The organism is Mycobacterium sp. D16Q13, from assembly GCF_002013375.1.
Lineage (GTDB): Bacteria > Actinomycetota > Actinomycetes > Mycobacteriales > Mycobacteriaceae > Mycobacterium.
Genome location: NZ_MAEW01000012.1, coordinates 1 through 56970, shown reverse-complemented (window position 1 = coordinate 56970; position 56970 = coordinate 1). Strand labels below are relative to the sequence as shown.

Genomic DNA, 56970 nt, shown 5'->3' with positions numbered 1-56970 from the left:
TAGCAGTGCCTGGGGGAGCGCCCAATAATCAAGCAGCCCTACCATCGCAACCATCTTTCGGGCTATCGCCTCCACCGCGGCGCGGCACCCAGATAACGGCTGGGCTTGGCGCGGGATTTACCGCTCGAATTGGTGCCGGAATGACGTCCGGGCAGTTGGAGGACCCACGTGGGACAAGGGAAGGAACGGCCCCATGATTCGATCATTATGTGTCGCAATAGTATCCATGGGATTTGCCGTGGTGCTCACCGTACCTGCATCGGCGGAGCTACCGTCGCCTCATCCTGCTCCCTACGGCCCGGTTGACGCGCCCGGGCAGTTGCCTGCGTTGAACATGTCGCGTGGGACCCGGCTGCCGGCTTCGATGTCGGGATCGCGTGGGCCGCAGATGTCCGGTGGGGTGGACGGTGCCGGAGCCTCCGGCGGCGTCAAGGCAAGCGCTGGGTTCGGGGACGGGAAACCGGGTAGCTCAGCTGCGTTCCCGTGACACGATGACGGCCCCTGAAGCAGGGGAATCACGTCGTTGACCATGCGCCGCATGTCGTGGCCACGTCGGCGCGCCAGTTGGGCGGGGGCCTGCCATACTGGCCGATAATGACAACCGTTATCATTATGACTCAACCGGTCACCTCGAGCCGTGATCGAGAGTAGGTTTCGTTAAAGAGCCGCGGCGCGCGATGAAGCGTGACTCAAATGCATTGAGCGGAAGGGTGATTGGCTGATGGTATGGCACGGACTGTTAGTGAAGGCCGCATCAACGGTGGCAACCGGTGCGGTGGGAGTCGCCGCCTACGAAGTCGTACGCAAGGCCGCGGCCAAGGTTCCCGTCCGCGACGCCAGTGTCGTCGTCACCGCCTGGGGTCTGCGAGGAGTGCGTAAGGCCGAGGAAGGCGCCGAACGCGCCCGGTTGGCGATTGGAGACGTCGTCGCGGAGGCGCGGGAGCGCATTGGAGAAGAGGCTCCGCCGCCCGTGGTGGGAGAAGCCGGTCACGACCACGAGCACTGAGCCGCACATGGTCACTGTCGTATCTGACGCCGGTGGTGGTGTGGTACTCGAAGGCAAGTGGTTCGGCCGATGAGATCCTGGCCGCACTGGTCGGCGCCCTCGATGCCCCGTTACCGGATTCGTCGATGCGAGAACCGCATTCGTCCGATGTGCGCAACGGCGACGTGCTGCGCATGGCCGTGGGCGGTGCGGCCCTGGTGGTGCTCGGAGTTCGCCGGTATCCGCTGCGGCGTCCGCCGCTTCTGGGGCCGACAGGCCGGGTATTGGCAACGGCAGTCACGATTTTCAGCGGCTATCCGTTCTTGCGGGGTGCACTTGCCGCACTGCGCAGCGGCAGATCGGCAGGCACGGATCTGTTGGTGTCGGCGGCCACCGTGGCCAGCCTGGTGCTGCGGGAGAACGTGGTTGCCCTGACCGTGTTGTGGCTGCTCAACATCGGCGAGTATCTGCAGGACCTCACGCTCCGGCGTACTCGTCGCGCCATCGCGGATCTGTTGTCGGGCAGCCAGGACACCTCGTGGGTCCGTCTGCGCGATGGCACCGAGGTTCAGGTCGCTACGGCATCGCTGGTGATCGGCGACGAGGTGGTGGTCCACGAGCAGGTGGCCATTCCCGTCGACGGCGAGATAGTGGACGGTGACGCGATCGTCGACCAATCGGCCATCACAGGTGAAACCCTGCCGGTCAGTGTCGTGGCTGGGGGACAGGTGCATGCGGGCTCGGTCGTCATGCGTGGCCGCATCGTCGTGCGTGCCGCGGCCGTTGGCGGACAGACGATCATCGGCCGGATTATCACGCGGGTTGAGCAGGCGCAGCGTGACCGCGCGCCGATTCAGACTGTCGGTGAGAACTTCTCACGCCGATTCGTTCCGGCCTCGTTCCTACTGTCGCTGGGCACCCTGATGGTGACGAGGGATGTGCGGCGCGCGATGACGATGCTTTTGGTGGCTTGCCCGTGCGCGGTGGGATTGTCTACCCCCACCGCCATCAGTGCGGCCATCGGCAACGGAGCGCGCAGGGGAATCCTGGTCAAGGGCGGTTCCCATCTGGAACTTGCCGGCCGAGTCGACGCATTCGTGTTCGACAAGACCGGAACGTTGACCATCGGCCGGCCGGTGGTAACGAACATCGTTGCCTTCAAAGAAGGTTGGGAGCCGGAACAGGTGCTCGCGTACGCGGCGAGCTCCGAGATCCACGCTCGGCATCCCTTAGGGGAGGCTGTCATCCGCTCGACCGAGGAACGCCACATCGTCATCCCGCCGCACGAGGAGTGTGAGGTGTTGGTTGGCCTGGGGATGCGGACCCGTGCCGACGGGCGCACCCTCCTGTTGGGCAGCCCGGCACTGCTGAGCAAGGAGAACGTCCGGGTGACCCCGGAGGCCGACGAGTGGGTGGCCAAACTCCGGCGCCGCGCCGAAACTCCGCTTCTACTGGCAGTGGACGGCGTTCTCGTCGGACTCATCAGTCTGCGCGACGAGATCCGTCCTGAGGCTGCCGAGGTGCTGGCGGCACTGCGGTCATCGGGTGTCAAGCGGGTGGTCATGCTCACCGGCGATCACACCGAGACAGCACGGGCCGTGGCAGAGGAATTGGGAATCGAAGAGTGGCAGGCCGAGGTGCTGCCCGAGGACAAGCTCCAGACCGTGAGTCAACTGCGCAGCGCCGGGCATGTCGTCGCGATGGTTGGTGACGGCGTCAACGACGCGCCCGCGCTGGCGGCGGCAGATATCGGAATTGCCATGGGACTCAACGGAACCGATGTGGCGGTGGAAACCGCTGACGTGGCCCTGTCTAGTGACGACCTGCGTAAGCTGCTCGACGTGCGTGGGCTGGGCGGCCGGGCCGTGACTGTTATCCGACAGAACTACGCCATGTCGATCGCCGTCAACGCTATCGGGCTGGTAGTGGGCGCCGGGGGTGCACTCTCGCCGGTTATCGCGGCCATATTGCACAACGCGTCTTCGGTCGCTGTCGTCACCAACAGCTCTCGCCTCATCGGCCACGAACTCGACGGCCGACCTTCGCTCTCACCGACGCGACACCGGCAGCCGGCGGATCTACCTCGAGTAGTGCCCTGACCGTCCAGCGGAAATGACTGTTTCAGAGGGATTACGAAGACCTACCTCGGTCTGACGGGCCCCTGAACCAACGGAAGAATCACGTCGTCGACCATACGGCGCATGTACGTCTCGTCGATGACAGTCCTCTTGAGGGCCGCAGTGAGGCTGAGGCCCAGCGGTATGTCGTACACCAGTGACAGGTCGCGGCCGCGGGCTATCTCGCCGCGCTCGGCGGCGCGGGCGAACACGACTTCCATCCGCTTCCGGGTTTGTGACAGGAGCAGGTCATCCAGCGCTGCCGCCAGTGTGGAGTCGTTGACGGCCTCGGCGATGATTCCCGCCAGCAGGTTGCCGGTAAGGATGTCGTTGTCGCCGAAATCCCTTGCCTCGTAGAGAGCATGCAAGTCACCGCGCAAGCTCCCGGTGTCCGGAACGTCGTCGAGCTTCCCGAGCGAAGGGCGCCCGTGCAGGATCGCATCCGCGGTGAGCGCGGCCTTCGAAGACCAGCGCCGATAGATGGCTGCCTTGCCCACACCGGCACGAGCGGCGATCACGTCCATGCTCATCGCGTCGTATCCCTGCTCGGCAAGCACGATGAACGCCGCCTCCAGGATGGCGAGATCCAACGACCTGTTCAGCCGCCCGGGTGTTCTTTGTCGTTGAATGGCAGTATTTTTCGTCATGGGGTCCGCGCAGTGGTGTAGTGACGAAGGTTCAGCGGCCACCAGAACCAGCGGCCAAGCAGCGCGGCGATGGCCGGGGTCATGAAGGACCGCACGATCAGGGTGTCGAAGAGCAGCCCGAGTCCGATCGTCGTCCCGAGTTGCCCCACGATGCGCAGGTCACTGACCACCATGGCGCACATGGTGAATGCGAACACGAGGCCGGCGTTGGTCACCACCTTGCCGCTGCCGCCCATGGCCCGGATGAATCCGGTCTTGAGCCCACCGTGCAACTCTTCCTTGAAGCGTGCGATGAGCAGCAGGTTGTAATCCGAGCCCACGGCCAAGAGGATGATCACCGACAACGGCACTACGAACCAATGCAAGTCCATGCCCAACAGGTCCTGCCAAATCAGCACCGACACTCCGATGGATGCGCCGAGCGACACCGCCACCGTGCCGACAATGACGAGAGCGGCGACCACGCTGCCGGTGACGAGCAGCATGATGATGAAGATCAAGCACAGTGACGCGATGCCCGCCAGGATGAGGTCGTACTTCGCTCCTTCCTGCAGGTCCTTGTTCGCGGCGGCGGTTCCGCCCAGGTAGACCTTGGCATTTTCCAGCGGGGTGCCCTTGATCGAATCAGCCACTGCCTCTTTGATATTGCCGACGGTCGCGATGCCCTCCACGGAGGCCGGGTTCCCTTGATGAGAGACCGTCATCCGGACGGCCTTACCGTCGGGGGACAGGAACATCTTCAATCCGCGTTTGAAGTCGGCGTTCTCGAACACCTCGGGCGGCAGGTAGAACGAGTCGTCGTTCTTGGCTTGATCAAAGTACTTGCCGATCAGGGTGGAGTTCTTGGTGCTCTCATCCATCTGATTCATGATCCCGGACATGGTGCTGTGCATGGTCAACAGCGTTCCGTGCATGGACTTCATGATGGCGATCATGGGTGGAAACTCCGCGAGCATCCGCGGCATCAGGACGTCGACCTTATCCATGTTCACCAGCATGCCGTCCATGTCTTCCACCATCGCATCGACGCCATCGAGAGCATCGAACACGGTACGGCTCGCCCAGCAGATCGGGATATCGGCGCAGTGCTTCTCCCAATAGAAGTAGTTGCGAATCGGCCTGAAGAAATCGTCGAAAGTAGCCATCAGGTCGCGCATGTCGTGCATTTTGCCTTGCATCACCTTCATCTGGCCGGTCATATCGTGCATGATGTCGGTGAGTTCGCGCATCATGTCGTACACGCGTTCCATGGTGCCGATCAAGGTTCCCATCTGGTCTGCCATGGTCAGCATGTCCGCCATGCGGTCCTTCATGTACTTCATGTTCTGGATCTGGCCGGCACCCTGCAGGCCGATCTGGAACGGTATCGAGCTGTGTTCGATGGGGGTTCCCAGCGGCCGGGTGATCGCCTGTACTCGGCCCACCCCGCGGGCATGGAACGCCGTCTTGGCGATCCTGTCGATGACCAGCATGTCCGCCGGATTACGCATGTCGTGATCGGCCTCGATCATGAGCATTTCGGGGTTCATCCGGGCCGGGGAGAAATGCCGTTCGGCGGCGGCATAGCCGACTTTTGAGGGCACGTTATCCGGCATGTACTGGCGGTCGTCGTAACCCGGGGTGTATCCCGGCAGGGTGAGTAATCCGACGAGTGCAATCCCAATAGTGACAATGAGAATCGGACCTGGCCAGCGCACCACCGCGGCACCGATACGTCGCCAGCTGCGCTCGTCATGCTTCCGTTTGGGCTCGAACAGTCCGAAGCGGCTACCCAACGCCAGCACCGCGGGAGCCAGGGTGAGTGCCGCCGCGACGATCACGAAAATGACTAGCGCACAGGGGACGCCCATGGACCGGAAGAGCGGTAGGCGCGTCAAGCTCAGGCACAGGGTCGCACCCACGATGGTCAGGCCCGATCCCAAGATCACGTGCGACACACCGGAATACGCGGTGTAGAAGGCTGCCTCCCGATCTTCTCCGGACTGGCGCGCTTCGTGATATCGGCCCAGCAGGAAGATCACGTAGTCGGTGCCTGCGGCGATGCCCAGCATCGTGACCATGCTGACGGCATAGGTTGACAGTCCGATCACGTTGAGATTGCCCAATGTCGCGACCACTCCCTGGCCCGCCATCAGTTCCACCCCAACGACCACCAGTGCCAGAAACATCGTTATCACCGAGCGGTACACGAAGAGCAGCATCACGACGACGACGCCTACCGCGATGAGCGTGGTCTTCTGCATGCTCTTGTTGCCCGCCGTTCCCGTATCGGCACTTGCGGCAGTGCCTCCGGTGACGTAGGCCTGCACGCCGTCGGGGCCGGGGGTTTCGGCGATGATCTTGCGAACGGCATCGACGGATTCATTGGCCAAGGTGGTGCCCTGGTCTCCGGCCAGGTTCACCTGAACGTAGGCAGACTTCCCGTCGGCGCTCTGAGCGCCGGAGGCGGTGAGCGGGTCTCCCCAGTAGTCAGAGATGTGTTGTACGTGGGCCGGATCGGCCTTCAGCTTTTTGATGATCTCGTCGTAGAAGCGGTGCGCCTGGTCCGCCAGCTCTTGCTTCCCCTCGAGCACGATCATCACTGAGCTGTCGGAGTCGAACTCCCCGAACACCTTGCCCGTGTGCATCATCGCGATCATCGAGGGAGCGTCCTTGGGGGACATTGACACTGAATGTGCCTTGCCCACTTCATCGAGGGAGGGTGTGACGACATTGAGGATGATGGCAATGCCCAGCCAGAAAAGGATGATCGGGATCGACAAGGTCCGGATCATCCGCGCGATTCGTGGAGGACGCGCGGCCTGATCACCGCCGCCGTGCCTCATGCGGACTTCACCAGGCAGTAGATGTAGGCGTTGTGCTCGTTGGAAACTCGTTCCACCTTGACCTCGCCGTTGACGATGATCCGGCAGCCGATGCGGTTGCCGTCACCCTGAGCCACGATGTTCCCGCTCAATGACGGCAAGATCGACACGATCTTGAACGACCACGGCAGCTGAACGGCGTCGACCCGAGTCGGTTGCGCATCTTCGTTGAAGTAGTTCACATCGGCCATGGCGCCCGGCTCTCCAAATATCTCGTATACGAGGGTTTTTGGGTTATACGGGACGGCATCCTTGGCGTTGTTGTCGGCAGAAGAGGTAAAGGAGTCCGAGCCGAAAATCCCGCGGACCCGGAGTACCGCGAATCCGCCGACCGCCAGTATCGCGGCGATCAGCAGCGGCATCCAGATCCGTCGTATCACACGAAGCATCCCAAACCCCTTTGCGCTCAATATGATTGGCACAGCACTGACGGTCTTACGTGTTGGAACTGCCGCAGCTGGTCGAGATGGGCGTCTTTGCCCCACACGGAACTGAAGTTCCGCATGATGGTCGGGACGGTACCCCACTTCGACTCCGTGCGCCACACCAGCGAGCTAACTATGCGGCCGCTCGGGACGCCCCGATTCGCCCAATCGCGGCGGCACGCCCGCAGGGGAGGGGCTGAGCCGCCCGGCGAGACGATCGGCCCCGGGATCCTGGGGCGCCTGGTCGTCTCACCAGTCACAAAACTAATGACAAGTATGCACGGATGTTGATCTGGCGCCGCAGTGGATCTTGGTCGAGGTAAGGCGGCGGAAATTTGCGCTCACGGTGAGTTAATCGCATAAATATTTCATAGCGTCCACCCGGTGAGATATTCGCCGAATATACACGTCTGGCAAACCATGTAAATTGCTGTGAATGATCTGTGTAGGTGTGCGACATGGGCCCGAAAGTGCCTATTTAGCACGGCTTTAACTGGCAGCAGTGCTACGGTGAGCGACTGCTCGGGAGAACGCTCGACCGGAGTAATGGCTAATAGTTACAGATCTCGCTTGAATTGTGAATTCCTTGTTTCCCGGCTATCAATGGGCTGTTAATGCGGGATGTAGTAGGGGTTCGAAAGAGGCCATTGTGCGATGTCGCGCGACTACTTAAGTCGAGACACTGTGATCCTGATCTCCCGAGTCGCGAATTCCTTTCGCGCACCTTATCTTTAGGTCTGTCGGGTTCTACTGCTAGTTGTCTCCAGTTCTACTACCAGGCAGATTGTCGTGTGCGAGGAGGACGTAGCAAGATGAAAAACGCGTCTGTGACCCCAGTTGCAGTTATCGGGATGGGGTGCCGGCTTCCGGGTGGGATCGAGTCACCCGAACAGTTCTGGCAGGCGCTGCTGCGCGGCGAGGACTTCATTACTGAGGTGCCTCCCGCGCGTTGGGACCTGAGTGAGTACTACGACCCCGAATCCGGCGTACCGGGCAAGTCGCCCTCCAAGTGGGGGGCCTTCCTTGATGACGTCGGCGGCTTCGACGCGGACTTCTTCAGCATCAACGAACGTGAGGCCGTCTCGATCGATCCTCAACATCGCGTGTTGCTCGAAACATCTTGGCAAGCAGTGGAACATGCGGGTCTTAATCCACTGACCCTTGCCGGCTCGCAGACCGGTGTGTTCGTGGGAGTGACCCACAACGACTATCAGTTGGTGGCCGCGGACGCGGCAGATCTCGGCGGTCCTTACGGATTCGCGGGAACGAACTTCTGCATGGCATCGGGGCGTATCTCGTACGCCCTGGGTGTGCATGGACCGTCGTTGACGGTCGATGCCGGGTGCGCCGCAGGGTTGGCGACTGTGCATATGGGGTGCCAGAGCTTGGCGGCAGGCGAAAGTGATCTCGTGCTGGCCGGTGGAGTCAACCTGGTCTTGGAGCCGCGCAGGTATGTCGGTGCCTCGCAGCAGCGCATGCTCTCTCCGACTGGGCGTTGCCACACATTCACAGGCGAGGCCGACGGTTTCGTGATGTCTGAGGGCTGCGTCATGATTCTGCTAAAGCGGCTGGACGATGCGGTGCGCGACGGGGACCGGATCTTGGCGGTCGTGCGGGGTACGGCCTCGAATCAGGATGGGCGAACGGTGAATCAGTCGACTCCGTCCGCAGATGCGCAGGCGGCCGCATGCCGCACAGCGCTCGCGGCTGCGGGTGTGGACGCCAATAGCGTTGGGCTGATCGAGGCGCACGGCACCGGTACACCTGTCGGTGATCCCATCGAGTACACGGGCCTGGCGCAGGTATATGGAGTCGACGGGCCCTGTGCGGTGGGGTCGGTGAAGACGAACTTTGGGCACACCATGTCGGCGGCCGGTGCGCTGGGGCTGATGAAGATCGTCCTCGCGGTGGAGCATGGCGTGATTCCGCCTAACCTGCATTTCACCGGGATCCCCGACAAGCTTGCCGGTGTTACGACCAACCTTTTTGTGCCACAATCGGTTAGCCCATGGCCCGGGGAGATTGAGGGCCCGCGGCGGGCCGGGGTATCGGCGTACGGGATGTCGGGCTCCAACGTGCACGCGGTGATTGAGCAGGCTCCGCCCGTGGACTCGCCCGTAGCCCCCGCGACGGAGTCGCCGCTCGGGTCGCAGCTGATCTTCCCGGTGTCGTCGACGTCCGCCGAGGAATTGCGACGAACTGCAGGCAGTTTGGCCGACTGGGTGGCCGAGCGGCCTGACCTTGCTCTCGGCGATGTGGGGTACACCCTGGCGCGCCGAAGGGCGCACCGGTCGGTGCGTACCTCGGTGGTGGCCAGCGGGGCAGAAGAGCTGATCGCGGCGTTGCGTACCGTTGCCGAGGGCGAGGCTCCCTACCCGGCCGCTGTGGCGCAGGATGATCGGGGCCCGGTCTGGTTGTTCTCGGGTCAGGGCTCGCAATGGGCAGGCATGGGTGCTGAATTACTCAGCAAGGAACCGGTATTCGCGGCGACTATCGCCCGCCTCGAACCCCTGATCGCTGCGGAATCCGGGTTCTCGGTAACCGAGGCGGTCTCGGCGCCGGAGACAGTTACCGGTATAGATCGTGTCCAGCCGACATTGTTCGCCATGCAGGTGTCGCTGGCCGCCACCATGGTGTCCTACGGCGTTACCCCGGGCGCGGTGATCGGGCATTCGATGGGCGAGGTTGCCGCGGCAGTCGTGTCCGAAGCGTTGTCGCTCGAAGATGGTGTCAAGGTCATCTGCCGTCGTTCCCAACTGATGTCGCGTATCGCCGGCGCCGGTGCCATGGCGTCCGTCGATCTACCGGCTCAGCAGGTCGTGTCGGAACTGGCTGATCGCGAAATCCACGATGTGGTGCTCGCCGTGGTCGCGTCACCGCAGTCGACGGTGGTCGGCGGTGCGACAGAGACGGTCCGCCAGTTGATCGCCGAATGGTCGGATCGCGGATTGATGGCACGCGAGGTAGCGGTCGACGTCGCGTCGCATTCACCGCAGGTGGACCCCATCCTTGATGACCTCGCCGATGCCCTCGAAGATCTCACGCCGCGGACACCCGTTGTCCCGCTGTACTCTTCGGTCGCATTCGACCCGCGCGAAAAGCCAGTCATGGACGCCGACTACTGGGTGGACAACCTGCGCCATACGGTGCGCTTCGCCGCAGCGGTGCAGGCGGCTCTGGACGACGGGTATCGCGTTTTCGGTGAGCTGGCGCCCCATCCGCTGCTGGTGTATCCGGCGGAACAGACCGCACGCAGCGTGGATATCCCGATGGTCGCGTTGGCCGCTATGCGGCGCGAGCAGGAGTTGCCGCATGGGCTCCGTGACTTCGTGGGAGACCTGTATACGGCGGGCGGCGCCGTGGACTTCTCGGTGCTGTATCCATCCGGGCAACTGGTGGATGTGCCGCTGCCCAGTTGGACACGCCAGTCATATCTGCTGGATCTATCCGCGCAGACGCAGCTGGGGCAGGGCGGTCACACCGTGGCCGTGCACCCTCTACTCGGCGCGCATGTGCGACTGACCGAGGAACCGGAGCGCTACATCTGGCAGGCCGACGTCGGCACAGAGGCGCAGCCGTGGATCGCCGACCATCAGGTCCGTCATGTCGCGGTGTACCCAGGGGCCGCATACTGCGAGATGGCGCTCTCGGCGTCCGCCGCAGTGTTCGGTGAAGGCGCTGTAGTAGAGGATGTTTCGTTTGAGCAACTGCTGACGCTGGGGGAGTCGACACCGATCTCGGCGACGGGCACCGTGAAGTCCCCGGACGTGATCGAGTTCGTGGTGGAAACCCATGACGAAGGGAACACCGCCAAACGCGCCACGGCGGTCTTGGGCAGTGGCGGCGAGTCCGACACTCCCGCGGCGTATGACCTGGCCGCCTTGCGCGCCGAGCACCCTCATCGCGCGGAGGGCGACGAGCTACGAGAGTCTTTCGACGAGAGAGGCGTTCAGTACGGCCCGGCCTTCCAGGGCCTGGCGGCGGCATACCGCGGCGACGAGTCCGTCAGGTCGGTGCTGGCGGAAGTCACTCTGCCGCGCTCTGCCCGGGCGCAGCAGAGCAGCTACATCGTTCACCCCGCCCTTCTGGACGCCTGCTTCCAATCCGTCATCGCGCTCCCGGATGTCCAGGAAGCCAGCAAGGATGCGCTACCGCTTCCCAAGGGTGTGCGCAGTCTGCACGCATACGAATCCGCGCGCTCCACCCAGTACTGCTACACCAGGGTGACCAAGGTGAGTGCGAACGAAGTGGAAGCCGATATCGATCTGCTGGACGAGCATGGCACCGTCCTGGTTGCCGTGCGGGGCTTCCGCTTTGGTACCGGAGCTTCCGATGACGAGCAGCGTGATCAGCTGCTCAACAACCGGCTGCTGGCGATCGAATGGCAGCAGCAGCGGTTGCCTGAGGCGGTACCGAATGCCCCGCGTCGGTGGCTACTGGTCAGCACGGGTGAGACCGTGGACCCGTGGGCGACGGAGCTGATCGATTCACTCAAGCTTCGCGAGAGTGAGGTTGCGCTGATCCAGTGGCGCCCGAATACCGATCGTGTTGCGGCCCTGAAGCTTCTGTACGACCAGCTGGAAGCCGGCGGATTCGAGGGCGTGCTCATCGTGACGGCCCCGGGGGCCGATGGCGGTGCGGATAGGGTCGCCATGCAAGGTGCGGATCAGGTTCGGCATCTGGTGCGGATAACCCGAGAGTTGGTGGACCTCCCAGGCGAACCACCGCGGCTGTACGTGGTGACGCGCAACGCACAGACGGTTGCGCCCGGCGATGTGACCAACTTGGAGCAGGCCGGATTGCGGGGCTTGGTGCGCGTCATCGGCGCCGAGTATCCCCACTTGCGTGTCACGCACATCGATGTCGACGGCCACACCGCGGCCCAGAATGTGGCAGGGGAGCTGGTGTCGGGCTCGGAGGAGGACGAGACGGCATGGCGCGATGACCACTGGTACCGGGCGCGTTTGAACCTGGGTCCGCTCGGCCCCGAGGATTGGCGCAGTACCGTTGCGACACCTAACAACGAGGGCGTGCGGTTCGAGGTTCGCACGCCAGGCGATCTGCAGTCGCTTGGATTTGTCGCGTTCGACCGGGTCGCGCCGGGGCCCGGAGAGATCGAGGTATCGGTCACGGCCACCAGCATCAACTTCGCCGACGTTCTGAATGTCTACGGCCGGTACTCGAGTTTTGAAGGCCGGCAGGAGCTCGGTGTCGACTTCGCGGGTGTGGTGACGGCCGTTGGGGCCGGAGTGACCCAGCATCACGTCGGTGACCGGGTAGGCGGTATGACGCCTACCGGCGCCTGGAGAAGCTTCGTGGTGGTCGATGCAAACCTTGCGGCGACGCTCCCGGTGGAGGTACCCGATAGGGAGGCGGCCGCTGTCCCGGGTGCGCATGTCACCGCGTGGTACGGGCTGCACGAGCTCGCCAGGATCTCCGCACGTGACAAGGTGCTGATCCATTCCGGCACCGGTGGTGTCGGGCAGGCGGCCATCGCCATCGCGCGTGCCGCCGGGGCAGAGATCTACGCCACTGCGGGCAGCGCGGAACGACGGGACCTGTTGCGCAGCTGGGGAATCAAGCACGTCTACGATTCCCGCAGCACGGATTTCGCCGAGCTGATCCGCCGCGATACCGACGGTTACGGGGTCGACATCGTGCTCAATTCGCTCACCGGTGCCGCGCAGCGGGCAGGTGTGGAACTGTTGACCTTCGGTGGCCGCTTCATCGAGATCGGCAAGCGCGATATCTACGGTGACACCCGGCTGGGTCTGTTCCCATTCCGCCGAAACCTGTCGTTCCACGCTGTCGATCTCGTCCTGGTGGCGAAGACGCGGCCGGAAGCGATCTACCGGACGCTCACCGCTCTGTATCAGCAGATGGCGGACGGCGTGCTCCCGTTGCCGGAGATCTCATCCTCTCCATTGCAGGACGCCGCCGAGTCGATCCGTGTGATGGGTGCTGCGGGACATACCGGAAAGCTCGTTCTGGACCTGCCGAAGGCGGGCAAGGTCGACGCGGTGATCCCGGCGTCGCATGCGCCGGCGTTCCGCCGGGAGGGTGCGTACGTGATCACCGGTGGCCTCGGCGGGTTGGGCTTGTTCCTGGCGAAGAAGCTGGCGGCTGCTGGAGTCGGCCGGGTCATACTCAACGGACGCAGCGCCCCGAAGCCGGACGCGCTGGAGGTTATCGAGCAGATCCGGCAGGGCGGTGTCGAGATCGACGTAGTGCTCGGCGATATCGCCGAGCAGGAGACGGCACAGCGTCTGGTTGCTGCCGCTACGGAAACCGGAAAGCCCGTGCGTGGCGTGCTTCATGCCGCAGCGCTGGTACACGATGCCACGCTCGCCAATATCACCGACGAGCTGATCGACCGCGGCGACTGGCGGCCGAAGGTGCACGGTGCCTGGAACCTGCACGAGGCCACCGCCGATCAGCCGCTGGACTGGTTCTGCTCCTTCTCGTCGATCGCGGCGCTGGTGGGCTCACCGGGGCAGGGTGCGTACGCGGCGGCCAACAGCTGGCTGGACGGATTCACGCACTGGCGACGGGCCCAGGGGCTGCCGGCAACCGTCATCGCCTGGGGTGCCTGGTCGGAGATCGGGCAGGGCACCCACCTGGCGGAGAACGCGGATGCGGCCATCCTCCCGGACGAGGGCGCCTATGCCTTCGACACGGTGCTTCGGCACAACCGGGCCTACACCGCCTATGCGCCGATGGCCGGCATATCGTGGCTGGCCGACTTCGTCGAGCGGAGTCCGTTTGCGCAAGCATTCCGGGATGCGGGTCAAACGCAAACGGAGACAAACAAGTTCCTCGACGAGCTCAGGTCCTTGCCCCGCGAGGAGTGGCCGACCCGGCTACGGAAGTTGGTCGCCGAGCAGGTTGGTTTGGTGCTGCGCCGCTCCATCGACCCGGACCGATCCCTGCCGGACTACGGCCTGGATTCGTTAGGCAATCTGGAAATTCGTACCCGTATCCAGGCGGACACCGGCGTCCGTATCGGTCCGGCCGATGTATCGACAGTGCGCTCATTGGCGTCGCACCTGTACGACAAGTTGGCCGAACAGGAATCCGAAGTCGCATCGTCATAAGGGGATTGAAATGCGTGGTGGACCAGTAACGGTGTCGTTGACCGACAAGTGGGAGCCGTCCGCGGGATCGGTGATCACCTGGCAGCCTTCACCGGCGTCGTACGCGAAGGCTCTTGAAGCGCCGGTGAGCGAGATCCCGCCGAGCTTCATGCAGGTGCAGCATTTGCGCACGTACCTGCGGCAGGCAGCCAAGGGACTCGACTTCTCACGGGTGCTCGTTTTCACGCTGGATATGCCGGGCCGGTGCGACAAACGCGCCATGGGGCACGTGATCAACGCGCACCTGCGGCGGCACGACACGTACCGGAGCTGGTTCTCGCTCGACGATGAGCAGAACATTGTCCGGCGCACGATTGCCGATCCGGCAGACGTGGAGTTCGTTCAGGTCAAACTGGGTGAGATGACATCGGACGAGGTACGGGAGCTGGTGGTCTCGGAGACCCCGGATCCGTTCCGGTGGGACTGCTTCCGGTTCGGAATCGTCCAGAGCTCAGGACATTTCACCTTCTACTTCAGCGTTGACCATCTGCATCTGGACGCCACCTTCGCGCGTCTGCTGATCATGGAGATCCTGATGGGATACAAGGCGCTGGTCCAGGGCGGCGCGCCCATTGAGCTTCCGCCCGCAGGCAGCTATGACGACTACTGCATCCGCCAGCACGAATTCCTTTCCGGATTGACCCCCGACTCCGAGCCGGTGCGCGATTGGGTTCGGTTCGCCGAGAACAACCGTGGCAGCCTCCCGGATTTCCCTCTGCCACTGGGGGATCACTCGGTGCCCTCCGGGACCTCGATCATCACCGAACAGCTGTTGGATGAGCAGCAGGCACTGACGTTCGAGTCCATCTGCGTGGATGCGGGTGCCCGGTTCATCGGCGGTGTGATGGCGGCACTCGGATTCGCCGAGCGCGAATTGACCGGTACCGATACGTATTACGGGATCACGCCGAGTGATGCCCGAGCGGAAGCCGATATGTTCACGACGGGATGGTTTACGGGGCTCGTCCCGATATCGGTGCCCGTCGACGGGACTTTCGGTGCTGCCGCCGTGGCGGCACAGGAATCCTTTGACCGCGGCAGGCAGCTGGTGAATGTTCCGTTCTACCGGGTGCTGGAACTGGTGCCGGAGCTCAACTGGCCCCGGCCGTATCACCCGATGATCAACTTCTTCGACGGTGGCGCTCCGCCACTTTCGCAGTTGTTCACCAACCCGCTGCTGGTCAGTAATCCCATCGGTCTGTACGCGGAGAGCAAGTCGGTGTACCAGCTGACGATCTTTATCTCGCGGTTCCCGACAGAGACGACGCTGATGATCGCGTACCCGGAAAACCCCATCGCGCGGGAATCGATCACCCGCTACGTAGACCTAGTGAAGTCCATATTCACGCGGGTCTGCCAGCAGAATGACGTTGTGCCCGCGCGGTAGTCATGTGGACCATCGTTTTGTTGATGGCACTGGGAGTGAGTGTTGAGCCCACCCGACTGGGCTTGACGGTCGTTATGCTGAACAGGCCGAGACCGCTGTTACAGCTATTCGTCTTTCTCTGCGGTGCCTTTGTCATGGGGTTAAGCCTGGGGCTCACACTGCTGTTTGTCCTGCGGGTGTCACCCATGGGGAACGCAGACGTTTCGGGTCCTTATATCCAAGTCGGGCTTGGTGTTCTCGCGTTGTTGGTGGCGGCGGTGTTGGCCATTACGGCTTCGATCCGCAGGGCTCCAGCGGCGCCGCGTGCACCGAGGTCGGGCTTCGCGGACAAGCTGACGGCGCGAGTCCGTGGTTTCCTACGGAACAACTCACTGTGGGTGGCAGGGGTCAGCGGATTGGGAATTGCCTTGCCGTCGGCGGACTTTCTGGCGGTGATCGCGCTCATCCATGCCTCGGGTGCCACACAGCCCATACAGTCCATGGCGCTGCTCTTCTTCAACGCGGTCGCCTTCTCGATGGTCGCGCTGCCGCTGCTGAGTTATGCGGCCATGCCGACACGGACTTACGAGATGGTGTCGTCCCTGCATACCTGGGTGCGGACGCGGCGACGGATTGACGTCGCGGCGATTGTGGCGGTCCTCGGTCTGATCATCCTTACTCTAGGAGCGATCGGGATTCTTCGCGCCTAATGCTGGTGGAGTCCAGCTGGTGGGGTATCCATTCGGTGGTGCCATTGGTGGGGCTCCGAGCCCACCTTCAGCTCAGCGCCAACGCGAGTGCGAAGACCCCGATAAGCACTGTTGCCGCAAACGCGTCACGCCATCCCGGATAGGCCGGGTGCGCCGAGATCCGCCCCGCACCGCCCCGTGCCGTGATGGCGTCGCCCATCTCGGTGGCCCGACGGAGTGAGACGACCATCGCGGCGGTGCAGAGATCAACGACTTCCGCACGCCGCGAGGGCTTCTCGGGCTGAGGCGGCTGGAGTCTGCGTGCGGCCGCTAACAGGCGGAACTCCTCGGACAGCATGGGGAACATTCGGAACGCCAGGGAAATGGTGACCGCCCAGTCGTCGACAGGTACACGCAAGACGCGCAGCGGCCGACACAAGAGCGCCACCGCTGGGGCGATATCGGCTACTTGGGTGGTCCACGAGATGACCGCGCCGAGACCGATCAGAACCAGGCCGAGCGATGTGACGCGCAGGAAATCCAGGAAACCGCCGACACCGACGGTGGCCGGTCCGAGCGTCAGCTCGGGAGCTCCACCGTTGACGATGGTGAATAAGCTGCCCGCCACCACAAGCAACGCGACCCAGCGCGGAACGGACGGGACACACCTGGGGGAGATCCTGGCGAGTGCCGCCGTGACGAGAATAAGCAGGGCGACAAGCCCAATCGCTGTCCAGGACGGCATGATGGTCAGTAGCACCGATATCGCCAACGCGGCAATGAGTTTCGTTCCCGCCCAGAGCGCGTGGATGGGAGACGGCCCGGGCACCGGCCGCATGAGCATCAACGGACGTCGCTGACTCATCCGGCGGTCACCAACTCACCTTGCTCGAGACGAATGGTGCGGGGACACAGCGGGGACAAGCTGTCGGTGTCATGAGATATCACGATGACGGCCTGCCCCTGGTTGCGGATGCGCACCAAGAGATCGATGAGGTCGGCCTGCGCGTCAACGTCCAGACCCGCCAATGGCTCGTCGAGAATCAGCAGGCGTGGCGAGCGGGCCAGCAGTCCGGCCAGGGCGACTCGCCGCAGCTGTCCGCCGCTGAGCCGATCGATAAGAACCCCACCGATGTTCGGATCCAGGCTGACCGAGGCCAAGGCCCGAGCAATGCTGTCGGTATCCGAGGCCGAGTACCCGGCCAGCGCGGCCACCGCCGCACCGGCATGCCCCCGCAGCAGTTGCAGTCTGGCGGCCTGGAAGCACAACGCCACCGCACCAACCTGTTCCGCGGCGGGACGGCCATCGAGCAGGCATTGACCCGCTGAGGGATCCAGCAGGCCCGCCATGATCCAGGCCAGGGTGGACTTGCCGGAACCGTTGCCGCCACAAAGCAGCATCCCGTCGCCGGAACGAACCTGAAAAGAGATGTCCCGGAGTACTGATTGCGACCATGGTGTTCCGGCCGCGTAATCGAAAGAGACTCCCTGTACATCGAGAATCGTTTCGCCGCTGTCAGATTCGATGGGGGATGGGCGCTGCGCAGGCTCACGCGCGTCCGCGTTGCCGCTGCTGCCCAGTGACACCACCCGATCGGCGGCATTCGCCTCCTGTGGGTAATGCGTGATGTGTACCAGCCCCAAACGATGGTGCGCGGTGAGTCCATCGAGCACCTTGATGAGTGTCTGCCTGCCGGTGTGGTCGACCATGGTGGTCACCTCATCGGCGATCAGGAGAGCGGGATCCCGGGCCAATGCCGAGGCGACCGCGAGCCGCTGGAGCTCTCCGCCTGAGAGTCCTGCGGTGTCCCGATCGCCCATCCCGCCGAGACCCACCTCAACGAGCAGGCTTTCGATGTCGATCTCGCGGTCATGCGGCAGCCCCCACACGATGTCGTCGCCAATGCGTAGCCCCAGTACCTGACTCTCGGGGTGTTGCAGGACCAGCGCTGTCCCGCCCACCTGGCCCAGACCCACTCCGGCGGGGCGTTCGATGGTCCCGGTCGTGGGTGTGATCCCCGCCAAGATGCGCATCAGGGTGGACTTGCCGGAGCCATTGGCACCGGTCACCGCGATGTGCTCGCCGATATCGACGCTCATGGTCACCGGGGCCAGCGCATCCCGGTCGGCGCCGGCGTATCGATATCCGGCGTTGGTGAGCACGGTCGGCAGCGGGCCGGGCGGAACGTCCTCGTGAGGGGCGGGCAGCGTGCCCACGGACGCGAGGTCGGTAACTTCCTCGAGCCGTCGTAGGACAGGAGTCAGGACCCGCCATCCGAACGAGGTTCCGAAGATGACGATGAGCCATACCGATACCCCAAAGAACCAGGGCCAGTGCACGATCCAACCCTGCACGGCATGGTCCAATCCCGCCGCGGCGCGGCCGAGCAGCGGCACGCCATCCAACAGCGTGGCGAACCCGCCGACATTGGCGGCCACCGCACCCAGAACGACCTCGCGAAGATTCCTCAAGGCTGCGAACACGCCGACACAGAACCAGGAGACCAGCACGCCCCACAGCGCCGCGACGGCCAACATGGTTGCCGCGCCGCGGTTTCGGCGCCTCACCTGGCCGGCGATCGCACCCATGTATGCGCACGTCAGCGCCGAAACCAGCCCGCCGAATCCCGCGATCAGGAAGCTGATGAGGCCGGCGGCGACACATGCCGCCAAGGCCACCCGGATGCGATGCCGGTAACAGAGCACCCCCATCGGGACGGCCCCCAACCAGGCGAACACCACCGCGCCCGGCAGCACGATGGAGACCACGGCGATAGCCCCCATGAGGGCGGCGGTCATCGCGGCCTGGGCTAACTCCGCGGGTTGCATGCGATGGGATTGCACGGTGCTTGATTACAGCACGGACCGCTCGGAGCATGGCCGACCTGCCACGCGAAGTCATCCCACGTAAACTCGCGCGGTGACTCATGACGCCTACCTCGTCGGCCTTCGCCTCGCGGGACGCAAGGTCGTAGTCGTCGGCGCCGGATCCGTCGCGCAGCGGCGTCTCGGGCTGTTGATCGCCAGCGGCGCCGATGTCCACGTGATTGCCCCCAGCGCCACCCCCGCAGTCGAAGGCATGGCCTCGATCACCCTCGACCTCAGGCCGTATCAGGACGGCGATCTCGATGGGGCGTGGTACGCCATCGCCTGCACCGACGCCCCGGAGGTCAACGCCGCGGTGGTGTCCGAAGCGGACCGACGTCACATCTTCTGTGTCCGGGCTGACGCCGCCCGGGAGGGCACTGCGGTCACCCCGGCGTCCTTTAATCACGACGGCATCGCGGTCGGTGTTTTGACCGGTGGTCAGCACAGGCGGTCAGCCGCCCTGCGTTCAGCCATCCACGAGGCGTTGCAGCGCGGGCTCATCACCGAAATCGCCGAAACAAGGCCAGTGGGCGTGGCACTCGTCGGCGGGGGACCGGGTGATCCTGATCTCATTACCGTCCGTGGACGCCGGCTCCTGGCTCAGGCCGATGTGGTTGTCGCCGACCGGCTTGCTCCCGCCGAACTTCTCGCCGATCTGGGACCCCACGTCGAGGTCATCGACGCCGCGAAGATCCCCTACGGCCGCGCGATGGCTCAGCAGGAGATCAATCGGGTGCTCATTGAACGGGCGCAGGAAGGCAAGTTCGTCGTCCGTCTGAAGGGTGGGGACCCGTTCGTCTTCGCCCGTGGCTACGAAGAGGTGCTGGCTTGCGCCGAGGCGGGCGTCCAGGTGACCGTCGTACCGGGTGTGACCAGCGCAATCTCCGTTCCTGCGGCTGCCGGGGTGCCCGTCACCCATCGTGCGGTCAACCACGAGTTCGTGGTGGTCAGCGGACACGTCGCGCCGGGACATCCGGAATCGTTAGTCAATTGGGATGCGCTTGCTGCCTTGAAGGGGACCATCGTGTTGCTGATGGCCGTCGAGCGCATCGAGCAGTTCGCGAAGGTGCTCATCGATGGTGGCCGACCTGCGGATACCCCGGTGCTGGTGGTGCAACACGGCACGACTGATGAGCAACGCGTGCTGCGCGCCGACCTTGCCAGTGCGCCAGAGCGCATTCGCTCGCAGGGCATTAGGCCGCCGGCAATCATCGTCATCGGCCCCGTTGCTGCGTACGGCGCCTCTTTGTGACCTAAGGGCACGTTAAGAGGACGGTAAGGTGTCCTCCATGCCTGCCCTCAGCGTCGAGCAGCTCACTCAAAAGGCGCGAGAACTTCTGCCGTCCCGGCACTACCTGTATGCCGTCATCGCGATTGCCGGTATGCAGTTCCTGGCCACCATGGACGGCACCATCGCGGTCGTCACACTGCCCAAGATTCAGGCCGAGCTGCACCTCAACGATGCCACCCGAAGCTGGGTCATCACCGCGTACATGCTGTCCTTTGGCGGGCTGATGTTGCTCGGTGGACGCCTCGGTGACACCTTCGGCCGCAAGCGCGTCTTCATCGGTGGTATCGCGCTGTTCACCCTCGCGTCCATCGGGGTGGGTCTCGCGCAGGAGGACATCGGCCTGGCTGTCTTCCGTCTCATCCAGGGCGTGGGTGCGGCCGTCGCATCTCCCACCGCGCTGGCATTGGTCGCGACCACGTTCCCCAAGGGGCCGCTGCGTACCGCGGCCGTCGCGGTGTTCGGTGCCATGACGGGGGTGGGTTCCATCGCCGGACTGATTGTCGGCGGTGCGCTGGCCGAAGTGTCCTGGCGTCTGGCGTTCCTTATCAATGTGCCTGCCGGTGCGCTCATGATCTATCTCGCCGTGCGGTCGCTGTCCGAGACCGAACGTGAACCGATGAAGCTCGACGTCACGGGATCGGTGCTGGCGACACTCGGCTGTACCGCCGCGGTGTTCGGCTTCACTCAGGGCCCCGACCGTGGCTGGGATTCCCCCTACACGATCGTGTCGCTGATCGTCGCCGCCGTGCTCCTGATCGCATTCCTGCTCGTCGAACGCACCGCGGAGAACCCGGTGCTGCCGCTTAGCCTGTTCAAGGACCGCAATCGGGTCGCTACCTTCGCGGCGATTTTCATGGCAGGCGGGGTGCTCTTCACCCTGACCATCACCATCGGCCTGTACATGCAGGACCTGATGAAATACAGCCCGCTGCGAACCGGCGTCTCTGCTATTCCGTTCGTCGTCGGCATGGGAATCGGTTTGGCCCTGTCGTCGCAACTCGTCACGCGCATGGCGCCTCGGGTGCTGATTCTGTGCGGTGGCGTCGTGGTGTTTGGCGCGATGCTGTACGGCTCGACGGTCGACCGGACCATCGATTACTTCCCGGATTTCGCGACGCTCATCTTCGTCGGTGGACTCGGCATCGGCACCATCGTGGTGCCGGTGATCCTCTCGGCCATCACCGGCGTGGATGCCGACCGCATCGGGCCGCTATCCGCCATTTCTCTCATGCTGCAGAACCTGGGTGGCCCCATCGTTCTGGTGATCATCCAGGCGATCATCACCTCGCGCACGCTGTATCTGGGCGGAGCCAAGGGGCCCGTGCAGAACATGAACCAAGCGCAGCTGCACGCCCTCGACCACGGCTACACCTACGGCCTCTTGTGGATCGCCGGAACAGCTGTGCTGGTCGGAGTGGCGGCGTTGTTCATCAGCTACACCGCTGCCGACGTCGCGCATGCGCAGAAGGCACAGTCGGCGCACGACCAGGGCCTGGACGAAGAACAACCGGCCTAGCAGTCCTGCGGGGTGTAGTCCCCGGCACGGAACAGCAGTCCGTTGGTGACGGGGATGCCGTCGTTGACGGTGATGTGACAGGACATCCGGAACACGCTCGGAGGTCCGGCCGCGGTCACCCGAAGAACCGGTGAAGCTCCGTTGAGCTTCACCGTGCGCTCCCAGTAATACCCGGCGAACGTGTGTCCGGACTCCTCCCGGAGCTGATTCCCGTCTTGGTACGAGACGGTGAAGTCGGCATTGCCGATTCCAATTGCCGACAACGAATATTTGACCGTGGCCGGGGCGGCGTCGGCCGGTGCCGCGACTCCCAGGCCGAACATCGCCACCGCCGGAATGATCGCCCACGCACGCATGCGCTCGATGCTAGCCGGAGGCCTCGACGGCGCGCCGATATGCTGTGCAACCGTGATTACCCGACTTTCCGAGCTATTCGTACGCACGCTGCGCGACGACCCGGCCGACGCCGAGGTTCCCAGCCACAAGCTGCTCATCCGTGCGGGCTATGTGCGGCCCATCGCGCCGGGTGTCTACAGCTGGCTGCCGCTCGGCCTTCGGGTCCTCCGCAAGATCGAGAACATCGTCCGCGAAGAGATGAATGCCATTGGCGGCCAGGAGATCCTGCTGCCGGCTCTGCTTCCGCGCGCACCGTATGAGACCACGAACCGATGGACCGAGTACGGCGATTCGCTGTTCCGGCTCAAGGACCGGCGCGACAACGACATGATGCTGGGCCCCACCCACGAGGAGCTCTTCGCGCTCACCGTGAAGGGGGAGTACAGCTCCTACAAGGATTTCCCGGTCATCCTCTACCAGGTCCAGACGAAGTACCGGGACGAGGCGCGTCCGCGTGCGGGCATTCTGCGTGGGCGCGAATTCGTTATGAAGGATTCGTATTCCTTCGACACCTCCGATGACGGGCTCAAGACGGCTTATCACGCGCACCGTGAGGCGTACCAACGGATCTTCGGCCGGCTGGGCCTGGACTATGTGATTGTGGCCGCCACGTCAGGAGCCATGGGCGGTAGTGCATCCGAGGAGTTCCTCGCCGAAAGTCCCACTGGGGAAGACACTTTCGTTCGATGCGTGGAATCCGGATATGCCGCCAACGTCGAGGCGGTTGTCACACCGGCACCGCCGGCGCGGTCCGTCGAAGGACTTCCCGAAGCAGTGGTGCACGAGACGGGTGACACTCCGACCATCGCGACTCTGGTGGACTGGGCGAACTCCGCCGATCTCGGCAGGCCCGTGACGGCGGCGGACACTCTCAAGAACATTCTGCTGAAGGTGCGCCAGCCCGGTGGTGAGTGGGAGCTGCTCGCCGTTGGCGTACCCGGGGATCGTGAGATTGACGACAAGCGCCTCGGTGCCGCGCTGGAGCCCGCCGAGTACGAGCTGCTCGGTGACGCGGACTTTGCCAAGCATCCGTTCCTAGTGCGCGGCTACATCGGACCGAAGGGATTGATCGCGAACGGTGTTCGCTACCTGGTCGACCCTCGGATCGTGGAGGGCACCAGCTGGATCACCGGTGCCGATGAACCCGGCAAGCACGTGGTCAACCTGGTCGCCGGTCGCGACTTCGCCCCCGATGGAACCATCGAGGCCGCCGAGGTCCGCGACGGTGACCCTTCGCCCGACGGTGGCGGGCAACTGGTGTCGGCACGCGGGATCGAGATCGGCCACATTTTCCAGTTGGGCCGCAAGTACACCGACGCATTTACTGTCGACGTGCTCGGCGAGAACGGCAAACCGGTGCGGCTCACCCAGGGCTCCTACGGTGTCGGCGTCTCGCGGCTGGTGGCCGTCGTCGCCGAGCAGCAGCATGACGAGCTCGGGCTGCGCTGGCCCGCCGCGGTATCGCCGTTCGATGTGCACGTCGTCATCGCCAACAAGGACGACGCCGCGCGGGCGGGGGCCGAGCAGCTTGCCGCCGACCTGGATCGGCTGGGGCATGAGGTGCTGCTCGATGACCGCACCGTCTCGCCGGGGGTCAAGTTCAAGGACGCCGAGCTGCTTGGTGTGCCCTGGATCGTGGTGATCGGCCGCGGTTGGGCCGACGGAACCCTCGAATTGCGCAACCGGTTCACCGGGGAGGCGCAGTCCATTGCGGTGGCCGACGCTGTGACGTCCGTCACGGAGGCGATTTCGGTAGGCGATAAGGTATAGACATGCCGTCTTTTAAGCTTGCCCCGCTGGTCGAAAGCGATTTCAACACAAGCGATTTCGTGTATACGTTCTCCACCCCGCTGCCCAAGGATGCGGCGACGGTGTGGGCCGAGCTCAATGGTGAAAGTCCGCTGCACTGGTGCAAAGCCATCAACAAGATCAGCTGGACGTCGCCGGAGCCGCGGGGCGTGGGCTCCACCCGCACCGCCAAGCTCGCGCTTCCCGGTGCCGCGGTCAACGAGCGGTTCATTGTGTGGGAGGAGAGCCCCGAGCGGTACCGCAACGCGTTCACCGTCGAGACGGCGACCTTCCCGGGCACCAAACGGTTCGGTGAGCTCTACGAGGTGGTGGGCACCGCGACGGGCTCGCTGTTCACCTGGAGCTTCTTCATCGAGCCGTCTCTCGGCTTCACCCGCCACCTCAAGCCGGTGATCCGTCGTGGGCTGTCCGGTCTGATCACCGACACCCAGAAGCACTTCGCCTAGGTTTCGGTTCCTCCTGGGAACGCGATACTGGCGGGCGTGATGTCCGCGGTGACCCGCCACCGCGCCGCGCGGATCGCGCTCTCTGTGAGCATCCGGACAGCGAATCCACGATCATCACCGTTGTCGGCCTGTTCGGCGACGGCGCGCCAGCGCGCGGCCGTGTCCGCCTCGACCTGCAGCGCCAACGTGGTGGCGTCGGCGGGGGTGTTCACCGGGAACGGAGTCTTGTAGCCGGCGGCGGCGACCGGTGCGGTCACCGAACGGCCACGTAGCTTGGCGATGCATTCCTCGCGGCATAGCCGGTGTTCGATGAGGCACTCGGTGACCAGCCAGTTGTTGTCGGGCACCGAGTGCGCCGATACCAGCCCGTACGCATAGATGGCGGCGTGTTCATTGGCCAGGGCGTCGGCCAGTGCGGTGTCATCGGCCGAGGCGGGCGGCTGCGGTGTGGGTTCGGTCGTTGTCATGGCAAGTCAACCTCGGCTGCCGAGGCACAGGCTGCGCTGATCGAGGCCAGCAATCCGGCGCGGTATCCGCTCTGTTTCGTCGCCAGGTCCATCGCTGATCTCGAGGAGTCCTTGAGTTGGGTCTTGATCTGCCCGACCTGTGGTGGCGGTGATGCCGGCGATGTGGTGGTGCTGGACGGCGGCGTGGTCGTGGTCGCGCCCGGGATGCGGGCGAGCTCCCTGGTCAGTGCGACACCGTGCGCGCGGCGGATTGCCGCGACGGCCGTTAGCGCGGGTGCCAGCTCGGCATTGGCGGTGGCCGCTGCGGCTGCCGATGTGGCATCGCGCTGCGCGAGGTCGATCTGGATCAGCAGGTCGTCCACCTCGGGTTTGGCATCGGGTGTCTGCTGGCACGCGGCGGCCACGACGGCAACGCCCAGCGCGGCGCCGCCGATCAACAGGTCGCGGCGCGACAGGCTTTTGGGCATTCGCCCATCCTGCCAGTGCGCGCGGTTAGCGCATGACAGCCCTCGCCGGGCGTAAGGTGGAGTGCTGGTCAGGACGAGAGTCCGGCTAGTGTGTGCAAGCTGAACCGCCCGACAACTCAAGATGAGGAGCCACAAACGCCATGGGGCTGCCATCCGATGACCAGGTGATCGAGCTGCTCGCTCCCGAGTTCTCCCGGTCAGGCGTCGAGATCGAGAGTGTCGTCGTTAACGACGACACGGTTCCTGCCCGCATCACGATCGTGGTCGACTCGGACTCTCCGGTGGACTTGGACGCGGTCGCCGCGCTGAGTCGCACCGCATCGGCATTCTTGGACGAGGCGGATACCGGCTGGGAGGCCTACGAGCTGGAAATCACCACACCCGGAGTCGACCGTCCGCTGACCACTCCGGTGCATTTTCGACGTGCCCACGGCCGGATGGCGCAGATTCGCCTCGCCGACGGTGAGGATCTGCTCGGCCGCATCGGCATCGCGAACGAAGACGGAATACAAGTGGTGGTGCGTAAACCGGTCAAGGGCACCGGCTGGACCGTCCGTGATCTCGCGTTCTCCGATATTGAGAGTGCGGTCGTGCAGGTGGAGTTCACAACGCCCAACCCGCAGGAACTAAATCTGGCTGGGGCAGCCGAAACTGGAGGTGGCGCATGAATATCGATCCCGCAGCGGTAAACCTGATGGCTGCCGATAAGGGCATCACCGTCGATGAGGCGATTGACATCATCAAATCGGCGCTGTTGACGGCCTACCGGCATACCGACGGGCATGAGCCCAACGCGCGTATCGAACTCGATCGCAAGACGGGTGTGGTCCGTGTCTTGGCCCGCGAGACCGATGAGGACGGCAATCTCATCACCGAATGGGATGCCACGCCTGAGGGATTCGGGCGTATCGCTGCCACCACCGCACGGCAGGTGTTCCAGCAGGGCGTGCGTGACGCGGAGAACGAGCACAAGTTCGGTGAGTTCTCCACGCGCGAGGGCGAGATCGTCGGCGGAGTGATTCAGCGCGACGCTCGGGCCAACGCGCGGGGGCTTGTCGTGGTCCGCATGGGTAGCGAGACGAAGGGATCCGAGGGTGTCATCCCGGCAGCCGAGCAGGTGCCGGGCGAGGACTACCGTCACGGAGATCGGTTGCGCTGCTATGTTGTTGGTGTATCCCGCGGCGCACGTGAGCCGTTGATCACACTGTCGCGGACGCACCCGAATCTGGTGCGCAAGCTGTTTTCGCTCGAGGTGCCGGAGATTCACGACGGCTCCGTGGAGATCGTCGCGGTTGCCCGTGAAGCGGGGCACAGGTCCAAGATCGCGGTGGCCTCGAAGGTTTCCGGGCTCAACGCCAAGGGCGCCTGCATCGGCCCGATGGGGCAGCGGGTACGCAATGTGATGAGCGAGCTCGCCGGCGAGAAGATCGACATCATCGATTACGACCCGGATCCCGCGCGGTTCGTCGCGAACGCACTCTCACCCGCCAAGGTGGTATCTGTGTCGGTCATCGATGAGGCGGGTAAGGCTGCCCGCGTCATCGTCCCGGATTTCCAGCTGTCTCTGGCGATCGGCAAGGAGGGGCAGAACGCCCGCCTCGCGGCCCGTCTCACCGGATGGCGCATCGACATCAGAAGTGATGCAGACCCCGACAACTAGCACCGAGTAGCGCTAGGTACTGACCAAAGTCCCTATCGCCAGATAACTTGCATCTCATATACAAGTTATGTGCAACTAACGCGATTCACCGACCTGGGTCTGCGCATTGTCATGCGGTTGGCCGCCGAGGGGCCGGGCGCTCAGCTGCACACCGGTGAACTTGCCGCCCAACTTTGCGTGCCCTATACGCATGCCACGAAAGTCGTTGCCCGGCTTTCGGAGATGGGCGCGATTGAGTGCACCCGCGGGCGCCACGGGGGAGTGTGCATCACACAACGCGGACTCGACCGTCGGGTGGGATCGCTGGCCAGGAAATTGGAGCGCGGCGGCGAGGTCATCGACTGCGAGGGCGCCGTACCCTGCCCCCTTCGGCGCACCTGTCGCCTGCGCGACGCCCTTCGCTCGGCGCAAGAGGCATTCTTCGCCGAACTCGATCAGTGGACGGTGGCCGAAATCGCCCGTCCAACAATGGAAAGGAAGTAGTCACGTGCTATCCGCAGAGTCGCTGGCAGTCATCCGTCAAACCCTCCCCGCTGTGGCGGGGGCGATCGACGAGATCACACCGTTGTTCTACTCCAAGCTGTTCGCGGCGCACCCCGAACTGCTTCGCGATCTGTTCAACCGCGGCAACCAGGCGGCGGGGGAGCAGCCGAAGGCACTCGCCGCATCTATCGCCTCCTTCGCCGGGCTTGTACTGGAAGGCAATGGTGCCCAATATGATTCGGTGCTCGACAGGATTGCCCACAAACACGCCTCGTTGGGAATTGTCGCCGAGCAGTATCCGATCGTCTACGAGCATCTCTTCGCCGCGATCGCGGAGGTGCTGGGGGCGGCGGTAACCGAAGAGGTTGCGCGGGCCTGGAGCGAGTTCTACTGGCTCATGGCCGATGAATTGATCGCGCGGGAGAAGGCGCTGTACGGCGCCGCGGGGGTTGCGCCGGGCGATGTGTGGCGGCAGGTCACGGTGGTACGCCGCCAACTGGAATCGGCGGATGTGGCGGGGTTCGAGTTGCGCGCCGTATCTGGTGAGTTGCCGAGTTTCCTTCCCGGACAGTACGTATCGATACAAATCACGTTGCCGGACGGGGCCAGGCAGATCCGTCAATACAGCCTGTCGCGTGGTGCCCAGGAGGGTAACTGGCGTATTGCCGTCAAGCGGATCAGTGGTGGCGGTACGCCCGCGGGTGAGGTGTCGAACTTCATCTACGACAATGTCTTCGAGGGACAACAGTTGCGAGTCTCGTTACCTATGGGCGAGTTCACACTCGACGATTCGATGGATCCGTTGGTTCTGGTATCTGCAGGCATCGGCTGCACGCCGATCATGGGGATGCTGCAAGAGCTCGTAGCCACGCAGTCGCCGCGAGAGGTACTGGTCCTGCACGCCGATCAGTCGGCCGCCGCACACGCCTACCGGCATGAGTTGGCAGATCTCGTGGGCCGGCTGCCCGCTGGCCGGCTGCACACCTGGTACGAACGGGCACATGTGGAGCTTCCCGCGCACGGCGTCGGTCGCATGAGCCTGGACCGGCTGCCGCTCAACCGGCTATCGACCGTGTTCGTCTGCGGTCCCCGCCCATTCATGTCCGCCGTTAATGAAGACCTGGTGTCTCTCGGGATCCCGCAGGAGCAGATCAATCACGAGCTGTTCGGGCCGTTGGCTTCGGCTATGGCATGACGCGCGTAGATGTAGGTGCGGCAGCGCTGGCCGCATTCTGGTTGGGTTTGGTGGTGGCGATCTCGTTCATCGAGACACCGCTGAAGTTCCGGGCGCCGGGTGTGACGATCCATGTGGGACTCGCGATAGGTCGCCTGGTGTTCCGTGCGCTCAACGCGGTGGAGTGCGTCGTGGCTTCCGCTCTGGTGGTGCTGACGGTGGCGGGCAATCTCTGCGGCGGTGCGATCGCGGCGGTGATCGTGGCATGCGTGTGTCTGGCAGTCCAGCTGGCGGCGGTGCGGCCAGCCATGATGAGACGAACCAACGCGATCCGCGACGGAGTGGAGTACGCCGGACGCAGTCGTACGCACCTGGCGTATGTCGCGCTCGAGAGCATCAAGACACTGGCTTTGGTCGGTGCGGTGGCGCTCGTCGCAGCGGGGGTTTGATAACCGGAATACAGCCTTGTCATTCGAGGCTGTGGGCCGATTCATAAATAAGGTGTCGCGGACGGTAGACTAAGCCGTGATCCAGCGCGAGACTTCGGTGTTCGCACATGCCCAAACCGGTAAACCGGTACGGACATGTGTGGGATGCCGGGGGCGAGAGTTGGCTGCAGATCTGCTTCGTGTGGTTGCTACGGATGATCGACATATTGTTGTTGATACCCGTCGCAGACTGCCCGGCCGAGGTGCGTGGTTGCATCGGTCGGCGCAGTGTTACCACGTGGCGGTAAAGCGGCGAGCGTTCGCGCGAGCGCTCCGGATCAGCGGAAACCCGGATACCTCCGCGGTCTTCGAACTTGTTGAGCAATACCAAGAGATTGGCAACGACAAACAATGAGCACACCGTGAAGCGTCGATGATGATCGTCCATCACAGCTAACACGAGGCACGGCGCCTGAAGCCGCTGCCTCGCAGACAGGAGAGCAGTGGCAGGCAAGGCCCGGGTACACGAGTTAGCTAAAGAACTCGGTGTGACCAGTAAAGAAGTTCTCGCCCGATTGAGTGATCAGGGCGAATTCGTTAAGTCCGCATCGTCGACGGTGGAAGCCCCCGTCGCGCGGCGTCTTCGTGAGGCCTTCGGTGGTGGCGATAAGCCCGCTGCCGCCGGGTCCAATGGCGCGTCCGCCGAGACTGCGTCCGCTCCGAAGAAGGCCGGCCCCAAGCCCGGCGCCCCCAAGCCGGCACCGAAGAAGGTTGCTGAGCCGGTTGTCGAGGCCCCCCCGGCGCCGGAGCCTCCGGCTGCGCCCGCACCTGTACCCGCCGCACCAGCGGCACCGGCCGCTCCCACGCCGAGCGCCGCGGCGCCGCCCGTGGCAGATGCACCCGCTGCGGCACCGGCACCCGCGCCTGCACCCCGTCCGGCTGCGGCACCGGCACCCGCGCCTGCACCCCGTCCGGGTGCGACGCCGGGTCCCAAGCCTGGCGCTCCCCGTGTGCCGCGCGTCGGCAACAACCCGTTCTCCTCGGCGCAGCCGGTCGAACGTCCTGTTGCGCCGCGTCCGCAGGCGCCGCGTCCCGGAGCTCCTCGTCCCGGCGGAGCCTCCCCGAGTAACATGCCCCCGCGCCCGTCACCCGGATCCATGGGCCCGCGCCCGCCGCGTCCCGGTGGTGGCCGTCCCGGTGGCCCCGGTGGTGGCCGTCCCGGTGGTCCCGGTGGCGGCCGCCCGGGTGGTCCCGGTGGCGGCGGCGGTAACTACCGCGGCGGCGGTGCGGGTAGCGGTGCTCCCGCTGGTGGTCCTCCCGGCGCGGCTGGCGCTGGTGGCTTCCGCGGTCGTCCCGGCGGTGGCGGCGGTGGTGGTCGTCCCGGTCAGCGCGGTGGTGCGGCCGGTGCCTTCGGCCGTCCCGGTGGTGCGCCGAAGCGTGGTCGCAAGTCGAAGCGGGCGAAACGCGCCGAGTACGAGAACATGCAGGCGCCCGTTGTCGGTGGTGTGCGGTTGCCGCACGGCAACGGTGAGGTCATCCGTCTCGCGCGTGGTGCTTCGCTGAGCGATTTCGCGGAGAAGATCGACGCCAACCCGGCTTCGCTGGTACAGGCGCTGTTCAACCTCGGCGAGATGGTGACTGCCACGCAGTCGGTGGGCGACGAGACCCTGGAGCTGCTGGGCGGCGAGATGAACTATGTCGTCCAGGTCGTGAGCCCCGAAGACGAGGACCGCGAGCTGCTGCAGTCCTTCGACCTCACCTACGGCGAGGATGAGGGCGGTGAAGAGGATCTGGAGATCCGACCGCCGGTTGTCACCGTCATGGGTCACGTCGACCACGGCAAGACGCGACTGCTGGACACCATCCGGCAGGCCAACGTCCGCGAGGGCGAAGCCGGTGGCATCACGCAGCACATCGGTGCCTACCAGGTCTTGACTCAGCTGGACGGCAACGAGCGGCTCGTCACCTTCATCGACACCCCGGGTCACGAGGCGTTCACCGCCATGCGTGCGCGCGGTGCGAAGGCCACCGATATCGCGATCCTGGTGGTCGCCGCCGATGACGGCGTCATGCCGCAGACGGTGGAAGCCATTAACCACGCCCAGGCGGCCGATGTGCCGATCGTGGTCGCGGTCAACAAGATCGACAAGGAAGGTGCCGACCCGGGCAAGATCCGGGCGCAGCTCACCGAGTACAACCTGGTCGCCGAGGACTTCGGTGGCGACACCATGTTCGTCGACATCTCGGCCAAGCAGGGCACCAATATCGACGCCCTGCTCGAGGCAGTCCTGCTGACCGCGGACGCGGCACTGGACCTGCGGGCCAACCCCGATATGGAGGCCCAGGGTGTGGCGATCGAGGCGCATCTGGACCGCGGTCGCGGCCCGGTGGCCACGGTGCTCATCCAGCGCGGCACGCTGCGTGTCGGCGACTCGATCGTCGCCGGAGATGCGTACGGCCGTGTGCGTCGCATGGTCGACGAGCACGGCGAGGATGTCGAGGAGGCGCTGCCTTCGCGGCCTGTCCAGGTCATCGGTTTCACCTCGGTGCCCGGTGCGGGTGACAACCTGCTCGTTGTCGACGAAGACCGAATCGCCCGGCAGATCGCCGACCGTCGCAGCGCGCGCAAGCGCAACGCGCTGGCCGCCCGTAGCCGCAAGCGGATCAGCCTGGACGATCTGGATGCCGCGCTGAAGGAAACCAGCCAGCTGAACCTGATCCTCAAGGGCGACAACGCCGGTACGGTCGAAGCCCTGGAAGAGGCGCTGCTCGGTATCGCGATCGACGACGAGGTGCAGCTGCGGGTCATTGACCGCGGTGTCGGTGGTGTCACCGAAACCAACGTCAACCTGGCCTCGGCCTCGGACGCCATCATCATCGGTTTCAATGTGCGGGCCGAGGGCAAGGCGACCGAGCTGGCCAACCGCGAGGGCGTCGACATTCGCTACTACTCGGTGATCTACCAGGCCATCGACGAGATCGAGAGTGCGCTCAAGGGCATGCTCAAGCCGGTCTACGAAGAGGTCGAGCTGGGTCGCGCCGAGATCCGGGCACTGTTCCGGTCGTCCAAGGTCGGCAACATCGCCGGTTGCCTGGTCACCTCGGGCATCATCCGGCGCAATGCCAAGGCCCGACTGCTGCGCGACAACATCGTGGTCGCCGAGACCGTCACCATCTCGTCGCTCAAGCGGGAGAAGGATGACGTCACGGAGGTCCGCGATGGTTACGAGTGCGGTCTGACGCTGACCTACAACGACATCAAGGAAGGCGACGTCATCGAGGCGTACGAACTCCGCGAGAAGGAACGGGTCTAAGGTGGCCGATCCGGCTCGCGCGCGGCGACTGGCGAAGCGGATCGGGGCCATCGTCGCCTCGGCGATCGAGTACGAGATCAAAGACCCGAGGCTGACGATGGTCACGGTCACCGATACTCGGGTGACCAACGATCTGCACGATGCGACCGTGTACTACACCGTGATGGGGCAGACTCTGTCCGACGAGCCGGATTACCCCGGCGCGGCGGCCGCGCTAGAAAAGGCAAAGGGTGTGCTCCGAACGAAGGTGGGTGCCGGGACAGGGGTGAGGTTCACGCCCACCCTGACCTTCGTGCTCGATACCATCGCCGACACCGCGCGGCATATGGAGGAACTGCTCGACCGGACGCGCGCGGCCGATGCCGCGCTCGCCGAGGTCCGGCAGGGAGCCGTGCACGCCGGCGACGCCGACCCCTATAAGGCGTCCCCGGCTGAGGATGAGGAGCCCGCACCCGACGAGGACGATGAGCGCCGTCCCGATTGAGGCGGGTGCCGTGGGGGCACGCGTAGACGTAGAGGGCGCCGTGGCTCTCCTGGCCAAGGCCAGGAGGGTGGTGATCATCTGCCACGTGCATCCCGACGCCGACACGGTGGGCAGCGGGCTGGCACTCGGACAAGTGTTGGTGGCCAAGGGCGTTGACGTCCAGGTGAGTTTCGGGGCGCCGGCGGCGCCTCCGGAGTCGGTGGGAACCCTGCCGGGTGCGGAGCTGTTGGTCGCGCCCCACGAACTGCGCAGAGATCCGGATCTGGTGGTCACGGTCGACAGCCCGAGCGTGCGGCGGCTTGGTCAACTGGGCGAGCTGGTTGAGGGCCAGGCACCGGTGCTGGTCATTGATCACCATGTGTCCAATGAGCTCTTTGGTACGGCGAATTACGTTGATATCGAAGCTGATTCGACGACGATGATGGTGGCTCGGTTGCTCGACGCCTGGGGGGTGAGCATCACCCCCGAGATGGCGCACTGTCTGTACGCCGGTTTGGTCACCGACAGTGGGTCTTTCCGCTGGGCCACCGCGCAGGGTCACCGGCTGGCAGCTCGGCTGCTGGACTTGGGGGCCGATGGGGTGAACATCACCCGTACTTTCATGGATTCACACCCGTTCGTCTGGCTGCCGATTTTGTCGCGCGTGCTGGGCACCGCGCAGCTGATTCCCGACGCGGTCGGGGGCGCCGGTTTGGTGTATGCCGTTGTCACCCATGATGTGTGGTCCTGCGCGCGCACCGAGGAAGTCGAGTCGATCGTCGACATCGTCCGCACCACCACCGAGGCGGAGGTCGCGGTGGTGTTCAAGGAGATCGAGCCGGAGCATTGGTCGATATCGATGCGTGCCCGTTCCGCGGTGGACCTGTCCGCGGTAGCGGGCACCTTTGGTGGCGGTGGACATCGGCTGGCCGCCGGGTTCTCGGCGACCGGCCCGGTCGACGAGGTGGTGGCGGCGCTGGTTCGCGCCCTTGACTGACGCCACCGGCACGGCCGGAATGTCTGGACTGGCCCGCCGAATCACTGCTTTGGCGGTGCCCGCATTGGGTGTGTTGGCAGCCGAACCGCTGTACTTGCTTTTCGATATCGCCATGGTGGGTCGTCTGGGCGCGGTGCCGTTGGCGGGATTGGCCGTCGGCGGACTGGTGCTTTCGCTCGTCGGAACGCAGTTGACCTTCTTGTCGTACGGCACCACCGCCCGTGCGGCACGACTGTTCGGCTCCGGTGATCGTCCGGGCGCGGTCCACGAGGGTGTGCAGGCGACCTGGTTGGCGCTCCTTATCGGCACTGCCGTGGTCCTCATCGTGAACATGGTGGCTGGACCGGTGGTCCGGGCCATCGCCGCGGCACCCGATGTGGCCGCTCAGGGCCTGACGTGGGTGCGTATCGCCATCTTCGCGGCGCCCGCAATCCTGGTCTCGCTCGCCGGCAACGGGTGGATGCGGGGAGTGCAAAACACGGTCAGGCCGTTGCGGTATGTGATTGTCGGCTTTGCGGTTTCGGCAGTACTGTGCCCGGTGCTGATCTACGGATTACTCGGGGCGCCCCGGATGGGTGTGGCGGGGTCTGCGGTTGCCAATCTGGTGGGGCAGTGGCTGGCCGCGATCCTTTTCCTGCACGCCCTGCACGCCGAGCGTGTTCGGCTCCGGATGGACCCTCCGGTGCTCCGCGCACAGCTGGTGCTGGCGCGCGACCTGCTGATACGCAGTCTGGCCTTCCAGGCCTGCTTCATCAGTGCCGCGGCGGTGGCGGCACGGTTTGGGGCGGCGGCGCTGGCAGCGCATCAGGTGGTCCTGCAGATGTGGAGTTTTCTTGCGCTGGTTCTTGATTCACTTGCCATCGCGGCGCAGACCCTCGTCGGTGCCGCGTTGGGGGCGGGCCGGGTACGGGAGGCCAAGTCAGTGGCGTGGAGAGTGACGGCGTTCTCGCTGGGCTTCGCGGTAGTACTGGCGTCCCTTCTTGCCTTCGGTGCTCCGGTATTGCCAGGTTTGTTCACTTCCGATGCCACGGTGTTGCGTCAGATGCACGTGCCGTGGTGGTTCCTGGTGTGCCAGTTGCCGATTTCGGGTCTTGTGTTCGCGCTGGACGGGGTGCTGCTGGGTGCGGCCGACGCGCGGTTCATGCGCAACGCCACCATGATCAGCGCGCTGTGCGGGTTCTTGCCGCTGGTGTGGTTGGCGCTGGCCTTTGGGTGGGGGCTCGCCGGAGTCTGGTTCGGGCTCACCCTTTTCCTGGTGTTGCGGCTGCTGTTGGTCGGATGGCGCACGGCGTCGGGCCGCTGGGCCGTGCCGGGAACCGGCTCGTGATCAGTGCACCGGAGGGTACTGCGGATACTGCGGCGGTGGGTATCCGGCAGGAGGCGGTGGGTATCCCGCCGGCGGGTAGCCCTGGTATGTCGGGGGCTGCGCTGCCAGACGCCGAATCTGTCTGATCTGCCCCATATTTCCGAAGATCGCAACCCAGTTCATGACGAGGATGGACAGGAAGCTCCACCACCCGGCGGCCAGATTGTGGGTCTGCGCGTCACGGTAGGCAGCCTCGCATTGCTCGAGTGTCCCGGTGATCGTGTACGACCGGGTGCTGAACATGATCAGCATCCCGGTGTGCTTGGTCAGCCGTACCTGAAAGTACCTGGGCGCGGCGGCAGGATAGTGCTGTGGGTACGACATCTTTCTCCCCCTGATCGTCTAGCTCTCCCCATGATATCGAGAGTTTGCCAGCGCCCGGCTATGTGATCCAGGTCACTTGCGGAGTATTCTGGGAAACGCTGGATGAGGAGGTGTTTCGAAATGAACCTTGATCGATTTGCCGTGTGGACCGGCTACTTCCTTGGACTGGTGTCGGTCACGATCACCGCGTTGGGACTGGCGGCGTTGGCCTCCGGACATCACGGCTGGGGAATGGTGGCGGCCATCGCGCTACTGGTTACCGCGGGGCTGGGATTTGCGGTGGTAGGCGGCACGGTGCATCACGACCACAAAGTCCATAAGGAGACGCCGCATCTGATGTAGCGGTTGCCGGCCATCTCGGTGACGTTCGTAGAATGTGGGCTGACCACGTGCAGTATCGATCGAACGGAGCCGCCGGGCTGATGAACACCCCCGCCGGTTTTCGCATCGTTCGTGAGCTCACGGATGTAGCGGCCGAGGTCGTCGAGGCCGGGCCGCCGCCGTTGCCTTCCTTCGCGGGCACGCGTTATGGGCTGCGCCCGGTGGATCCCGAGGGTTCGGATCCTGAGCTGCTCAGTGAATGGTTCTCCCGGCCACATCTGCTGGAAACCTGGGATCAGCCGTGGTCGGCCGAGAAGTGGCGAGAGGACTCCTCGTACCGGTTGGCCGGCCACTATTCACTGCCGTGCATTCTCTCGGTGGACGGTGCCGAGGCGGCCTACGTGGAGATGTACCGCGCCGCGCGCGACGAGATCACCCGGATCTACGACGCCCATCCCCACGACACGGGTTTTCACATTGCGACCGCATCCACCGAACACCTGGGGCGCGGCGTCATCTCCGAGTGGATCAGGCTGCTGCCGTCCGCGGTGTTCGCCGCTGATCCCGCATGCCGCCGGATGATGGCCGAACCGTCGGCCGACAACCCGCCGATCCTCCGGGTGCTCGGCCGCCTCGGCTGGACGGCGATGGGGGAGTTCGATATTCGGCCGGACCGCCGGATTGCGCTGTATCGCTTCGACCGTTAGGAGTTTTGGCTGCGACCGCGCGCCATGATGGCCGCGCGACGCTCCTCCACGCCCTCGGCGATGGAGTTCTGCTCGATCCACCGATGCGCATCATCGAGGGCCACCTGCAGACCGTTGCCGACAAGCTCGGACTCGATGCGGCGGTAGGAGGCCAGAAGCTCGCGCACGGCGGGCTGGTTGTTTCCGGCGATTGTCGCGGCGAGCCGCTTGGCCGCCGGCAGCAGTTCCTCATGGGCAACCACCTCGGTGACCAGACCTGCGCGTAACGCATCTTCGGCCGACAGGTAGTCGCCGGTGAGGCTCATGCGCCGTGCCAGCCCGCGTCCCACCGAGAGCGGCAGCAGGGTGGTCAGCCCCCAGGTGGGCAGGATGCCAACACGTGCGTGGGTATCGGCGAAACGTGCCTTCTCCGAGGCGATCAAGATGTCACAGGCCAGCGCCAGCTCCAGACCGCCGGTGACGGCGGCTCCGTTGATGGCACCGATGACGGGCTTGGACAGCTCGGGCCACCACGGGTCCAGGGTGTCGGCACGATCACCGCTGCCCAGCTCCTTGAGGTCGACACCCGCGCAGAACACCGGGTCGGCGGCGGTCAGGATCATCACGTCAACATCGGCGTCGGCGTCGGCCGCGGTGACGGCCTTGACGATCTCCTCGCCGAGGGCCTTGCTCAGCGCATTACGGGCCTGTGGCCGGTTCAGCGTGATGGTGCAGATCCGGTCTTCGGTCTGCGTCAAGAGAATCTGTTCGGTCATGCGTCGATAACCTCCTTGGCGATACGTTCGGCGTGGACGGCACGGCCTCCGAAGAGTGCCGAATTACTAACGGCCCGTTTGTAGTACAGGTGGGCCGGGTGTTCCCAGGTGAATCCGATGCCGCCATGGCTCTGGATGGCCTTGGAGGTTACCTCTACCGCGCCCGCGGATGCCACCTGCTGGGCGATGCTGGTGGCCAGCGCGGGATCATCAAGGCTCGGGTCGTCATGCGACCAGGCCGCGTGATAGGCGGCGCCACGCACGTTCCCGGCCGCGGCGGCCATATCGGCGAGGCGGTGTTTGACGGCTTGGAACGACCCGATGATCCGCCCGAACTGAATTCGGGACTTGGCGTATTCGGTTGTGACATCCAGCATGTGGGCGGCGATACCGGCTTGTTCGGCCGCGAGCACGGTGGCGGCTACGTCGAGTGCCTTGGTCACGGCGTCCGCGCCCTGGCCCTGCTCGCCGATTAGGCGCGCGGGAGTGGAGTCAAAGTGGATGTTGGCCTGGCGTCGGGTTAGGTCGAGGGTGGCCAGAGCGTGCCGGTCGACGCCGGTTGCGTTCCCGTCCACCGCGAAAAGGGTTGGACCCGAGTCGGTATCAGCGAGCACCAGGATCGCGTCGGCGGTGGCGCCGTCCGGAACGTGCTCGGCGTCTCCGGTGAGCTTCCATCCGTCGGCATCGGATTCCGCGGACACGGTGATGGCGTCGGCCAACCGGGTGCGGCCACCGGCCAGCGTGATCGTCTTGTCGCCGGAGGCCAGCGCGGGTACCCATTCGGCAAGGGCGTCACTGTCGCCGCTGGCTGCCAGCGCGGTAGCGCCCAGCGCCGCGCTCGATATCCACGGTAGACACGCCAGCGTGCGTCCCAGTTCCTCTGCCACGATGGATAATTCGATAACGCCCAGGCCGCCCCCGCCGTGTTCTTCGGGCAGGCTCAGCCCCACCACACCAAGCTCGGCGCCCAGAGCGCGCCAGGCATCCAGGTCGACGGCGCCCGCATCGGCGATTTGGCGCACGTGCTCGGGTGTCCAGACACGTTGGCACCAACTCCGCATGAGCGAGCGCAGGTCGCCGTGCTCCTCGGTGAACTCGAATTCACTCATCCGCGGGGCACGTCCTTCCAAGCTTTGTCGGTATCTACCCGGATATCGCCGGGTAGTCCGAGAACGCGTTCTCCGATGATGTTGCGCATCACGTCGGAGGTGCCGCCCTCGATGGTGTTGGCTTTGGACCGCAGGAACGCCCACATGGTGTCGGCACGGCGGTCATCCTCGACGACGCGCCGCATGTCGTAGGAGGCGTACAGAGTTGCCTCAATGCCTAGCAGTTCGACGCAGAAGTCGTAGATCTGCTGGTTGAGCTCGGCGCCCATCAGCTTGCCGATCGAGCCCTCCGGCCCCATCGGTGCATCGCCCTGGGCGGCGATCCGCATCTGGGTGCCGTAGCGGTTTCCCTCCGAGCGCACGAACAGGTTCGTCAGCTTGGCCCGCAGCTCGGGGGTATGCAGGTCGGGTCGCTGCTTCCAGAGACTCAGCGCATGGCCAATCGATCCGCCGCCACGACCATGGTCGAACGCCCCACCCAGCGCACTGCGTTCGTTCATCAACGTGGTCATCGAGACTCGCCAGCCGTCGCCCTCATTGCCCAGGCGGTATGCGTCCGGGATGCGGACATCGGTGAGGTACACCTCGTTGAATTCGGCGTCACCGGTCATCTGACGCAGCGGACGGACTTCGACGCCGGGATCGGTCATATCGACCACGAAGTAGGTCAGGCCGCGGTGCTTGGGCACCTCGGGATTGCTGCGCGCCACCAGAAGCGCCCAGCGCGCCTGATGGGCACCCGAGGTCCACACCTTCTGGCCGTTGATGATCCAGTCGTCGCCGTCACGCACCGCTCGGGTGGCTAGGCCCGCGAGATCGGATCCGGCGCCGGGCTCACTGAACAGCTGGCACCAGAGTTCCTCACCCGTGAACAGCGGACGCAGAATCCGCTGGGTCAGTTCGGGCTGTCCGTGTGCGAGCACTGTGGGAGCCGCCATGCCGTACCCGATCACGTTGATAAACAACGGATCCGGCATGCCGGCTGCGCGCAGGATGGTGTCGGAGACAGCCTGCAGCGCGGGTGGTGCGTTGAGGCCGCCCAAGCCGACTGGGAAGTGGACCCAGGCCAGGCCCGCGTCGTAGACGGCGCCGAGCAGCTCGGTGACCGGGGTGGAGGAAGGGGGGTGTGTGGCGAGAACCTCCTGCGCGGCGGCGGCGACCCGGTCGCGTTGCGATGAACGAGTGCTGGATCCCGCGCTAGACGGCTGCGATGACGTCACTGGCATGACTTACGTATACACGCGCACGCAAACTAACCAGTGGGTGGGGCATGGCGTCTTCCGGATTGTCTTCCTACTGTCGTAGGTATGTGCAGGAACATCACCGAACTACGCGGGCTGGAACCCGCCGCGACCGACCAGGAGATCGAGGCGGCGGCGCGGCAGTACATCCGCAAGATCAGCGGGATTCAGAAGACCTCCGATGCCAACCGGGAAGCGTTTGAGCACGCGGTGGCGGAGGTGACGGCCACGACAATGCGTCTGTTGGCGTCGTTGCCGGCACGTCGGCAGCCACCCAGGACGGTGCCTCCGCTGCGGCGTCCCGAGGTGCAGGCTCGCATCGCGGCACGTGGCTAGACCGGCACGGTCTCAGAACTTGTAGGCGGGCGCGAGAATGTTTGCGACCCGGCGGTTTTCCACGAGACAGCCGGGGCCATCGGGGGAGTACTTCTGGGATGCGTAGTACAGCGACTGCTGGACCACGCCGTAACTCGTCTTGAAGGTGATCATGCAGGACACCCACCACTGGTTGTTCCAGTCCGTCGGTTTCATGATGTTGTACTCGGCCGCACGGTGACCCTGGATGGTCGTCTCCACGCCGTCGGCCGGCAGCGAGTCTTCATAGGTGCGCCACACGATCGCCTCGACGGCCAACTGGTAGTTGTTGCGGGAGTCGTACCGGCAGCGCAGGCCCTCTTCAGGTGCGGGTGGGGTCTGGTCGAGGCCCGCAGCGGCGATGACCGAACCGGGAATGTCGTAGCAGGGATCGAAAGGGCGAGGATCTGTGACGGGGACGACCGGCCACTTGATCGTGGTGGTGGCTCCGGTGCCCGCGGGTCCGGTCATGGGCGCTGTGGAGAAACGCAGCTGAACCGGTGCGCTGGTCGAGTGATCGGCCGGGGCGGTGCGCCAGACAACAAGACCGCTCAGTGTCAGCGCCATCAGCACTATGGCCAGTCCAGCCCTTCGGGCCATGCGAATCCACCTCAATCTGATCAGCCGCGGTGCGCCGAAGTCTAGCCGCGTGCCTCGCTGTCTCATACGGAACACCGAAAACACTAGAACACGTTCTAGTCCCGGAGTATCGTGACGCCATGGCACGAATTGGGAACTACGCGGACGACGATGTGGCCGGCTGGCTGATGGGTGCACCCGAGATGGCGCCCGGGTTTGCCGGATTTTCGGACGCGGTATACAACCGCAGCAGGCTTCCGATCGGGGTGCGCGAGCTCGCACGTATGACCGTGGCCTTCGCGAATGAATGCTCCGTCTGCCAGAACACCCGCTTCGTTCAGAGCGGGGAGCTGGACGGCGACTTCTATGCGGACGCCGAGCAGTGGCGTACCTCGCCGCGGTACAGCGAGGCCGAACGAACCGCCGCCGAGTTCGCGCACCGTTTCGCGACGGATCACGTCGGGCTGCGTGAGGACGACGAATTCTGGGAGCGGGCGCGCGAGCATTTCGACGATGGGCTGTTGACCGACCTGGCACTGTCCTGCGCGTTCTGGGTGGGAAGCGGGCGTGCGCTCCGGGTTCTCGACGTGGGACAGAGTTGCAAGATAAACCTGTAGGTACATTGGCCGGATGACGCAGGAACGGGAGCCCAGGCTCTGGGCGATCAGCGACCTGCATGTTGGGCAGTCGGCCAACAAGTCCGTTCTCGAAGAACTTCATCCGGCCTCGCCCGAGGATTGGTTGATCGTCGCCGGTGACGTCGCCGAGCGCACTGATGACATCCGGGCGGCGCTGGATCTGTTGCGGCGCAGGTTCGCCAAGGTGATCTGGGTGCCGGGGAATCATGAGTTATGGACGACGGCGCGCGATCCCATGCAGATTTTCGGGCAGTCCCGCTACGACTATCTGGTCAACATGTGCGACGAGATGGGCATCGTCACGCCCGAGCATCCGTATCCGGTGTGGATAGAACAAGGTGGTCCCGCGACCATCGTGCCGATGTTCGTGTTGTACGACTACACATTTCTGCCGGAGGGGGCCAACACCAAGGCGGAGGGTCTGAAGATCGCCCGCGACCGCAACGTCGTGGCAACCGATGAGTTCCTGCTTTCCAGTGAACCTTTCGCGACACGTGATGCCTGGTGCCGGGATCGGTTGCGGTATACGAAGAAGCGGCTGGACGATCTGGACTGGATGACGCCGACGGTCCTGGTGAACCATTTCCCGCTGGTGCGGGAACCTTGCGATGCGTTGTTCTATCCCGAATTCTCGCTCTGGTGCGGGACCACCGAAACCGCGGACTGGCACACCCGCTACAACGCGGTGTGCTCGGTGTATGGCCACCTGCACATTCCGCGGACCACCTGGTATGACGAAGTGCGCTTCGAGGAGGTCTCGGTTGGCTATCCGCGGGAATGGGCGCAGCGCAAACCGTATTCATGGCTTCGGCAGATCCTTCCCGTCCCGCACTATCCGGCCGGCTATCTCAACGAGTTCGGAGGTCATTTCGAGATCACCGAGCAGATGAGGGTGGCGGCCAAGCGATTCCGTGAACGGCTTGCCAAGGAGCGTGCCAGTGAGTGACCAGTTGATCGCCTCGGTGGTTCCCGATGTGCTGTCCTCGGCCGAACTGTATGAGGATCCGCCCGGGTTGGCGCCGCTGCCCGAGGAGGAGCCACTGATCGCCAAATCGGTGGCCAAACGGCGCAATGAGTTCATCACCGTCCGGCACTGTGCGCGGCAGGCCCTGTCTGTGCTCGGCGTTCCCGAAGTCCCGATCCTCAAGGGAGACAAGGGGCAGCCGCTGTGGCCCAACGGGGTGGTGGGAAGCATGACGCACACGGAGGGATTCCGTGGCGCGGTGGTGGGACGTGTTGGGGAGGTGCGTTCGGTCGGGATCGACGCCGAACCGCACGACGTGCTGCCCAACGGTGTGCTCAAGTCGATTACCCTGCCGGTCGAGCGCGATGAGCTGGCGGCATTGCCCGGTGGTACGCACTGGGACCGATTGCTGTTCTGCGCCAAGGAAACGACGTACAAGGCGTGGTTCCCGCTGACAACTCGCTGGCTTGGCTTTGAGGACGCTCACATCACCCTCGACCCCGATGGGACGTTCACCTCGCGAATCTTGATAGATGGCAAGGCCAATGACGGCAGCGTATTGTCGGTGTTCGACGGGCGCTGGATCATTGACAAGGGCCTGATCTTGACCGCGATCGTGGTGCCGTGACCGATCCCTTGGGTCGCGCGGGCCTCGTGATTGTGGACAAGCCCGCCGGGATGACGAGCCATGACGTGGTATCTCGGTGCCGGAGGCTGTTTTCCACCCGCAAGGTGGGGCATGCGGGGACTCTCGATCCGATGGCCACGGGGGTGCTGGTGATCGGTATCGAACGTGCTACCAAGATCATGGGACTGCTGACGCTGACGACCAAGTCGTATGCGGCCACTATCCGTCTTGGGCAGAGCACCAGCACCGATGACGCCGAAGGCGAGGTGTTACACACGGTTTCGGCGTCCCGGGTGACCGATGAAGATATTGAGGCGGCCGTGGCCCCGCTGCGTGGGGATATCGAACAGGTGCCGTCCTCGGTGAGCGCGATCAAGGTCAACGGACAGCGTGCTTACAAGCTGGCGCGGGAGGGGCAGTCGGTTGAGCTGGCAGCCCGGCCGGTGACCATCTCGAGGTTCGACGTGCTGGCGGTGCGCCGGCCGGCGGATGGGTATGTCGATGTGGACGTGGAAGTTGATTGCTCCTCGGGCACGTACATCCGGGCACTGGCCCGCGATGCGGGTGCCTCGCTGGGCGTGGGTGGGCATCTGACGGCATTGCGCCGCACCAGGGTTGGCGATTTCACATTGGAGCGTGCGCGCACGCTCGAGGAGCTGGCCGAGGACGCGACGTTGACCCTGGATCTGGACACCGCGTGCCGGGAGGGGTTCCCCCGGCGCGATCTGGATGCGGCGGAGGTCGACTCGGTGCGCAATGGGCGCCCGTTGTCGGCTGCCGGTATCGAGGGCACCTACGCCGCGGTGGATTCCGGCAATCGGGTCATTGCGTTATTGGCGGACAAAGGCTCTCGGACCACGTCGGTCGTGGTCCTGCGCCCGGCGAATCTGTAGCGGTCAGTCGATCGGACGGATCCACCGGCTCGGCGGGTGCAACTCCCTGGGCATCCACATCAGCGGCTGCCGATCGGCGAAATGCGGATCAAACTCGGGATTCCCCGGGAATCGGCCCTCGCCATCGGGCCAGAGGACCTGCAGGTACCGCACGTGGTTGGTCCGGTTGAACCACAGTCCGAACCCGAATTCGTTGTGGTACCAACTCGGATCGATGGGGGAGAGCTTCACCTGGTAGTCATCCACCTCGGGTAGGGCGAGGACATCCTCGAATGTCTCTCCGACCTGCAGAACCCGCCCTTCCTGAGCCTGTTTGGCAACCGCGTTGAGAGCGCGCTGCATCATCGTGATGTCGTTGACTCCGTAGATCGCCAGCTCGGGTAGCCGCATGGTGTGCCACAGCCCGACGGTGTAGGCGAACGGCGGGCTTTCCTCCGACGATGTGGGTCCGATTCCCAGTGCACTCCAACCGTATTCGGTGACACTGCCGATGATGTCACGATCGCTGTCGTTGTAGTCATGGCGATCGCCGTAGTCGACGCACAGTAGGCACTCACACGCCGCGTGGTCGGTCATTTCAGTCGAGTACGACCCAAATTGATTGCGCTGCAGGATTTCCCAGCTCTAGCTTCTTCTCGCCGCCGTCTGATCTGTCGCTATCAATCGACACCGAGATGGTTCCGGCGAAGTCCCGCCGCTCGTCGACCGTCACGCGGGCATCCAGTGCCACGCCGACGGTGTCGAAGTAGCGCAGCATCTCCGGATCTGAGTCGGAGATCCGGGCCACCACGCCGGTATCGCCGTTGGCGCAGTCCGACAGCTGGCGGGCCGGGGGAGTGGGCACCTGCCCGTCAGGGCCGGGAATCGGATCGCCATGGGGATCGCGCGTGGGGTGACCGAGCTTGGCGTCGATCTTGGCCAGCAGCAGATCGGAGACCGCGTGCTCGAGCACCTCGGCCTCGTCGTGCACCTCGTCCCAGCCGTAGCCGAGCTCGTTGACCAGATATGTCTCCAGCAGCCGGTGCCGGCGCACCATGAGTACGGCCGCCTTGCGGCCCTGGCCCGTCAGGGTCACGGCGCCGTACTTCTCGTGATCCACCAGACCTTGGTCGGCCAGCTTGCGGATCGATTCGGATGCGGTGCTCGCCGACACGCCCATGCGTTCGGCGAGCATCTTGGTGCTCACCTTCTCGCGGGACCACTCCTGGGCGGTCCAGATCACCTTGAGGTAGTCCTGGGCCACCGTCGTCAGGTCGATATCGGTGGATCCGGCGGGCCGATCGGATCGAGTGGGGCTCACGGTGCTCAGCCTAACCAGGCAGCGACGACGGAAAGCCAAGTCGGCCTTCCCGCATCTTCCGAAGTAGGCTTTAGGCCGTGCAACGCTGGCGCGGGCAAGACGAAATTCCGTCCGACTGGGGTCGGTGCGTCCTGACCATCGGCGTGTTCGACGGTGTACACCGCGGCCACGCGGAACTCATCGGGCGCGCGGTGAAGGCCGCACGCGAACTCAACCTCAAGAGCGTCCTGATGACGTTCGATCCGCACCCGATGGAAGTCGTGTTTCCCGGGACTCATCCGGCCCAGCTCACGACCCTGACCCGGCGTGCTGAGCTGGCAGAGGAACTGGGTGTCGACGTTTTCCTGGTGGTGCCCTTTACCCCCGAATTCATGAAGCTCTCGCCCGAGCGATACGTGCATGAGCTGCTGGTCGAGCGTCTGCACGTGGCTGAGGTGGTGGTCGGGGAGAACTTCACCTTCGGGAAGAAGGCCGCCGGTAACGTCCACATGCTCAAGAAGGCAGGCGAGCGATTCGGTTTCAAGGTCGACGCCGTGTCGCTCGTGACCGAACACGCGGTCACGTTCTCCTCGACCTACATCCGGTCCTGTGTCGACGCCGGCGACATGGTGGCGGCCACCGAAGCCCTCGGCCGCCCCCACCGAGTGGAAGGCGTCGTGGTCCGTGGCGACGGGCGGGGCCGGGAACTGGGGTTCCCTACCGCCAACGTGGCGCCGCCGATGTTCGCCGCCATTCCCGCCGACGGCGTGTACGCGGCGTGGTTCACGCTGTTGGGGCATGGTCCCACCATGGGCACTGTGGTCCCCGGTGAGCGGTACCAGGCGGCGGTCTCGGTGGGCAGCAACCCGACGTTCTCCGGCAAGGCCCGCACCGTCGAGGCGTTCATCATGGACACCGCGGCAGACCTGTACGGCCAGCATGTGGCCGTCGATTTCGTGGCACGGGTGCGCAGCATGGAGAAGTTCGCTTCGGTGGATGAGCTCGTGGACGAAATGGGTCGCGATGCCCAGAAGGCCCGCACGATTTTGGCGCGAGGCTAACCCGCCGGTACACTTCAACACCGGTGTGAGCTGCAGTTCGCGGTGGCCCACCAGAAACATTCGACGCGAACCCCAGTGATGGAGAAGCTTGCCGTGGCATTGACTACCGAGCAGAAGAAAGAAATTCTCACCCAGTATGGGCTACACGAGACCGACACCGGTTCTCCCGAGGCCCAGGTCGCGATGCTGACCAAGCGCATCGTCGATCTGACCGAGCACCTCAAGACTCACAAGCACGACCACCACAGCCGTCGTGGTCTGCTGCTGCTGGTCGGCCGTCGCCGCCGCCTGCTCAAGTACATCGCCAAGGTCGACGTCGCGCGCTACCGCTCGCTGATCGAGCGCCTGGGCCTGCGCCGCTGACTTTGGCTTCTCCTCGACTGGGTCGCTCTGGAACCTCAGGTGCGATATCCATCGCCCTTGTCGCTGTCGGTGCGGCCTTGCTGTCGGCGTGTTCGTCGATATCGGCCGCTACCGATGGCCTGGCCGTCGGCGACTGCGTCAACCTCAGCGGTTCCGATCAGCACGCCAAGATGGTCAAGGAGCCGTGTGGCAGTCCCAAGTCCAATTTCAAGGTCTTCGCCAAGACCGAGACGGATGCGGACTGTCCGCGTGATGCGGACTCGTCGTACTACGCCAAGCGCGGTTTCGGCCGCAAAAGCCAGGCCCTGTGTCTGGACATCGACTGGGTTGTCGGCAGCTGCATGAGCGTCCCCGACAAGTGGGACGGCGACCCCGTGCGGGTTGACTGCAATGACGGCAACGCTCAGAACAAGAAACGCGTCACCCAAGTTCTTCGGGATGTCTCGACGGCCGATGAGTGCATCACCGGACTTGGCTACCCCTATGTCGATCGCAACTTCACCGTGTGTGTGGAGGAACTGCCCTGATCAGGGTGCGTGGCCGCAAACGCCGCAGGTGATAGGGTGTGTGCGTTGTCATGCTGGTCCCGCCGGGTAACGGGCGGTCTTCGGTAGTGGCTGCCGGGTTCGGAGTTTGTGCTCTTCGCACAAGCGGATCATCGATCCCCGGCCGCTTCGATCGAACGGCCGTGGCCGATCACCTTCCGGGTCCACTTCGCGCTGGTACGTCCGCGCGCTGACCGCGTGATGGCACATATGCCCAATACAGCCACGTGCTGCCAACTGAGAACGTATGAGAGGTATTCCAGAACCCATGTCTGCTACAGAAATTGAAGAAGGCGTCTTCGAGTCCACCGCGACCATCGACAACGGCACCTTCGGCACCCGCACCATTCGCTTCGAGACCGGGCGGCTGGCCCAGCAGGCCGCCGGCTCCGTCGTCGCGTACCTGGATGACGAGACCATGCTGCTGTCGGCCACCACCGCTAGCAAGAGCCCCAAGGACCATTTCGACTTCTTCCCGCTGACCATTGACGTCGAGGAGCGGATGTACGCCGCGGGTCGCATCCCCGGCTCGTTCTTCCGCCGCGAGGGACGTCCCTCCACCGACGCCATCCTGACCTGTCGTCTCATCGACCGGCCGCTGCGCCCGACCTTCGTCAGCGGGCTGCGCAACGAAATTCAGGTCGTGGTGACGGTGCTGAGCCTGAACCCCGCCGACCTGTACGACGTACTGGCGATCAACGCCGCATCCGCGTCCACCCAGATCGCCGGACTGCCGTTCACCGGCCCCGTCGGCGGTGTCCGCGTGGCCCTGATCGAGGGCCAGTGGGTCGCGTTCCCGACTGTCGAGCAGCTGGAGACCGCCGTCTTCGACATGGTGGTCGCCGGTCGCAAGACGGCCGACGATGTCGCCATCATGATGGTCGAAGCGGAGGCCACCGATAACGTCATCGCGCTCATCGACGGTGGCGCCGGCGCGCCCACCGAGAGCGTGGTCGCCGAGGGCCTTGAGGCCGCCAAGCCGTTCATCGCCGCGCTGTGCACCGCGCAGCAGGAGCTGGCCGAGAAGGCCGCCAAGCCCGTCGGTGAGTACCCCTTGTTCCCCGACTACCAGGACGACGCTTTCGCCGCCGTCGCGGCGGTGGCCACCGAGCCGCTGTCGCAGGCCCTGTCCATCGCGGGCAAGGCCGAGCGCGACGAGAAGACCGACGAGGTCAAGGTCGAGGTTCTCGGCCGTCTGCAGGAGGGCTTCGACGGCCGCGAGAAGGAGATCGGCGCGGCATTCCGCTCGCTCACCAAGAAGCTCGTACGCCAGCGCATCTTGAAGGACCAGTTCCGCATCGACGGCCGCGGTGTCACCGATATTCGCGCCTTGTCGGCCGAGGTCGCCGTGATCCCGCGGGCGCACGGCAGCGCGCTGTTCGAGCGTGGCGAGACCCAGATCATGGGCGTCACCACCCTGGACATGGTCAAGATGGCTCAGCAGATCGACTCGCTGGGGCCGGAAACCTCGAAGCGCTACATGCATCACTACAACTTCCCGCCGTTCTCCACCGGTGAGACCGGACGCGTCGGCTCGCCGAAGCGTCGCGAGATCGGGCATGGCGCGCTCGCTGAGCGTGCGCTCATGCCGGTGCTGCCGAGCGTCGAGGAGTTCCCGTACGCCATCCGCCAGGTCTCGGAGGCGCTGAGCTCCAACGGATCCACCTCGATGGGTTCGGTCTGCGCCTCGACCCTGTCGCTGCTGAATGCCGGTGTGCCGCTGAAGGCCCCCGTTGCCGGTATCGCCATGGGCCTGGTGTCCGACGACATCGAGCTCGCCGATGGCACCACCGAGCGCCGTTTCGTCGCGCTCACCGACATCCTGGGTGCCGAAGATGCCTTCGGCGACATGGACTTCAAGGTCGCCGGTACCAAGGACTTCGTCACGGCTCTGCAGCTGGACACCAAGCTCGACGGCATCCCGTCGCAGGTGCTGGCGGCCGCGCTGTCGCAGGCCAAGGATGCCCGTGCCACCATTCTCGAGGTGATGGCCGAGGCCATCGACGCCCCCGACGAGATGAGCCCCTTCGCGCCGCGCATCACGACGATCAAGGTGCCGGTCGACAAGATCGGTGAGGTGATCGGGCCCAAGGGCAAGATGATCAACTCGATCACCGAGCAGACTGGTGCGAGCATCTCCATTGAGGATGATGGCACCGTGTTCGTGGGCGCCTCCAACGGCGAGGCGGCGCAGGCCGCGATCGACATGATCAACGCGATCGCCAACCCGCAGCTGCCCAAGATTGGTGAGCGTTTCCTCGGAACCGTGGTCAAGACAACCGATTTCGGTGCCTTCGTATCGCTGCTTCCGGGCCGCGACGGACTGGTGCACATCAGCAAGCTCGGTAAGGGCAAGCGGATCGCCAAGGTTGAGGACGTGGTCAAGGTCGGCGACAAGATTCAGGTCGAGATCGCCGATATCGACAACCGCGGCAAGATCTCGCTGGTTCCGGTCGGTGACGATGACGCCGCTGACGCTTCTGCCAGCAGTAACGGTGCGGCCGAGGCCAAGCCGGCAGATGCCGTCGCGGAGTAGCGTTCCCAACGCGGTACGCCGCACGGTCCTTCCTGGTGGTCTCCGAGTGGTCACCGAGGCGATGCCCTCGGTGCGCTCGGCGTCCGTCGGGGTGTGGGTCGACGTCGGGTCCCGCGATGAGGGGCGCAGCGTCGCCGGTGCGGCGCACTTCCTCGAGCACCTGCTGTTCAAGTCCACGCCCACACGGTCGGCGGCCGATATCGCACAGTCGATTGATGCCGTCGGCGGTGAGCTGAACGCATTCACCGCACGCGAACAGACGTGTTACTACGCGCATGTGCTGGACTCCGATCTGGAGCTGGCGATCGATCTGGTCGCCGACGTGGTGTTGCGCGGGCGATGCGCCAGTGAGGACGTCGAGGTCGAGCGCGACGTCGTGCTCGAAGAAATCGCGATGCGCGACGACGACCCTGAGGACCTGCTGGGGGAAGCCTTCCTCGGGGCCCTGTTCGGTGACCATCCGATAGGTCGCAGCGTGCTCGGCAGCTCGGAGTCGATATCGACGATGACGCGGGCACAGTTACATTCGTTTCACGTACGGAGGTATCGGCCCGAACGCATGGTGCTGGCAGTGGCCGGGAACGTCGAGCACGATCGCGTAGTGCGGTTGGCGCGCAAGTACTTCAAGTCGCATCTGGACTCATCGGTCACCACGGTGGCGCCGCGCAAGGGGACCGGCCGAGTTACGGCCACGCCGGGACTGGAATTGGTGTCGCGCGACGGTGAACAGGTGCATCTCTCGCTGGGTGTGCGCACCCCGGGCCGCGGCTGGCAATATCGCTGGGCGCTGTCGGTGCTCAACACCGCCTTGGGCGGTGGACTCAGTTCCCGCTTGTTCCAAGAGATTCGCGAGCAGCGCGGGCTGGTCTACGCGGTCTACTCGACGGTGGATACCTTCTCCGACACTGGTGCGTTGTCGGTGTACGCGGGTTGCTCGCCGGAGCGGTTCGACGAGGTGGCCAAGGTGACATCACAGGTACTGGCATCGGTGGTCGAGGACGGATTTACCGCAGTGGAGATCGATCGGGCTAAGGGTGCCTTGGCCGGTGGACTTGTTCTGGGGCTTGAGGATTCGGCATCCCGCATGAACAGAATGGGACGCAGCGAGCTGAACAACGGTAAGCACCGCACGATTTCTGCGACCCTGGACAAGATCGCCACCGTCACGACCGACGAAGTCAATGGCATCGCGCGTCAGTTACTCAGCAGTCCCGCCGGAGCGGCAGTGGTGGGTCCATACCGTTCCAAGCGGACGTTGCCGCGCTCACTGCGCACGATGATTGAATCCGCAAGCTAGGTGAGCGTCGGCAAGATACTCTCTAGCTGATGGTCGCCAACGCGATCCAGCGCGTCAAGGAACTGGCGGCTGGCAGATACACGGGGATCGCGACCGCGATAATTCTGTTGTCGTGGTTGGGCTTCGCGTTCCTCCCGCAACATGCGGCCAGCCATACGCAAGCTCCTGCCGCCGGGCATATGCCGGGCATGGATCATGCGAACATGGCGCCGATGGCCGCGCCGGTGGTGCATCAGCCGGTGCTGTGGGTCGCGATCGTCTCCTGGATTGTCATGACCATCGCGATGATGGGACCGGCCACTTTGCCCGCGGTTCAGTACGTCCAGCAGAACGGCCCGCAGGGCCGTGGGCGCGCGCTGGCGCTCTACGCGGCGGTGTGGCTCGCGCTGTGGACGGTGGTTGGCCTCCTCATCACTCTCGCGCTGCCCATGGCCGCCACCGCCAACCGATGGTGGATGTTCGCGGGTGTGCTCCTCCTGGCAGCAATCTGGCAGCTCACCCCCTGGAAATGTCGGGCCCTGGGTGACTGTCACCAGTCGGTCCCGCTGCCGCCGGACGGATGGCCGGCGGCCAAAGGCCTCATACGCTTCGGTGTCGTCAGCGGGTGGGCGTGTATCCGGTCCTGCTGGGCCATGATGCTGACGATGGCCGTTGCGCCCTCGGCGCACCTGATCTGGATGGTGCCGTTGACTATCGCGGTCACGTGGGAGCGATTCACCCGGTATCCCCGCCGGACGGCGCGGATTCTTGCGGTCCTTTTTGTCGTCGCGGCCGCCGCAATCGGGATTTTCGCGACCGTCCAATAGGGTTCGGGCATGGATATCAACGGCAGCGTCGCCATTGTCACCGGAGCCGGTTCGGGAATCGGACAGGCTCTCGCCTGGGGTCTGGCGGATGCGGGCGCCAAGGTCGTCGCCTCCGATATCGACGGAGATGCCGCCCTGCGTACCGCCGCGGCGGCATCAGACCCATCGGCCATTCTCGGGCAGCGGGCCGATGCCAGTTCGCTCGCCGATATCGAAGATCTCATTGCCTTGGCGGAGAAGGAGTTCGGCCCTGTCGATGTCTACATCGCCAACGCCGGTATCGCCGGTGGTCTCGGGCTTGATATCGGGGAAGCCGCGTGGGATCTCGCCATCGACGTAAACCTGCGCGCGCACGTCAGGGCCGCCACCGCGCTGGTGCCGGGATGGCTGGAACGCGGACGCGGATATTTTGTGTCGGTCGCGTCTGCGGCCGGGCTACTTACCCAACTCGGCTCACCGGCCTACTCGGTGACCAAACACGCGGCCGTCGGCTTTGCCGAGTGGCTGTCGATTAGCTATGGCGACAAGGGGATCGGGGTGAGTTGCCTGTGTCCGATGGGGGTGAAGACCGCCTTGCTCGACGGTCTCACCGATTCCGACGACCCGGATGTGCGCGTGGCAGGAACATCGATCACCGCCGCCGGGGAGGTGCTGGAGCCGGGAGCCGTCGCGGCGATGACGCTCGACGCAGTTCGTGAGGGAACGTTCCTGGTGCTGCCGCACCCGCAGGTGCTCGATATGTACCGGCAGAAGGGTGCCGATTACGGCCGGTGGATCGCCGGTATGCGCCGCTACCAGCGTGTACTCGAAGAGCAGCTCAAGCCCCAGTAATGCGGACGCGGTCCACCCGGCTGTGATGCAGATCACTTATTTGTCGCTGGTGTGACTGACTCGTCTCTTGTCGTATCGCACCCCCGGCCTGCTAGCGTTGACGTAACTGAGTGATTCGTCAACGAAGAAGATGAGGGTGGTATCCGCACACATGGCAGTCAATAACCCCGTTGACGTTGTGGTCATCGGAGCCGGCATGGCGGGGCTGGGTATGGCCGCCAGATTGCGCCAGGCCCGGGTGGAAAGCCTGCTGATTCTCGAACAAGCGCCTGAGGTTGGTGGTTATTGGCGGCGCAGTACATTCGCTCCCGTCGTCGGTGACGAGCTGGCCGTCCAGCAGTCGTTTGCGTTTTCGCCCAACACGTCCACTCGTTCGGTGTGGGCTACGCGTGACGGCGTTCTGTCGTATCACCACGATCTGATCGCGCGGCATGATCTCGAGCCGGTGCTGCGGCTGCGGCATCGCGTGACGGCACTTGCCTTCGAACCCGCGAAGGCCACCTGGCGCATCACGGTCGCGGGTAAGAAGTCGATCGTCGCGCGACGAGTCATCCTGGCGGTTGGCGCCGGAACATCGCCGGTGGCGCCGGAACTCGAGGGCATCGAGCATTTCGATGGAGCCGTGCTGAGCACCGCGGACTGGGACCCGAACTTCGATTTCACCGGCCGCAATGTCGCGGTGATCGCGGCCGGAGCGAGCACCGTGCATGTGGTGCCCGAACTGGTCAAGAAGGCGGCGCGTGTGCGGGTGTTTCAGCGCACTCCCGACTGGGTGCTGCCACGCTGGGGCGGTGAATCGTCGAGCATGGTTGGGCGCCTGCTCTCGTTGGCATCGGGATCCATCGCGGGACGGGTAGCGGGCCGCCCGCATGAGGCACTACGCCGCGCTCTGGTGTGGCGCGGAGTGGGCACCCGGTTTGTCGAAGCAGTGGCCGAGAACCACCTCAACAGGAATGTGAAGGACCCCTGGCTGCGCCGTAACCTGCTACCGGCCTATCGCGCGGGCAGCCGCCGGATCCTGTTCTCCGATGACTTCTATCCGGCACTGCAGCAAGACAATTGCAAGCTGGTGCCGTGGCCTGTAACCGGGTTGAGCACCGTCGGGGTGCGGTCCGCGGATGCCATGACCCACAAGGCCGACTGTCTGGTCTTCGCGCTCGACGACCCGGAGGTGCTTGTCGAAGCACCCTTCGCCATCAAGGGGGCGGACGGCTCCACGCTGGACGAACAGTGGGGTTCGCGGCCGAAGGCCTTCCGCGGTGTGAACGTGCCGGGATTCCCCAATTTGTTCTTGCTCGCCGGACCCGGTTCCGGGTCCAACGCATTGGCGGGCCTTTCGCATATTGAGGCGCAAATCGACTATGTGACAGCGTCTTTGGCATTGGTTGATTCGTTGGCGTTCGTCTCCATCGAGGTACGCCGAGAGGCGCTCGAACGTGAGCAGGCGCGTGCCGTTCGACGATTCGATCGAACAACGTGGCGTGATGGCGCGTTCCGCTGGTACAAGCCTGAAACTGTCGCCAGCGAGCTCTTCCCAGGTACGACAAGTGAATTCCGGCGTGCGTTGGCCGATGTCGATGCCGCCGACTACAAGATCCTCACCCAGCAGGAACTTGATTCCGTCAATTCCGCGAAGTTAGGGGTAGCCCAATGACCGCCGTACTGCCAGACGAGCTGACCAGAGAGAACACCAAGGACATCTCGAAGAACGACGAGTTCTTTGAGAATGTCCTCGTCAAGATCAAAGCCAGGCAGTGGACACTGGCGGACTTCGACTGGGGCAAGCCCGGGGCCGAGACCATCAACCCTGACCAGTTTGACGATCTCAAGCAGTTCATGTCGGATCTGGTGTGGATTGAGCACATCGGCGGCCGGATGATGGGCACGCTGGGGATCACAGCCCCGAACGACACACTGCGGGAGATCTACAGCTATTTCCACGCCGAGGAACAGCGGCACGCCAATGCCGAGATCGCACTGATGCGCCGGTGGGGCATGCTGGAGGAGGGCGAAGTTCCGCCGCAGTCTGGGGACATCAAGGCCCTGCTGCAGGCGTTGCGCGGGTTCGACAATCTCGGTGACCGGCGTCTCCCGTTCGTCTACATGGCCACCGTCATCCCGTTCTTCGAGGTGGGGCTCGATGGCGCGGTGCTGAAGTTCCTGTCCGGCGAGGTTGAGGATCCGCTGTTCCACGAGGTGTTCGCCAAGATCAACTCGGACGAATCACGGCACTTGGCAATCGGTTTCGCGGTCATGGACATGCTGGGTACTCGCAAGTTCTCCAGGATGCTGGTGGAGGATGTGGCGCCGCTGCTCAAGCCGGTGACGATTGTTCGTGCCGTGGGGTTGGCGAATCCTCACGTCATCCGGTTCGCGGGCTTCCTGACTCGGGTGGGTGATGCCATGCGGAACATGGGTATCGACACGATTCTGATTCAGCGTGCGTTCGATCGCTATGCGGAATCAGGCGGCCGTAAGAGCAGCAATGCCAGCCGGTTGCCGATCTTCCGGGTGCTGAGGTACCCGATCGTCAACAGCACCTACTTCACTGACTTCGATCATCCGCTGCACAAGGTGGGACGCGCGGTGAACAAGTTCAACGACAAAGTGCCGTATCGCAAGAAGATCAAGACGCCGACGTGGACCAACGACCTCACCGCCGAGACCGCGGTGTAGGTAGTGCCCGCCTTCGAGCGACAGTCCCCGGACCGACGTGTCGCTCAGAGGCGGGCACCTCGTAACATGTTCTCTAGGCCAGCAGCCCCGCGGGATCGGTGAAGGGCAGCGCGAGGTCCTCGGCGACATGCGCATTCAGCAGCGCACCCTCATGTGTCGAGAGTCCCTTGGCCAGTGCGGCGTCGTCACGGCAGGCCTGCCGCCAGCCCTTGTCGGCCAGCGCCAGCACGTACGGCATGGTGGCGTTGGTCAAGGCGAAGGTGGATGTCCGGGGCACGGCGCCGGGCATGTTGGCCACGCAGTAGAACACGCTGTCGTGCACCGAGTAGGTCGGCTCGTCGTGGGTGGTGGGGCGCGAGTCGGCGAAGCAGCCGCCCTGATCGATCGCGATGTCCACCAGTACCGAGCCCGGTTTCATCTGGGCCACTAGTGAATTCGATACGAGTGTGGGCGCCTTGGCGCCCGGGATGAGCACGGCGCCGATCACCAGGTCGGCCCGCTTGACGGCACCCTCCAGTTCCAGCGTGGACGAGTACCGGGTGCGGATGGTGCCCCCGAATTCGGCGTCCAGTTCACGCAACTTGTTGAGGTTGACGTCGAAAACCGTGACGTGCGCACCCATTCCGGCGGCGATCCGTGCTGCGTTGTATCCGGCGACACCTCCGCCGATGACGACCACGTCGGCGGGTCCGACACCCGGGACGCCGCCCATCACCAGGCCGCGGCCGCCCACCGGAGCCATCAGGTGGTAGGCGCCTACCTGTGCGGCGAGCCGCCCGGCCACTTCGCTCATCGGGGCCAGCAGGGGGAGTGCGCCGTCGGCGGTCTGCACGGTCTCGTAGGCGATCGCGGTGGTTTCCGACGTCAGTAGTGCTTCCGTGCAGGGCAGCGATGCGGCCAGGTGCAGATAGGTGAAGAGCGTCTGGCCGCGACGCATCAGCGCGTACTCGGGCTCGATCGGTTCCTTGACCTTGAGCAGGAGATCGGCCTCGGCCCAGATCTGTTGGGCGCCGTTGATGACCTGTGCGCCAGCGGCTTTGAAGTCCACATCGGATATCGAGGAGCCTTCGCCCGCACCGGACTGAATGATCACCTCGTGGCCGCGGCGGGTCAGCTCGGCCACACCAGCCGGGGTGGTGGCCACGCGGTACTCGTTGTTCTTGATCTCGGTCGGGATCCCTACGCGCATCAATCTTCTCCTGTTCAGAACTAAGTCTCATGTTCAAGTGTGAAGAAGCGTCGATAAAGGCGCAATATTTATGTGGAAGATTCGGTACATTGCAAAAATGGCCGCAAAATCACCGGAATCCCGGTTCGACATGCCACCCACGCCGAATGATGTTCGGCGCACGGAACTCGATGACGTGGACCGCCGCATTCTGATGGAACTGCACGATGACGCACGAATACCCAACAGCGCACTCGCTGACGCGGTGGGGATCGCGGCGTCCACCTGTCATGGGCGGGTCCGGCGTCTCCAGGAAACCGGGGTGATCCGTGGATTCTTCACCGACGTCGATCCGGCCGCCATCGGCCGGCCGTTGCAAGCGATGATTTCGGTCAGTCTGCAGGCCAACGCACGAGGGAAGATTCGCACGTTTATCCGGGACATCCGTGAGCTGCCTCAGGTCATCGACGTGTACTTCCTGGCGGGTGCCGACGACTACATCCTGCACGTTGCGGCCCGCGACA

General features: G+C 64.5%; 54 protein-coding genes and 1 pseudogene (1 of these 55 only partly in view). 38 read left to right on the top strand and 17 right to left on the bottom strand.

Annotation, left to right across the window (positions count from 1 at the left end; all coding sequences use genetic code 11):
- From B4400_RS24685 to B4400_RS14850, 4 genes and pseudogenes are all read left to right on the top strand, one after another.
- Positions 1-197, top strand: partial view of a hypothetical protein gene (locus tag B4400_RS24685; RefSeq protein WP_078311156.1) — the 3' portion only. It extends 103 nt beyond the left edge of the window; only the last 197 of its 300 coding nucleotides appear in the window; its start codon lies off the left edge, out of view; it ends in the stop codon at positions 195-197.
- Positions 194-487 (top strand): hypothetical protein, encoded by a 294-nt coding sequence (locus B4400_RS14860; RefSeq protein ID WP_078311059.1) that lies wholly within the window; start codon positions 194-196, stop codon positions 485-487. The genes B4400_RS24685 and B4400_RS14860 overlap by 4 nt, the downstream gene beginning before the upstream one ends.
- Positions 488-721: 234 nt before the next feature.
- Positions 722-1006: a DUF1490 family protein gene (locus B4400_RS14855; protein ID WP_078287836.1), complete on the top strand. Its 285-nt coding sequence runs from the start codon at positions 722-724 to the stop codon at positions 1004-1006.
- A 32-nt stretch (positions 1007-1038) separates the two neighbouring features.
- Positions 1039-3084 (top strand): annotated as a pseudogene (locus B4400_RS14850) (heavy metal translocating P-type ATPase); the annotation flags it as partial.
- 41 nt (positions 3085-3125) lie between these two features.
- Here B4400_RS14850 and B4400_RS14845 read toward each other — a convergent pair.
- The 3 genes from B4400_RS14845 to B4400_RS14835 are packed head-to-tail and all read right to left on the bottom strand — an operon-like array spanning position 3126 to position 7002.
- A complete protein-coding gene (locus B4400_RS14845; protein ID WP_078311057.1) occupies positions 3126-3749 on the bottom strand; it encodes a TetR/AcrR family transcriptional regulator in 624 nt (207 codons plus the stop codon).
- A complete protein-coding gene (locus tag B4400_RS14840) occupies positions 3746-6574 on the bottom strand; it encodes an MMPL/RND family transporter (protein ID WP_139360263.1) in 2829 nt (942 codons plus the stop codon). The genes B4400_RS14845 and B4400_RS14840 overlap by 4 nt, the downstream gene beginning before the upstream one ends.
- On the bottom strand, positions 6571-7002 hold the full coding sequence (locus B4400_RS14835; RefSeq protein ID WP_078311056.1) for an MmpS family transport accessory protein: 432 nt from the start codon (positions 7000-7002) through the stop codon (positions 6571-6573). The genes B4400_RS14840 and B4400_RS14835 overlap by 4 nt, the downstream gene beginning before the upstream one ends.
- Positions 7003-7850: 848 nt before the next feature.
- On the opposite strand from B4400_RS14835, the gene pks2 reads away from it, so the two are divergent.
- The 3 genes from pks2 to B4400_RS14820 are packed head-to-tail and all read left to right on the top strand — an operon-like array spanning position 7851 to position 16247.
- The gene (gene pks2 / locus B4400_RS14830; RefSeq protein ID WP_078311055.1) at positions 7851-14132 is read left to right on the top strand and encodes a sulfolipid-1 biosynthesis phthioceranic/hydroxyphthioceranic acid synthase; all 6282 of its coding nucleotides are present in this window, start codon (positions 7851-7853) and stop codon (positions 14130-14132) included.
- 10 nt (positions 14133-14142) lie between these two features.
- Positions 14143-15558, top strand: a complete 1416-nt coding sequence (locus B4400_RS14825; protein WP_078311054.1) for a condensation domain-containing protein — start codon at positions 14143-14145, stop codon at positions 15556-15558.
- Between the two features lie 2 nt (positions 15559-15560).
- Entirely contained in the window at positions 15561-16247 is a 687-nt protein-coding gene (locus B4400_RS14820; protein ID WP_078311053.1) for a GAP family protein, read from the top strand.
- Between the two features lie 67 nt (positions 16248-16314).
- On the opposite strand, the gene B4400_RS14815 is transcribed toward B4400_RS14820, so the two are convergent.
- Both B4400_RS14815 and B4400_RS14810 read right to left on the bottom strand, forming a co-directional pair.
- Positions 16315-17091 (bottom strand): energy-coupling factor transporter transmembrane component T family protein, encoded by a 777-nt coding sequence (locus tag B4400_RS14815; RefSeq protein ID WP_078311052.1) that lies wholly within the window; start codon positions 17089-17091, stop codon positions 16315-16317.
- The gene (locus B4400_RS14810; protein ID WP_078311051.1) at positions 17088-19055 is read right to left on the bottom strand and encodes an ABC transporter ATP-binding protein; all 1968 of its coding nucleotides are present in this window, start codon (positions 19053-19055) and stop codon (positions 17088-17090) included. Before B4400_RS14810 ends, B4400_RS14815 begins: the two co-directional genes overlap by 4 nt.
- A 91-nt stretch (positions 19056-19146) precedes the next feature.
- Between B4400_RS14810 and cobA the strand changes: the two genes are divergently transcribed.
- Both cobA and B4400_RS14800 read left to right on the top strand, forming a co-directional pair.
- The gene (gene cobA, locus B4400_RS14805; RefSeq protein WP_078311050.1) at positions 19147-20346 is read left to right on the top strand and encodes a uroporphyrinogen-III C-methyltransferase; all 1200 of its coding nucleotides are present in this window, start codon (positions 19147-19149) and stop codon (positions 20344-20346) included.
- 37 nt (positions 20347-20383) lie between these two features.
- Entirely contained in the window at positions 20384-21901 is a 1518-nt protein-coding gene (locus B4400_RS14800; RefSeq protein ID WP_078311049.1) for an MFS transporter, read from the top strand.
- Here B4400_RS14800 and B4400_RS14795 read toward each other — a convergent pair.
- Complete coding sequence (locus tag B4400_RS14795) at positions 21898-22257, bottom strand: hypothetical protein (RefSeq protein ID WP_078311048.1); 360 nt, start codon at positions 22255-22257, stop codon at positions 21898-21900. The two genes, B4400_RS14800 and B4400_RS14795, sit on opposite strands and share 4 nt — an antisense overlap.
- A gap of 52 nt (positions 22258-22309) precedes the next feature.
- Between B4400_RS14795 and B4400_RS14790 the strand changes: the two genes are divergently transcribed.
- Both B4400_RS14790 and B4400_RS14785 read left to right on the top strand, forming a co-directional pair.
- Positions 22310-24067, top strand: a complete 1758-nt coding sequence (locus tag B4400_RS14790; RefSeq protein ID WP_078311153.1) for a proline--tRNA ligase — start codon at positions 22310-22312, stop codon at positions 24065-24067.
- Positions 24064-24552, top strand: coding sequence for an SRPBCC family protein (locus B4400_RS14785; protein WP_078311047.1), 489 nt, complete (start codon positions 24064-24066; stop codon positions 24550-24552). The genes B4400_RS14790 and B4400_RS14785 overlap by 4 nt, the downstream gene beginning before the upstream one ends.
- Here B4400_RS14785 and B4400_RS14780 read toward each other — a convergent pair.
- Together B4400_RS14780 and B4400_RS14775 are read right to left on the bottom strand one after the other, a co-directional pair.
- Positions 24549-25019, bottom strand: a complete 471-nt coding sequence (locus B4400_RS14780) for a ferritin-like domain-containing protein (RefSeq protein ID WP_078311046.1) — start codon at positions 25017-25019, stop codon at positions 24549-24551. The two genes, B4400_RS14785 and B4400_RS14780, sit on opposite strands and share 4 nt — an antisense overlap.
- Positions 25016-25486: a hypothetical protein gene (locus B4400_RS14775; protein ID WP_078311045.1), complete on the bottom strand. Its 471-nt coding sequence runs from the start codon at positions 25484-25486 to the stop codon at positions 25016-25018. Before B4400_RS14775 ends, B4400_RS14780 begins: the two co-directional genes overlap by 4 nt.
- Positions 25487-25626: 140 nt before the next feature.
- Here B4400_RS14775 and rimP point away from each other — a divergent pair, with 140 nt between their 5' ends.
- The 10 genes from rimP (at position 25627) to B4400_RS14725 (ending at position 35332) form a co-directional block, all read left to right on the top strand.
- Positions 25627-26154 (top strand): ribosome maturation factor RimP, encoded by a 528-nt coding sequence (gene rimP, locus B4400_RS14770; RefSeq protein WP_078311044.1) that lies wholly within the window; start codon positions 25627-25629, stop codon positions 26152-26154.
- Positions 26151-27146, top strand: coding sequence for a transcription termination factor NusA (nusA, locus tag B4400_RS14765; protein ID WP_078311043.1), 996 nt, complete (start codon positions 26151-26153; stop codon positions 27144-27146). Before rimP ends, nusA begins: the two co-directional genes overlap by 4 nt.
- A gap of 69 nt (positions 27147-27215) precedes the next feature.
- Positions 27216-27629, top strand: coding sequence for an RrF2 family transcriptional regulator (locus B4400_RS14760; protein ID WP_078311042.1), 414 nt, complete (start codon positions 27216-27218; stop codon positions 27627-27629).
- 4 nt (positions 27630-27633) lie between these two features.
- Positions 27634-28824 (top strand): globin domain-containing protein, encoded by a 1191-nt coding sequence (locus tag B4400_RS14755; protein WP_078311041.1) that lies wholly within the window; start codon positions 27634-27636, stop codon positions 28822-28824.
- Positions 28821-29252, top strand: a complete 432-nt coding sequence (locus B4400_RS14750) for a hypothetical protein (RefSeq protein ID WP_078311040.1) — start codon at positions 28821-28823, stop codon at positions 29250-29252. The genes B4400_RS14755 and B4400_RS14750 overlap by 4 nt, the downstream gene beginning before the upstream one ends.
- Positions 29253-29349: 97 nt before the next feature.
- Complete coding sequence (locus tag B4400_RS14745; RefSeq protein WP_078311152.1) at positions 29350-29646, top strand: YlxR family protein; 297 nt, start codon at positions 29350-29352, stop codon at positions 29644-29646.
- 88 nt (positions 29647-29734) lie between these two features.
- A complete protein-coding gene (infB, locus tag B4400_RS14740; protein WP_078311039.1) occupies positions 29735-32545 on the top strand; it encodes a translation initiation factor IF-2 in 2811 nt (936 codons plus the stop codon).
- Position 32546: 1 nt separating this feature from the next.
- Positions 32547-33029, top strand: a complete 483-nt coding sequence (gene rbfA, locus B4400_RS14735) for a 30S ribosome-binding factor RbfA (RefSeq protein WP_078311038.1) — start codon at positions 32547-32549, stop codon at positions 33027-33029.
- The gene (locus B4400_RS14730) at positions 33010-34005 is read left to right on the top strand and encodes a DHH family phosphoesterase (RefSeq protein ID WP_078311037.1); all 996 of its coding nucleotides are present in this window, start codon (positions 33010-33012) and stop codon (positions 34003-34005) included. The genes rbfA and B4400_RS14730 overlap by 20 nt, the downstream gene beginning before the upstream one ends.
- 19 nt (positions 34006-34024) lie before the next feature.
- A complete protein-coding gene (locus B4400_RS14725) occupies positions 34025-35332 on the top strand; it encodes an MATE family efflux transporter (RefSeq protein ID WP_078311151.1) in 1308 nt (435 codons plus the stop codon).
- On the opposite strand, the gene B4400_RS14720 is transcribed toward B4400_RS14725, so the two are convergent.
- Positions 35333-35695, bottom strand: coding sequence for a hypothetical protein (locus B4400_RS14720; protein ID WP_078311036.1), 363 nt, complete (start codon positions 35693-35695; stop codon positions 35333-35335).
- Positions 35696-35815: 120 nt separating this feature from the next.
- Here B4400_RS14720 and B4400_RS14715 point away from each other — a divergent pair, with 120 nt between their 5' ends.
- Together B4400_RS14715 and B4400_RS14710 are read left to right on the top strand one after the other, a co-directional pair.
- Positions 35816-36037, top strand: coding sequence for a membrane protein (locus tag B4400_RS14715; protein WP_030093939.1), 222 nt, complete (start codon positions 35816-35818; stop codon positions 36035-36037).
- Positions 36038-36117: 80 nt separating this feature from the next.
- Positions 36118-36723: a GNAT family N-acetyltransferase gene (locus B4400_RS14710; RefSeq protein ID WP_078311150.1), complete on the top strand. Its 606-nt coding sequence runs from the start codon at positions 36118-36120 to the stop codon at positions 36721-36723.
- Here B4400_RS14710 and B4400_RS14705 read toward each other — a convergent pair.
- The 3 genes from B4400_RS14705 to B4400_RS14695 are packed head-to-tail and all read right to left on the bottom strand — an operon-like array spanning position 36720 to position 39813.
- Positions 36720-37478, bottom strand: coding sequence for an enoyl-CoA hydratase (locus B4400_RS14705; RefSeq protein WP_078311035.1), 759 nt, complete (start codon positions 37476-37478; stop codon positions 36720-36722). The two genes, B4400_RS14710 and B4400_RS14705, sit on opposite strands and share 4 nt — an antisense overlap.
- The gene (locus B4400_RS14700; RefSeq protein WP_078311034.1) at positions 37475-38587 is read right to left on the bottom strand and encodes an acyl-CoA dehydrogenase family protein; all 1113 of its coding nucleotides are present in this window, start codon (positions 38585-38587) and stop codon (positions 37475-37477) included. Before B4400_RS14700 ends, B4400_RS14705 begins: the two co-directional genes overlap by 4 nt.
- A complete protein-coding gene (locus tag B4400_RS14695) occupies positions 38584-39813 on the bottom strand; it encodes an acyl-CoA dehydrogenase family protein (RefSeq protein WP_078311033.1) in 1230 nt (409 codons plus the stop codon). Before B4400_RS14695 ends, B4400_RS14700 begins: the two co-directional genes overlap by 4 nt.
- A gap of 81 nt (positions 39814-39894) precedes the next feature.
- On the opposite strand from B4400_RS14695, the gene B4400_RS14690 reads away from it, so the two are divergent.
- Positions 39895-40164 carry a DUF2277 domain-containing protein gene (locus B4400_RS14690; protein WP_078311032.1) on the top strand — a complete coding sequence of 90 codons (270 nt, stop codon included), beginning with the start codon at positions 39895-39897 and terminating at the stop codon, positions 40162-40164.
- 12 nt (positions 40165-40176) lie between these two features.
- On the opposite strand, the gene B4400_RS14685 is transcribed toward B4400_RS14690, so the two are convergent.
- A complete protein-coding gene (locus B4400_RS14685) occupies positions 40177-40749 on the bottom strand; it encodes a DUF3558 domain-containing protein (RefSeq protein WP_502688406.1) in 573 nt (190 codons plus the stop codon).
- Positions 40750-40901: 152 nt separating this feature from the next.
- On the opposite strand from B4400_RS14685, the gene B4400_RS14680 reads away from it, so the two are divergent.
- Genes B4400_RS14680 through truB form a run of 4 tightly spaced genes read left to right on the top strand, consistent with a single transcriptional unit; the run spans position 40902 to position 43884 of the window.
- A complete protein-coding gene (locus B4400_RS14680) occupies positions 40902-41378 on the top strand; it encodes a carboxymuconolactone decarboxylase family protein (protein ID WP_078311030.1) in 477 nt (158 codons plus the stop codon).
- Between the two features lie 13 nt (positions 41379-41391).
- Positions 41392-42345 (top strand): ACP phosphodiesterase PptH, encoded by a 954-nt coding sequence (gene pptH, locus B4400_RS14675; RefSeq protein ID WP_078311029.1) that lies wholly within the window; start codon positions 41392-41394, stop codon positions 42343-42345.
- A gap of 4 nt (positions 42346-42349) precedes the next feature.
- Positions 42350-42991: a 4'-phosphopantetheinyl transferase PptT gene (pptT, locus tag B4400_RS14670; RefSeq protein WP_170915018.1), complete on the top strand. Its 642-nt coding sequence runs from the start codon at positions 42350-42352 to the stop codon at positions 42989-42991.
- Positions 42988-43884 (top strand): tRNA pseudouridine(55) synthase TruB, encoded by an 897-nt coding sequence (gene truB / locus B4400_RS14665; protein ID WP_078311027.1) that lies wholly within the window; start codon positions 42988-42990, stop codon positions 43882-43884. The genes pptT and truB overlap by 4 nt, the downstream gene beginning before the upstream one ends.
- 3 nt (positions 43885-43887) lie before the next feature.
- Here truB and B4400_RS14660 read toward each other — a convergent pair whose 3' ends face one another.
- Both B4400_RS14660 and mntR read right to left on the bottom strand, forming a co-directional pair.
- Complete coding sequence (locus tag B4400_RS14660; protein WP_070952683.1) at positions 43888-44460, bottom strand: DUF4262 domain-containing protein; 573 nt, start codon at positions 44458-44460, stop codon at positions 43888-43890.
- A gap of 1 nt (position 44461) precedes the next feature.
- Positions 44462-45184 carry a manganese-binding transcriptional regulator MntR gene (gene mntR, locus B4400_RS14655; RefSeq protein WP_078311026.1) on the bottom strand — a complete coding sequence of 241 codons (723 nt, stop codon included), beginning with the start codon at positions 45182-45184 and terminating at the stop codon, positions 44462-44464.
- A gap of 77 nt (positions 45185-45261) precedes the next feature.
- Between mntR and B4400_RS14650 the strand changes: the two genes are divergently transcribed.
- The 3 genes from B4400_RS14650 to lppU all read left to right on the top strand — a co-directional run bounded on the left by B4400_RS14650 (position 45262) and on the right by lppU (position 47114).
- A complete protein-coding gene (locus tag B4400_RS14650) occupies positions 45262-46224 on the top strand; it encodes a bifunctional riboflavin kinase/FAD synthetase (RefSeq protein ID WP_078311025.1) in 963 nt (320 codons plus the stop codon).
- Positions 46225-46317: 93 nt separating this feature from the next.
- Positions 46318-46587 (top strand): 30S ribosomal protein S15, encoded by a 270-nt coding sequence (gene rpsO / locus B4400_RS14645; protein ID WP_030093922.1) that lies wholly within the window; start codon positions 46318-46320, stop codon positions 46585-46587.
- Between the two features lie 17 nt (positions 46588-46604).
- On the top strand, positions 46605-47114 hold the full coding sequence (gene lppU, locus B4400_RS14640; RefSeq protein WP_078311149.1) for an LppU family putative lipoprotein: 510 nt from the start codon (positions 46605-46607) through the stop codon (positions 47112-47114).
- A 48-nt stretch (positions 47115-47162) separates the two neighbouring features.
- Here lppU and B4400_RS25050 read toward each other — a convergent pair whose 3' ends face one another.
- Positions 47163-47342, bottom strand: a complete 180-nt coding sequence (locus B4400_RS25050) for a hypothetical protein (protein WP_078311024.1) — start codon at positions 47340-47342, stop codon at positions 47163-47165.
- A gap of 58 nt (positions 47343-47400) precedes the next feature.
- Between B4400_RS25050 and B4400_RS14630 the strand changes: the two genes are divergently transcribed.
- The 6 genes from B4400_RS14630 (at position 47401) to B4400_RS14605 (ending at position 55278) form a co-directional block, all read left to right on the top strand.
- Entirely contained in the window at positions 47401-49668 is a 2268-nt protein-coding gene (locus B4400_RS14630) for a polyribonucleotide nucleotidyltransferase (protein WP_070952686.1), read from the top strand.
- On the top strand, positions 49652-50965 hold the full coding sequence (locus B4400_RS14625) for a M16 family metallopeptidase (RefSeq protein ID WP_212566653.1): 1314 nt from the start codon (positions 49652-49654) through the stop codon (positions 50963-50965). The genes B4400_RS14630 and B4400_RS14625 overlap by 17 nt, the downstream gene beginning before the upstream one ends.
- A gap of 29 nt (positions 50966-50994) precedes the next feature.
- A complete protein-coding gene (locus B4400_RS14620) occupies positions 50995-51771 on the top strand; it encodes a DUF2182 domain-containing protein (RefSeq protein ID WP_078311022.1) in 777 nt (258 codons plus the stop codon).
- Between the two features lie 9 nt (positions 51772-51780).
- Positions 51781-52602 carry an SDR family oxidoreductase gene (locus B4400_RS14615; protein WP_078311021.1) on the top strand — a complete coding sequence of 274 codons (822 nt, stop codon included), beginning with the start codon at positions 51781-51783 and terminating at the stop codon, positions 52600-52602.
- Positions 52603-52738: 136 nt separating this feature from the next.
- Positions 52739-54256, top strand: coding sequence for a flavin-containing monooxygenase (locus B4400_RS14610; RefSeq protein ID WP_078311020.1), 1518 nt, complete (start codon positions 52739-52741; stop codon positions 54254-54256).
- Positions 54253-55278, top strand: a complete 1026-nt coding sequence (locus tag B4400_RS14605; protein WP_078311019.1) for a hypothetical protein — start codon at positions 54253-54255, stop codon at positions 55276-55278. Before B4400_RS14610 ends, B4400_RS14605 begins: the two co-directional genes overlap by 4 nt.
- A 73-nt stretch (positions 55279-55351) precedes the next feature.
- Here the strand turns inward: B4400_RS14605 and ald are convergent, their stop codons facing one another.
- On the bottom strand, positions 55352-56467 hold the full coding sequence (gene ald, locus B4400_RS14600; protein ID WP_078311018.1) for an alanine dehydrogenase: 1116 nt from the start codon (positions 56465-56467) through the stop codon (positions 55352-55354).
- 97 nt (positions 56468-56564) lie between these two features.
- Between ald and aldR the strand changes: the two genes are divergently transcribed.
- Positions 56565-56970 (top strand): HTH-type transcriptional regulator AldR (aldR, locus tag B4400_RS14595; RefSeq protein WP_078356027.1); only part of this gene is annotated, 406 nt, incomplete at its 3' end.

Excerpts from the sequence above, each read along its gene's own strand:
- B4400_RS25050 (WP_078311024.1), bottom strand. The coding sequence starts at position 47,342 with ATGTGCCATCACGCGGTCAGCGCGCGGACGTACCAGCGCGAAGTGGAC.
- B4400_RS14855 (WP_078287836.1), top strand. The coding sequence starts at position 722 with ATGGTATGGCACGGACTGTTAGTGAAGGCCGCATCAACGGTGGCAACC.
- B4400_RS14660 (WP_070952683.1), bottom strand. The coding sequence starts at position 44,460 with ATGACCGACCACGCGGCGTGTGAGTGCCTACTGTGCGTCGACTACGGC.
- B4400_RS14715 (WP_030093939.1), top strand. The coding sequence starts at position 35,816 with ATGAACCTTGATCGATTTGCCGTGTGGACCGGCTACTTCCTTGGACTG.
- B4400_RS14620 (WP_078311022.1), top strand. The coding sequence starts at position 50,995 with ATGGTCGCCAACGCGATCCAGCGCGTCAAGGAACTGGCGGCTGGCAGA.
- rimP (WP_078311044.1), top strand. The coding sequence starts at position 25,627 with ATGGGGCTGCCATCCGATGACCAGGTGATCGAGCTGCTCGCTCCCGAG.
- B4400_RS14840 (WP_139360263.1), bottom strand. The coding sequence starts at position 6,574 with ATGAGGCACGGCGGCGGTGATCAGGCCGCGCGTCCTCCACGAATCGCG.
- B4400_RS14680 (WP_078311030.1), top strand. The coding sequence starts at position 40,902 with ATGGCACGAATTGGGAACTACGCGGACGACGATGTGGCCGGCTGGCTG.
- B4400_RS14835 (WP_078311056.1), bottom strand. The coding sequence starts at position 7,002 with ATGCTTCGTGTGATACGACGGATCTGGATGCCGCTGCTGATCGCCGCG.
- nusA (WP_078311043.1), top strand. The coding sequence starts at position 26,151 with ATGAATATCGATCCCGCAGCGGTAAACCTGATGGCTGCCGATAAGGGC.
- B4400_RS14700 (WP_078311034.1), bottom strand. The coding sequence starts at position 38,587 with ATGAGTGAATTCGAGTTCACCGAGGAGCACGGCGACCTGCGCTCGCTC.
- ald (WP_078311018.1), bottom strand. The coding sequence starts at position 56,467 with ATGCGCGTAGGGATCCCGACCGAGATCAAGAACAACGAGTACCGCGTG.
- B4400_RS14690 (WP_078311032.1), top strand. The coding sequence starts at position 39,895 with ATGTGCAGGAACATCACCGAACTACGCGGGCTGGAACCCGCCGCGACC.
- B4400_RS14815 (WP_078311052.1), bottom strand. The coding sequence starts at position 17,091 with ATGAGTCAGCGACGTCCGTTGATGCTCATGCGGCCGGTGCCCGGGCCG.
- pks2 (WP_078311055.1), top strand. The coding sequence starts at position 7,851 with ATGAAAAACGCGTCTGTGACCCCAGTTGCAGTTATCGGGATGGGGTGC.
- B4400_RS14860 (WP_078311059.1), top strand. The coding sequence starts at position 194 with ATGATTCGATCATTATGTGTCGCAATAGTATCCATGGGATTTGCCGTG.
- pptH (WP_078311029.1), top strand. The coding sequence starts at position 41,392 with ATGACGCAGGAACGGGAGCCCAGGCTCTGGGCGATCAGCGACCTGCAT.
- B4400_RS14605 (WP_078311019.1), top strand. The coding sequence starts at position 54,253 with ATGACCGCCGTACTGCCAGACGAGCTGACCAGAGAGAACACCAAGGAC.
- B4400_RS14845 (WP_078311057.1), bottom strand. The coding sequence starts at position 3,749 with ATGACGAAAAATACTGCCATTCAACGACAAAGAACACCCGGGCGGCTG.
- B4400_RS14720 (WP_078311036.1), bottom strand. The coding sequence starts at position 35,695 with ATGTCGTACCCACAGCACTATCCTGCCGCCGCGCCCAGGTACTTTCAG.
- B4400_RS14685 (WP_502688406.1), bottom strand. The coding sequence starts at position 40,749 with ATGGCGCTGACACTGAGCGGTCTTGTTGTCTGGCGCACCGCCCCGGCC.
- B4400_RS14730 (WP_078311037.1), top strand. The coding sequence starts at position 33,010 with ATGAGCGCCGTCCCGATTGAGGCGGGTGCCGTGGGGGCACGCGTAGAC.
- B4400_RS14820 (WP_078311053.1), top strand. The coding sequence starts at position 15,561 with ATGTGGACCATCGTTTTGTTGATGGCACTGGGAGTGAGTGTTGAGCCC.
- B4400_RS14630 (WP_070952686.1), top strand. The coding sequence starts at position 47,401 with ATGTCTGCTACAGAAATTGAAGAAGGCGTCTTCGAGTCCACCGCGACC.
- B4400_RS14625 (WP_212566653.1), top strand. The coding sequence starts at position 49,652 with ATGCCGTCGCGGAGTAGCGTTCCCAACGCGGTACGCCGCACGGTCCTT.
- B4400_RS14810 (WP_078311051.1), bottom strand. The coding sequence starts at position 19,055 with ATGCAACCCGCGGAGTTAGCCCAGGCCGCGATGACCGCCGCCCTCATG.
- B4400_RS14615 (WP_078311021.1), top strand. The coding sequence starts at position 51,781 with ATGGATATCAACGGCAGCGTCGCCATTGTCACCGGAGCCGGTTCGGGA.
- B4400_RS14725 (WP_078311151.1), top strand. The coding sequence starts at position 34,025 with ATGTCTGGACTGGCCCGCCGAATCACTGCTTTGGCGGTGCCCGCATTG.
- B4400_RS14825 (WP_078311054.1), top strand. The coding sequence starts at position 14,143 with ATGCGTGGTGGACCAGTAACGGTGTCGTTGACCGACAAGTGGGAGCCG.
- B4400_RS14775 (WP_078311045.1), bottom strand. The coding sequence starts at position 25,486 with ATGCCCAAAAGCCTGTCGCGCCGCGACCTGTTGATCGGCGGCGCCGCG.
- B4400_RS14800 (WP_078311049.1), top strand. The coding sequence starts at position 20,384 with ATGCCTGCCCTCAGCGTCGAGCAGCTCACTCAAAAGGCGCGAGAACTT.
- B4400_RS14780 (WP_078311046.1), bottom strand. The coding sequence starts at position 25,019 with ATGACAACGACCGAACCCACACCGCAGCCGCCCGCCTCGGCCGATGAC.
- B4400_RS14710 (WP_078311150.1), top strand. The coding sequence starts at position 36,118 with ATGAACACCCCCGCCGGTTTTCGCATCGTTCGTGAGCTCACGGATGTA.
- B4400_RS14705 (WP_078311035.1), bottom strand. The coding sequence starts at position 37,478 with ATGACCGAACAGATTCTCTTGACGCAGACCGAAGACCGGATCTGCACC.
- B4400_RS14695 (WP_078311033.1), bottom strand. The coding sequence starts at position 39,813 with ATGCCAGTGACGTCATCGCAGCCGTCTAGCGCGGGATCCAGCACTCGT.
- B4400_RS14750 (WP_078311040.1), top strand. The coding sequence starts at position 28,821 with ATGACGCGCGTAGATGTAGGTGCGGCAGCGCTGGCCGCATTCTGGTTG.
- B4400_RS14795 (WP_078311048.1), bottom strand. The coding sequence starts at position 22,257 with ATGCGTGCGTGGGCGATCATTCCGGCGGTGGCGATGTTCGGCCTGGGA.